This window comes from Methanohalophilus sp. (genome assembly GCF_030156785.1).
Taxonomy (GTDB): Archaea; Halobacteriota; Methanosarcinia; order Methanosarcinales; family Methanosarcinaceae; genus Methanohalophilus.
On the sequence record NZ_JASGLW010000011.1, the window covers coordinates 1 to 57671 of the forward strand.

General features: G+C 41.6%; 61 protein-coding genes (1 of these 61 running past the window's edge). 36 read left to right on the forward strand and 25 right to left on the reverse strand.

The window, feature by feature from the left end; translation table 11 throughout:
- The 3 genes from PWQ49_RS06900 to PWQ49_RS06910 all read right to left on the reverse strand — a co-directional run.
- Positions 1-2153, reverse strand: a 2153-nt coding sequence (locus PWQ49_RS06900; protein ID WP_300609309.1) for an HAD-IC family P-type ATPase, incomplete at its 3' end; no start/stop codon positions are given.
- 251 nt (positions 2154-2404) lie between these two features.
- Positions 2405-3568 (reverse strand): cation:proton antiporter, encoded by a 1164-nt coding sequence (locus PWQ49_RS06905; protein ID WP_300609311.1) that lies wholly within the window; start codon positions 3566-3568, stop codon positions 2405-2407.
- Between the two features lie 396 nt (positions 3569-3964).
- A complete protein-coding gene (locus PWQ49_RS06910) occupies positions 3965-6409 on the reverse strand; it encodes a plasma-membrane proton-efflux P-type ATPase (protein ID WP_300609425.1) in 2445 nt (814 codons plus the stop codon).
- A gap of 419 nt (positions 6410-6828) precedes the next feature.
- Here PWQ49_RS06910 and PWQ49_RS06915 point away from each other — a divergent pair, with 419 nt between their 5' ends.
- Positions 6829-7236: a PaaI family thioesterase gene (locus PWQ49_RS06915; protein WP_300609313.1), complete on the forward strand. Its 408-nt coding sequence runs from the start codon at positions 6829-6831 to the stop codon at positions 7234-7236.
- Positions 7237-7241: 5 nt separating this feature from the next.
- Here the strand turns inward: PWQ49_RS06915 and PWQ49_RS06920 are convergent, their stop codons facing one another.
- A complete protein-coding gene (locus tag PWQ49_RS06920) occupies positions 7242-7880 on the reverse strand; it encodes an HAD family phosphatase (protein ID WP_300609315.1) in 639 nt (212 codons plus the stop codon).
- A gap of 323 nt (positions 7881-8203) precedes the next feature.
- Between PWQ49_RS06920 and gpmI the strand changes: the two genes are divergently transcribed.
- On the forward strand, positions 8204-9763 hold the full coding sequence (gpmI, locus tag PWQ49_RS06925; RefSeq protein WP_300609317.1) for a 2,3-bisphosphoglycerate-independent phosphoglycerate mutase: 1560 nt from the start codon (positions 8204-8206) through the stop codon (positions 9761-9763).
- Here gpmI and fen read toward each other — a convergent pair.
- The 3 genes from fen to PWQ49_RS06940 form a co-directional block, all read right to left on the reverse strand.
- A complete protein-coding gene (gene fen, locus PWQ49_RS06930; RefSeq protein ID WP_300609319.1) occupies positions 9760-10779 on the reverse strand; it encodes a flap endonuclease-1 in 1020 nt (339 codons plus the stop codon). The two genes, gpmI and fen, sit on opposite strands and share 4 nt — an antisense overlap.
- 18 nt (positions 10780-10797) lie before the next feature.
- The gene (locus PWQ49_RS06935; RefSeq protein WP_300609321.1) at positions 10798-11115 is read right to left on the reverse strand and encodes a hypothetical protein; all 318 of its coding nucleotides are present in this window, start codon (positions 11113-11115) and stop codon (positions 10798-10800) included.
- 123 nt (positions 11116-11238) lie between these two features.
- On the reverse strand, positions 11239-11565 hold the full coding sequence (locus tag PWQ49_RS06940) for a hypothetical protein (protein ID WP_363321835.1): 327 nt from the start codon (positions 11563-11565) through the stop codon (positions 11239-11241).
- Between the two features lie 132 nt (positions 11566-11697).
- Here PWQ49_RS06940 and PWQ49_RS06945 point away from each other — a divergent pair, with 132 nt between their 5' ends.
- The gene (locus PWQ49_RS06945) at positions 11698-12597 is read left to right on the forward strand and encodes a presenilin family intramembrane aspartyl protease PSH (protein WP_363321836.1); all 900 of its coding nucleotides are present in this window, start codon (positions 11698-11700) and stop codon (positions 12595-12597) included.
- A gap of 25 nt (positions 12598-12622) precedes the next feature.
- Here PWQ49_RS06945 and PWQ49_RS06950 read toward each other — a convergent pair whose 3' ends face one another.
- The 10 genes from PWQ49_RS06950 to PWQ49_RS06995 form a co-directional block, all read right to left on the reverse strand.
- A complete protein-coding gene (locus tag PWQ49_RS06950; protein WP_300609323.1) occupies positions 12623-13078 on the reverse strand; it encodes a carboxymuconolactone decarboxylase family protein in 456 nt (151 codons plus the stop codon).
- 26 nt (positions 13079-13104) lie between these two features.
- Positions 13105-14040, reverse strand: coding sequence for a methanogenesis marker 7 protein (locus tag PWQ49_RS06955; protein WP_300609325.1), 936 nt, complete (start codon positions 14038-14040; stop codon positions 13105-13107).
- Between the two features lie 5 nt (positions 14041-14045).
- Complete coding sequence (locus PWQ49_RS06960) at positions 14046-14633, reverse strand: methanogenesis marker 17 protein (RefSeq protein WP_300609327.1); 588 nt, start codon at positions 14631-14633, stop codon at positions 14046-14048.
- A gap of 6 nt (positions 14634-14639) precedes the next feature.
- On the reverse strand, positions 14640-15878 hold the full coding sequence (locus tag PWQ49_RS06965; protein WP_300609329.1) for a methanogenesis marker 15 protein: 1239 nt from the start codon (positions 15876-15878) through the stop codon (positions 14640-14642).
- Complete coding sequence (locus PWQ49_RS06970; protein ID WP_300609331.1) at positions 15875-16330, reverse strand: methanogenesis marker 5 protein; 456 nt, start codon at positions 16328-16330, stop codon at positions 15875-15877. The genes PWQ49_RS06965 and PWQ49_RS06970 overlap by 4 nt, the downstream gene beginning before the upstream one ends.
- Before the next feature lie 9 nt (positions 16331-16339).
- A complete protein-coding gene (locus PWQ49_RS06975; protein ID WP_300609333.1) occupies positions 16340-16777 on the reverse strand; it encodes a methanogenesis marker 6 protein in 438 nt (145 codons plus the stop codon).
- The gene (locus tag PWQ49_RS06980; protein WP_300609431.1) at positions 16777-18312 is read right to left on the reverse strand and encodes a methanogenesis marker 3 protein; all 1536 of its coding nucleotides are present in this window, start codon (positions 18310-18312) and stop codon (positions 16777-16779) included. The genes PWQ49_RS06975 and PWQ49_RS06980 overlap by 1 nt, the downstream gene beginning before the upstream one ends.
- Before the next feature lie 56 nt (positions 18313-18368).
- Positions 18369-19982: a methyl coenzyme M reductase system, component A2 gene (atwA, locus tag PWQ49_RS06985; protein ID WP_300609335.1), complete on the reverse strand. Its 1614-nt coding sequence runs from the start codon at positions 19980-19982 to the stop codon at positions 18369-18371.
- A 203-nt stretch (positions 19983-20185) separates the two neighbouring features.
- Positions 20186-20977, reverse strand: coding sequence for an HAD family hydrolase (locus tag PWQ49_RS06990; protein ID WP_300609337.1), 792 nt, complete (start codon positions 20975-20977; stop codon positions 20186-20188).
- A 135-nt stretch (positions 20978-21112) separates the two neighbouring features.
- Entirely contained in the window at positions 21113-21883 is a 771-nt protein-coding gene (locus tag PWQ49_RS06995; protein WP_300609339.1) for a thermonuclease family protein, read from the reverse strand.
- Positions 21884-21962: 79 nt separating this feature from the next.
- On the opposite strand from PWQ49_RS06995, the gene PWQ49_RS07000 reads away from it, so the two are divergent.
- The 12 genes from PWQ49_RS07000 (at position 21963) to PWQ49_RS07055 (ending at position 30147) form a co-directional block, all read left to right on the forward strand.
- Positions 21963-22670, forward strand: coding sequence for a matrixin family metalloprotease (locus PWQ49_RS07000; protein ID WP_300609341.1), 708 nt, complete (start codon positions 21963-21965; stop codon positions 22668-22670).
- A 71-nt stretch (positions 22671-22741) separates the two neighbouring features.
- Entirely contained in the window at positions 22742-23020 is a 279-nt protein-coding gene (locus tag PWQ49_RS07005; RefSeq protein WP_300609433.1) for an MGMT family protein, read from the forward strand.
- A 139-nt stretch (positions 23021-23159) separates the two neighbouring features.
- Positions 23160-23543 (forward strand): translation initiation factor IF-5A, encoded by a 384-nt coding sequence (locus tag PWQ49_RS07010; protein WP_300609343.1) that lies wholly within the window; start codon positions 23160-23162, stop codon positions 23541-23543.
- Positions 23544-23546: 3 nt separating this feature from the next.
- Positions 23547-24422 (forward strand): agmatinase, encoded by an 876-nt coding sequence (speB, locus tag PWQ49_RS07015; RefSeq protein WP_300609345.1) that lies wholly within the window; start codon positions 23547-23549, stop codon positions 24420-24422.
- A 31-nt stretch (positions 24423-24453) separates the two neighbouring features.
- Entirely contained in the window at positions 24454-25101 is a 648-nt protein-coding gene (locus PWQ49_RS07020) for an HVO_0476 family zinc finger protein (protein ID WP_300609347.1), read from the forward strand.
- On the forward strand, positions 25071-25721 hold the full coding sequence (locus PWQ49_RS07025) for a protein-L-isoaspartate O-methyltransferase (RefSeq protein WP_300609349.1): 651 nt from the start codon (positions 25071-25073) through the stop codon (positions 25719-25721). The genes PWQ49_RS07020 and PWQ49_RS07025 overlap by 31 nt, the downstream gene beginning before the upstream one ends.
- Positions 25722-25973: 252 nt before the next feature.
- On the forward strand, positions 25974-26810 hold the full coding sequence (locus PWQ49_RS07030; protein WP_300609351.1) for a phosphate uptake regulator PhoU: 837 nt from the start codon (positions 25974-25976) through the stop codon (positions 26808-26810).
- A 76-nt stretch (positions 26811-26886) separates the two neighbouring features.
- Positions 26887-27522: an Era-like GTP-binding protein gene (locus PWQ49_RS07035; RefSeq protein WP_300609353.1), complete on the forward strand. Its 636-nt coding sequence runs from the start codon at positions 26887-26889 to the stop codon at positions 27520-27522.
- Positions 27523-27526: 4 nt separating this feature from the next.
- Positions 27527-27886: a DUF2073 domain-containing protein gene (locus tag PWQ49_RS07040; RefSeq protein ID WP_300609355.1), complete on the forward strand. Its 360-nt coding sequence runs from the start codon at positions 27527-27529 to the stop codon at positions 27884-27886.
- 13 nt (positions 27887-27899) lie between these two features.
- Positions 27900-28403: a hypothetical protein gene (locus PWQ49_RS07045; protein WP_300609357.1), complete on the forward strand. Its 504-nt coding sequence runs from the start codon at positions 27900-27902 to the stop codon at positions 28401-28403.
- Between the two features lie 15 nt (positions 28404-28418).
- The gene (gene hxlB, locus PWQ49_RS07050) at positions 28419-29030 is read left to right on the forward strand and encodes a 6-phospho-3-hexuloisomerase (protein ID WP_300609359.1); all 612 of its coding nucleotides are present in this window, start codon (positions 28419-28421) and stop codon (positions 29028-29030) included.
- A gap of 10 nt (positions 29031-29040) precedes the next feature.
- Entirely contained in the window at positions 29041-30147 is a 1107-nt protein-coding gene (locus PWQ49_RS07055; protein ID WP_300609361.1) for a pyridoxal phosphate-dependent aminotransferase, read from the forward strand.
- Here PWQ49_RS07055 and PWQ49_RS07060 read toward each other — a convergent pair.
- Positions 30125-31096: a GTPase gene (locus PWQ49_RS07060; RefSeq protein WP_300609364.1), complete on the reverse strand. Its 972-nt coding sequence runs from the start codon at positions 31094-31096 to the stop codon at positions 30125-30127. The genes PWQ49_RS07055 and PWQ49_RS07060 overlap by 23 nt on opposite strands.
- A 123-nt stretch (positions 31097-31219) precedes the next feature.
- Here PWQ49_RS07060 and PWQ49_RS07065 point away from each other — a divergent pair, with 123 nt between their 5' ends.
- Positions 31220-32095, forward strand: a complete 876-nt coding sequence (locus PWQ49_RS07065; RefSeq protein ID WP_300609366.1) for a CBS domain-containing protein — start codon at positions 31220-31222, stop codon at positions 32093-32095.
- Here the strand turns inward: PWQ49_RS07065 and hisE are convergent, their stop codons facing one another.
- Both hisE and PWQ49_RS07075 read right to left on the reverse strand, forming a co-directional pair.
- Complete coding sequence (gene hisE / locus PWQ49_RS07070) at positions 32096-32392, reverse strand: phosphoribosyl-ATP diphosphatase (RefSeq protein WP_300609368.1); 297 nt, start codon at positions 32390-32392, stop codon at positions 32096-32098. It lies immediately after the preceding gene.
- A gap of 322 nt (positions 32393-32714) precedes the next feature.
- A complete protein-coding gene (locus PWQ49_RS07075; RefSeq protein WP_300609370.1) occupies positions 32715-34001 on the reverse strand; it encodes a 3-isopropylmalate dehydratase large subunit in 1287 nt (428 codons plus the stop codon).
- Between the two features lie 40 nt (positions 34002-34041).
- Between PWQ49_RS07075 and PWQ49_RS07080 the strand changes: the two genes are divergently transcribed.
- Positions 34042-34377, forward strand: a complete 336-nt coding sequence (locus PWQ49_RS07080) for a DUF4143 domain-containing protein (RefSeq protein WP_300609372.1) — start codon at positions 34042-34044, stop codon at positions 34375-34377.
- A gap of 153 nt (positions 34378-34530) precedes the next feature.
- On the opposite strand, the gene PWQ49_RS07085 is transcribed toward PWQ49_RS07080, so the two are convergent.
- Positions 34531-35196, reverse strand: a complete 666-nt coding sequence (locus tag PWQ49_RS07085; RefSeq protein WP_300609374.1) for a YkgJ family cysteine cluster protein — start codon at positions 35194-35196, stop codon at positions 34531-34533.
- Positions 35189-36658 (reverse strand): DHH family phosphoesterase, encoded by a 1470-nt coding sequence (locus PWQ49_RS07090; protein WP_300609435.1) that lies wholly within the window; start codon positions 36656-36658, stop codon positions 35189-35191. The genes PWQ49_RS07085 and PWQ49_RS07090 overlap by 8 nt, the downstream gene beginning before the upstream one ends.
- Positions 36659-36783: 125 nt before the next feature.
- On the opposite strand from PWQ49_RS07090, the gene PWQ49_RS07095 reads away from it, so the two are divergent.
- The 7 genes from PWQ49_RS07095 to PWQ49_RS07125 are packed head-to-tail and all read left to right on the forward strand — an operon-like array spanning position 36784 to position 41664.
- Positions 36784-38268: an NAD(P)H-hydrate dehydratase gene (locus PWQ49_RS07095; protein WP_300609376.1), complete on the forward strand. Its 1485-nt coding sequence runs from the start codon at positions 36784-36786 to the stop codon at positions 38266-38268.
- The gene (locus PWQ49_RS07100; RefSeq protein WP_300609378.1) at positions 38261-38443 is read left to right on the forward strand and encodes a hypothetical protein; all 183 of its coding nucleotides are present in this window, start codon (positions 38261-38263) and stop codon (positions 38441-38443) included. The genes PWQ49_RS07095 and PWQ49_RS07100 overlap by 8 nt, the downstream gene beginning before the upstream one ends.
- Before the next feature lie 14 nt (positions 38444-38457).
- On the forward strand, positions 38458-38949 hold the full coding sequence (gene moaC / locus PWQ49_RS07105; protein WP_300609380.1) for a cyclic pyranopterin monophosphate synthase MoaC: 492 nt from the start codon (positions 38458-38460) through the stop codon (positions 38947-38949).
- A gap of 52 nt (positions 38950-39001) precedes the next feature.
- Positions 39002-39850, forward strand: coding sequence for a ribose-phosphate diphosphokinase (locus PWQ49_RS07110; RefSeq protein WP_300609382.1), 849 nt, complete (start codon positions 39002-39004; stop codon positions 39848-39850).
- Positions 39851-39865: 15 nt separating this feature from the next.
- On the forward strand, positions 39866-40234 hold the full coding sequence (locus PWQ49_RS07115) for a hypothetical protein (protein ID WP_300609384.1): 369 nt from the start codon (positions 39866-39868) through the stop codon (positions 40232-40234).
- Positions 40224-40889, forward strand: a complete 666-nt coding sequence (locus tag PWQ49_RS07120; RefSeq protein ID WP_300609385.1) for an endonuclease — start codon at positions 40224-40226, stop codon at positions 40887-40889. Before PWQ49_RS07115 ends, PWQ49_RS07120 begins: the two co-directional genes overlap by 11 nt.
- Positions 40870-41664, forward strand: coding sequence for a C15orf41 family protein (locus PWQ49_RS07125; protein WP_300609387.1), 795 nt, complete (start codon positions 40870-40872; stop codon positions 41662-41664). The genes PWQ49_RS07120 and PWQ49_RS07125 overlap by 20 nt, the downstream gene beginning before the upstream one ends.
- Here PWQ49_RS07125 and PWQ49_RS07130 read toward each other — a convergent pair.
- Entirely contained in the window at positions 41659-41877 is a 219-nt protein-coding gene (locus tag PWQ49_RS07130; protein WP_300609389.1) for a hypothetical protein, read from the reverse strand. The two genes, PWQ49_RS07125 and PWQ49_RS07130, sit on opposite strands and share 6 nt — an antisense overlap.
- Positions 41878-42196: 319 nt before the next feature.
- On the opposite strand from PWQ49_RS07130, the gene PWQ49_RS07135 reads away from it, so the two are divergent.
- The 10 genes from PWQ49_RS07135 to PWQ49_RS07175 all read left to right on the forward strand — a co-directional run bounded on the left by PWQ49_RS07135 (position 42197) and on the right by PWQ49_RS07175 (position 53667).
- Positions 42197-43717, forward strand: coding sequence for a class I SAM-dependent DNA methyltransferase (locus PWQ49_RS07135; RefSeq protein ID WP_300609391.1), 1521 nt, complete (start codon positions 42197-42199; stop codon positions 43715-43717).
- Positions 43704-45092: an ATP-binding protein gene (locus PWQ49_RS07140; RefSeq protein ID WP_300609392.1), complete on the forward strand. Its 1389-nt coding sequence runs from the start codon at positions 43704-43706 to the stop codon at positions 45090-45092. The genes PWQ49_RS07135 and PWQ49_RS07140 overlap by 14 nt, the downstream gene beginning before the upstream one ends.
- A 205-nt stretch (positions 45093-45297) precedes the next feature.
- The gene (locus tag PWQ49_RS07145) at positions 45298-46431 is read left to right on the forward strand and encodes a hypothetical protein (RefSeq protein ID WP_300609394.1); all 1134 of its coding nucleotides are present in this window, start codon (positions 45298-45300) and stop codon (positions 46429-46431) included.
- A complete protein-coding gene (locus PWQ49_RS07150; protein ID WP_300609396.1) occupies positions 46421-47698 on the forward strand; it encodes a restriction endonuclease subunit S in 1278 nt (425 codons plus the stop codon). Before PWQ49_RS07145 ends, PWQ49_RS07150 begins: the two co-directional genes overlap by 11 nt.
- A complete protein-coding gene (locus tag PWQ49_RS07155; RefSeq protein WP_300609398.1) occupies positions 47676-49373 on the forward strand; it encodes a hypothetical protein in 1698 nt (565 codons plus the stop codon). Before PWQ49_RS07150 ends, PWQ49_RS07155 begins: the two co-directional genes overlap by 23 nt.
- Positions 49374-49505: 132 nt before the next feature.
- Positions 49506-49712: a type II toxin-antitoxin system HicB family antitoxin gene (locus tag PWQ49_RS07160; RefSeq protein WP_300609400.1), complete on the forward strand. Its 207-nt coding sequence runs from the start codon at positions 49506-49508 to the stop codon at positions 49710-49712.
- A 116-nt stretch (positions 49713-49828) separates the two neighbouring features.
- Positions 49829-49924: a type II toxin-antitoxin system HicA family toxin gene (locus tag PWQ49_RS08365; RefSeq protein WP_363321837.1), complete on the forward strand. Its 96-nt coding sequence runs from the start codon at positions 49829-49831 to the stop codon at positions 49922-49924.
- A gap of 208 nt (positions 49925-50132) precedes the next feature.
- Complete coding sequence (locus PWQ49_RS08370) at positions 50133-50471, forward strand: hypothetical protein (protein ID WP_363321838.1); 339 nt, start codon at positions 50133-50135, stop codon at positions 50469-50471.
- A gap of 41 nt (positions 50472-50512) precedes the next feature.
- The gene (locus tag PWQ49_RS07170) at positions 50513-51205 is read left to right on the forward strand and encodes a type I restriction endonuclease (protein ID WP_300609402.1); all 693 of its coding nucleotides are present in this window, start codon (positions 50513-50515) and stop codon (positions 51203-51205) included.
- Entirely contained in the window at positions 51166-53667 is a 2502-nt protein-coding gene (locus tag PWQ49_RS07175) for a type I restriction endonuclease subunit R (RefSeq protein ID WP_300609404.1), read from the forward strand. The genes PWQ49_RS07170 and PWQ49_RS07175 overlap by 40 nt, the downstream gene beginning before the upstream one ends.
- A 50-nt stretch (positions 53668-53717) precedes the next feature.
- Here PWQ49_RS07175 and feoB read toward each other — a convergent pair whose 3' ends face one another.
- Entirely contained in the window at positions 53718-55691 is a 1974-nt protein-coding gene (gene feoB, locus PWQ49_RS07180; protein WP_300609406.1) for a ferrous iron transport protein B, read from the reverse strand.
- Positions 55684-56364 carry a metal-dependent transcriptional regulator gene (locus PWQ49_RS07185; RefSeq protein ID WP_300609409.1) on the reverse strand — a complete coding sequence of 227 codons (681 nt, stop codon included), beginning with the start codon at positions 56362-56364 and terminating at the stop codon, positions 55684-55686. The genes feoB and PWQ49_RS07185 overlap by 8 nt, the downstream gene beginning before the upstream one ends.
- A 175-nt stretch (positions 56365-56539) precedes the next feature.
- Here PWQ49_RS07185 and PWQ49_RS07190 point away from each other — a divergent pair, with 175 nt between their 5' ends.
- Entirely contained in the window at positions 56540-57481 is a 942-nt protein-coding gene (locus PWQ49_RS07190; RefSeq protein WP_300609411.1) for a deoxyhypusine synthase family protein, read from the forward strand.
- 21 nt (positions 57482-57502) lie between these two features.
- On the forward strand, positions 57503-57671 hold the 5' portion of the coding sequence (locus PWQ49_RS07195) for a decarboxylase (protein ID WP_300609413.1). The gene runs 875 nt beyond the window's last position; only the first 169 of its 1044 coding nucleotides appear in the window; it begins with the start codon at positions 57503-57505; its stop codon lies off the right edge, out of view.

The following is a 57671-nucleotide window of genomic DNA, read 5'->3' on the forward strand; positions in this document are numbered from 1 at the left end:
ACGGGTAGAAGTATCAACGGCATGTTCAGGAGTATGGCACCAGCTATTGCAATTATCTCCCCAAAATTGGATGAAAGGAGATATCGCGTAAACTTTAAGGTATTGTCATATTCTCGCCGCCCTTCCTCAACACCCGAAACCAGACTTGCAAAGTTGTCATCGACTAGTACCATGTCGCTGGCTTCCTTTGCAACATCAGTACCCTTGATTCCCATTGCTATACCAATACTTGCACTTTTTAAAGCCGGCGCATCGTTCACACCATCACCTGTCATCGCAATGGTATGTTCCCCTTTTCTCAGGATATCGATTACACGAAGTTTATGCGCAGGTGATACCCTCGCAAGGATTTTTGTTTCAACCAATGCATCTTTCAATTCGAGGTCAGACGCATTATCAACATCTTTTCCCTGCAGCGTACCATGGCTTTTCAGACCAATTTCCTCTGCAACAGCCTGTGCAGTGAGAGGTGAGTCACCTGTCATCATTATGACATCGATCCCGGCACTGCGGCAGAATTCCATCGCCTCTTTCACTTCCGGTCGTGCTGGATCTAGGATGCCGGCAAATCCAAGGAATATCAACTCCCTCTCCACCGAATCTGCGCTCATCTCAATATCCGGCGGCAGATCCCGATACGCTACAGCAAGTACCCGCAGTCCCCTTCCTGCAAGATCTTCGTATGCCTTGCGAAAATCTTCTTTCTTTGATTGAGTCAGGTCAGTTATACTTTCGTCAACCAGATACTTCGTTGACAGCTCAAGTATTATTTCCGGTGCGCCCTTGACATATGCGGTATTTATCTTCTCATTGTGATATATCACCGTCATTCTTTTGCGCACCGAGTTGAAGGAAAACTCTGTAACAACGGGAGATTGAGGAGAAGTTATATCCGTTTTAAATCTTTTTGCCTTGTGGGCGGCCACAACCAGTGCACCCTCAGTAGGCATACCGATTATGGTCCATTTATTTCCGGTATGTGACAGGGCCGTATGGTTACACAAAAGTCCGGCATCCAGGAACCTGATAAGATCTGGATGTTCATCCGGCTCTATAATTTCTTCCCCTATCTTAAACTCACCTTTTGGTTCATATCCGATACCTGTGACCTCATATGTGCCTCCGGGAAGGTATATCGTTTTGACAGTCATTTCGTCTTTGGTGAGTGTACCTGTCTTGTCAGTACAGATAACAGATGTTGAACCAAGCGTTTCGGATGCAGGAAGCTTTCGTATCAGACAGTTGCGATTAGCCATGTTCTTTATGCCAAGTGCGAGTGTCAATGTGACCACTGCCGGAAGGCCTTCAGGTATGACTGCAACGGCAAGGGCCACACCTATAAAGAACATCTCGATGAGATCCCGCTGTTGCAGGATTCCCATCAGTGTAATAAGGACTGCAACAACAAGGGAGATCTCACCAATATGCCTCCCGAGTACATCTAGCCTCTTTGCAAGCGGTGTTTCTTCCTCTTCCACCTCCTGTGCAAGCTCAGCAATTTTTCCGAATTCGGTGTTCATGCCGGTTTCAACAACCACGCCTTTGCCCCAGCCATTCGTAATTGTCGTACCCATATACCCCATGTTGCTGCGCTCTACCAGAATTGCTTCTTCCGGCACAACTCCGACGTTCTTTTCAACCGGTGTGGATTCACCGGTCAGCGGGGCCTCATCCATTGACAGACTGTTGGACTCAAAAATATACACATCCGCAGGCAGATTCTCACCGATTTCAAGTACTACGACATCACCCGGAACAATAAGTGTCGCATCGATCTCAGCTATCTCACCTGCGCGAATGACCTTTGATCTCTGCCCCAGCATGTGCTTTAGAGCTTCAATTGCTTTTTCTGCTTTCCATTCCTGGGTAAATCCCAACACCGCATTCAGCAATACGATCAGCATGATTGTGCCGGAATCAACAACCTCACCTATTGCAAAAGAGATAAATGATGCTACCAAAAGTATGATTATGAGGACATTTGCAAACTGCCTGAGAAAAACCTTCAGTTTTGTTTCTTCTCTCTTGCTTATGATTTCATTTCTGCCGTATTTCTCAAGCCTTTTCTGCGCCTCTACGGTACTTAAACCATCAACTGATGTGTCGAGTTTATCAAATACCTCATCAGCTGTGAATGAATGCCATTTAGCCAAGTTTGATGCCCCATGCACTCCTGTATTTGTAAATATTAAGTTGTGGGATATTTAATATTTAGGATATAACCATGCTAAACTTGCAATGCCAATAAATCTTAATTTTCGACATTCTTCCTGATCACAAACCTCAACACTGATGAAACAAGCACCCAAATATGCCAATCGCCTCCAGCACCCTGAAATCATCTGAGAGCTAAAAGCAAAGGAGACCCGCACAAATATTCATATAGGCTACTGGAGCCTAAATTTTATCCTAATTTAGCTATCTTCCACCTATCAATCAGATTGGAGAATAAAACTGGAACAATAAATTTAAAAGCTATGCTTGAGGCTATGATAACAGAATATAAATCACTGCCAATTAATCCATTCTCAAATAGAATTTTTATGATGATAATACTGGTACTGAATCTCACCGAAAGACCAATTCCCAATAAAATGGATTTTTTTATTCCCAGCTCGTCTCTTGCAACAATGTAACTACCCAGAAGTTTTGATCCATTGGATACTGCAACAACTAAAAGGACAAGTAAGGGATAACTGACAAGATAATCCATATCCAATGTAGCCCCTACCCACAAGAAAAATATTGGCGCAAAAAAACCATAACACATTGTTTTTACTTCACTATCTATTAATTTCAACCTCTTTTCTGGAAGAAAGTTTCCAATTCCGATTCCCGCAAGCAATGCAGCGAGAGGTGCTGCCTCAGCATATTCTCCTATTCCTAAAAACAAAAACACTACAAAAATTGTAAAAAGAAATGTAATTTCAACGTTTAAAAAGTCAAATTTGTTGCCTTGTTGTTTAAGCTTGGTAAATCCTATTGTAAGTATAAAGAGAATAAATAATGAAATTATAATCAGACTGATATCAAAATGGACCTGTACACTGGAACCAACTAAAAAAGTGACCAAAATTAAGGCTAATATTTCGATAGTGTCATCTAAAGTTCCTATTCCAATTATTGCCTGTCCTAAATCAGTATTTATTAATTTAAATTCGTCTAAGATGGGAATTAAAATAGCCTCTCCAACAGTTGCAAAGGACATGGCTACAAGAAAAGATATAAACCAGTTATTTCCAAAAATAAAATGAACAAGCAAACTTCCAGAAATAGCTTCCAAAAAAATAATGAAGAATGTAGCTTTAATAATAAATCTGCCTTTCTTTTTCATTTCCTTCAAATCAATTTCAAGTCCTATCATAAAAAGCAGAAAATACATCCCAAGTTTTGCAAAGAAAATAAAGATTTCCGAAGAAGTAATAGAAGTAACCGGGTTATATATAGCGAGCAATACACCCAAAAGTAAGGCAGCAAAAATCCAAGGCACTTTTATTTTTTCTATTTGCCTTCCGATTACAAAAGTGAGTAAAAATGCAATGCTTAGAAACAAGAATATGTTTATCATGATTGTATAGTATTTATTTTGGTGTTGTTTGGTTGCTATAATAGGCCACGGAAATCTCATTAAACTATAACTGAAATGAACATTTAGCACAAAATTTTTACCTGCCGGACCTCAGAACTCCACTATTTGAGCCATTTAGTTCCCACAAAATTGATTCATTTTGTCTGTTTTAGCTCGATATGGTTCACATCTCACATAATCCTTATGTCTTGGATTTTATTGCGCAGATTCACTTTCCTCCTCAATTCAAGGATGATTATTTATTGTGATGGCTCTTCTATCTTATTGCAGATTTTTGTTTCTGCATTTGAATGATAATCATATCTGATTCGATATTGGGCGAGATTATCCAAGTCTTGAATATAAGATCTAAGACAAATATTTCTACAGAATGGGTTATCTGTTTATCCCTGTATGATCAAGCAATTTGTAGAAAGGAAGTTTAATAAGATCTGTTATAAGAAAGGACGTCAATGAATAACCCCATACAAAAAGTGCTAACCCCCAACCCATTGCAGGAAGTAGGATCCCATAAACCGTGATTAATGTAGCAATAAGTTGCGTGACTATCACTGCTATTAATAGGGGCTTTGCTGGTTTCACTGACCAAAAGGGACCTTTTGTTCTTGCTACAAACAGTGCAAAATGACCAGCCACAGAAAGTTTTAGATATATAAATGACTGGAGAACTTCGTGGGTTAAATGAAAAATATGCAAGCCTATGTAAAGAATTCCAAATGAGCTGGCAACCCCGATAACTCCAAGAAAAGTAGCTATACTTAACAACGTCCTCATATCCCATTTTTCCGGCATATCAGAGTATTTGACATTGTCGTAAGCAATGGTCATGATTGGTATGTCATTCAGAATTGCTAACAAAACGATCATTAATGCAGTAACTGGATAGAATTGAAATAACATTACGGAAAGGGTTATGAAAAGCATCACGCGGATTGTTTCATTAATCCTGTAGATGGAATAATTGTTCATGCGCTGGAATATTTTACGGCTTTCCTTGATTGCATCGACAATGACGGAAAGTCCCTGGCTTGTTAGCACGATGTCAGCAGCTGATTTGGCTGCGTCCGTAGCACCGGCAACAGCAATGCCTGCATCGGCTTTTTTCAGAGCTGGTGCATCATTGACCCCGTCTCCAGTCATACCTACAATGTGTCCACTACGCTGTAATATATTAACAATATGATACTTATGCTCAGGGAAAACCTGGGCAAAACCACTTGCGTTTTCAACAATATCCTCTGCTTTTCTGTCGGGAATATCCAGAAAGGAAGCTACTGGCATGATCCTACTTGAGTTTAGGTTCACCTGCCTTGCGATTTCCCTGGCAATAGCTAGATGATCTCCGGTAACCATTTTAACATCCACACCCATGGATTGTGCGCTTTTGATGGTTTCTGCTGAATCTTCCCGGGGTGGGTCGTAAAGGGCAATAAGACCGGTAAAATGCCATACTCCATAAGCATCTGTTCTGGCAACACCTAATGCTCGATATCCTCTGGCAGCAAACTTGTCAACATATTCATCAATTGGCACGTCAGATACGTCTTTCCTGTCCACAAGTGACAGAATTACGTGAGGCGCACCCTTGGTTACCCTGAACTTATTACCACTGGAATCCTCTACTGTGGCTTCTGTCCTTTTTGAAACCGGGTCAAATGGTTTGAATGCAATTACCCTATACTTATCAGTTATGCTGGCAAAGTCCTGCATGTCACTGGTTTTTGTAATAATGGCATTGTCAATCGGATCCTTATCTTCTTCTCTTGATGCAAGTTTGGCAAACAGGAGCACATCTTTTTCGGAAAAATCACCAAAGGCTTCTATTCCGGAAAGAGTAAGTTCATTTTTAGTAATAGTGCCCGTCTTATCCGAACACAAAACATCCATGCCGGCTATTTCCTCAATGGAAGCAAGTTTACTGACAATAGCTCCTTTTTTAGCCAATGACATTGCGCCAGCTGCCATTGTGACTGTAAGTACTGCAGGCAGAGCTGCCGGTATCGCTGCCACAATCAGTACCAGTGCAAATTGTAAAAATTCCAGCATACTTTCATGTCGGAAAAGTGCTACAAGAAATATAAGAACTGAAAGTGCAAGGGCAAACACGATCAGATAATCGCCAATCTTGATTATAGCCTTCTGAAAATGACTTTGTTTTTCGGCCTTTTCCACTAACTTGGCCGTCTTGCCGAAATACGTGCTCATCCCGGTAGCAACTACCATTGCGTCCATTTCACCCTGACGTATAATGGATCCGGAATATGCAACATCAAGAACATGCTTATCTACAGGGAGGGATTCTCCGGTTAATGTAGATTCATCTACCAGCAGAAAATCTCCCTCAATTAGTTTGACATCCGCTGGAACAATGTCCCCTAAGCGTAGCCGCACAATATCACCAGGAACAAGTTCACGAGCAGGCAGCCAAATCCATTTGTCGTCACGAAGTGCTCGCGCTTTCAGAGCAAGTTTCTGTTTCAATAATTCAATAGCATTATCTGCTTTGTGTTCCTCTCTAAATCCGACTAGGGCATTTATGATCAGTAGCGAAGTGATGATCCAGAAGTCGGCCCAGCGATGAAGAACTGCTGACAAGACTGCGGCAATCTCGATCATCCAGGAAATCGGGCCCCAAAAATAAGATAAGAATTTTATAAATGGATGAGATTTCTTTTCAGTGATCTCGTTTGGCCCATAGTGCAGGAGTCGTTCTCTTGCTTCCGAAGTAGAAAGACCCTTTTCACTCGATGACAAAATTTCAAATAGTTCACTTGGAGGCAAATTTTTTGCCTCATCTGTGCCTATTACCGGCAAACCCATAAAAGAGAGATTTACGTCATTCAATAAGTTTGTTATGCCTACCATTTTCGGGAACTACATTCCGATCAAAGGGACTATGGCTCAAAGTACAATCGATCTGAGACGGAAAAGTTGTATATACTGTGTAATCTGACGTATGTCAAAAACGCGACAGAGTTTTTAAAGCAAGTTTTACTTCTGAAATAAACTACCATCACGATACCTATATACGCATCGCAGACAGGGAAGAAGAATACATGTTGTGGAAAAAAGTCCAGAAAAACGGTTATGTCTGGAAGCTCTAAAACAACATTTGATGTGAAATATCTGCCGATAAGGAATATAAAATATAGGAAAGAACTCTTAAAGGTAAAATTCCTAATATATATGATTTATTTTTGCAGAATTGATATTGGAGATTAATTATAACGGCGAGATCAATGGATAACCTTAAAAAATTCTTCAAACTTGATAAATTCGCAGAATTTAGTGGAATTGAATTGCTGGAAGTATCAGAAGGATATGCAAAGGCAAGCATGGAGATCACAGAAAAACACTTCAATGGAATCGGAACCGTCCATGGAGGAGCAATTTTTACACTTGCGGATTTCGCATTTGCAGCCGCTTCAAATTCCCATGGAACTGTCGCTGTCGCTATCAATGCAAATATATCATTTACAAAAGCAGGAATTGCGGGAACACTGTATGCCGAAGCAAAGGAAACAACGCGAACCCCTAAAATTGCCACATACACAATTACTGTAACCGATGATTCTGGTGATATTGTATCTATTTTTGACGGGATGGCGTACCGCAAAAGGCAAAAACTTGAAGATTTTGCTGATTGATTCAATCAGAGGGATTTCAGATACTCAACCAATTCATCATGGTCCTCAAATATAATATCCGCATCTGAGAGCAAGAAAGGTTCTATGTAAGTGGGGACTGCAACACAATACATCCCAGCTTGCTTTGCCGCTTCCACGCCCAATATTGCATTTTCAATGACAATACACTCTTTTTTATCTACACCTAGCATCTCCGCAGCTTTGAGGAAAGGATCAGGGTTTGGCTTTGCAAAATCCACATCGTCGCCTGTTATAACTATGTCGAAAACAGAAGGATATATGGAATTTATGATGGAATGTACAATGCTTCTGTCCGCACCGGAAACTACTGCAAGAAGAAACTTTTCTTTTAGAGACGGGAGAATTAACCTGAGGTTTTCAAATGGAGTAAAAGATGCTCGCTTTTCAAACTCTCTCCGGTATTTTGCCAGAATCCCATCAAGGTCAAGGGAAGATGGATCAATACCCGCCTTCTCAAGAAGCTTATAAACGATATCTATGGTCTTTGCTCCTTCCATCTCGTAAATAATTTCCGGATCTATTGACACGCCTACTTCAGCAAATACTTCTGAGAGAATTGACACATGTGAAGGCATGGAATCAATAAGAATTCCATCCATATCAAAAATTAGTGCTTTGTACATAGAAAATCACGATTTAATCATTTATCCATCAAATGTTTGTGCCAAAGGATTCCTTTTTTTGGACAAGTACTATTCTGGCACTTTTCATTGTTGCAACCTATTCTGGAGTTTTTATTTAAGCATAAAAATCTGAAAAATAACTGCTCACAAATTATGTGTCTGTTTTGTCCTAATAATTATGTCATCATACGTAAATTTATTGTGTTTATTCCGACCTGACAAACTCTCCTTTTTGAGCAACATTGAAAACAAAAATGCAACACACTATATATGATCTGAATGATACATAAAGGAGATTAATACTATCAGGACACCGTTAATATATGATCAATGCAATGTGTCCCATTATGGGAACTATCGGGAAACCCCTGTTGTTAATAATACTCGACGGATGGGGATATTCACCTGAAAAGGAAGGAAATGCTATAGCCTTTGCAAATACACCTAATCTTGATAGGCTGATAAAAGAATACCCGAATTCACTTCTTGATGCGGCAGGAGAGGCAGTTGGATTACCGGAAGGTCAGATGGGAAATTCGGAAGTTGGACACCTAAATATTGGCGCCGGCCGAATCGTGTATCAGGACCTTACCCGCATAAACCTTGCCATCCGTAACGGTGATTTTTTCAATAACAAAGAGTTTCTCAGGGCAATCCGGAATGTAAAAGAGAACAATTCCAGTATTCACCTGATGGGACTATTTTCCTATGGTGGCGTTCACAGCCACATGAACCATATGCGAGCACTTGTTGAACTGGCAACTCGACAGGGACTAAAGGAAGTCTTCATCCATGCATTCCTAGACGGTAGGGATGTTCCCCCCAGAACTGCCCTTGGAGATATGAAAAAACATGAGGATTTCTATGCTAATGGAATCGCCAGAATTGCCTCAGTTGCAGGAAGATATTATGCAATGGACAGGGACAAACGCTGGGACAGAACAAAACTTGCATACGATGCCTTAACAAAAGGAAAAGGGATTAAAGCAAATAGCAGCGTGGAAGCCGTGCAGAATGCCTATGACAGAGGAGAGAACGATGAGTTTGTCAAACCCACCGTTATAGTTGATGAAAACGGTGAACCTATTGCCACCATCAAAGACAATGATTCAGTAATCTTTTTCAACTTTCGCCCTGATCGAGCTCGCCAGCTAACCTATGCTTTTGTAAAGGATGATTTTGAAGGATTTGAAAGAGATGTAAGACCCCATGTTTACTATGTGTGTATGACCCAATATGATGAAAATCTGGATGTGCCAATTGCCTTTCCGCCGGAAGAAATCCGGAATACACTTGGAGAAGTATTGAGCAGGGAAGGAAAGAAACAGTTACGTATTGCTGAAACCGAAAAATATGCACATGTTACATTTTTTTTCAATGGTGGTGTGGAACACAAATTCGAAGGGGAAGATAGATGCCTTATACCATCACCAAAAGTTGCCACCTATGATTTAAAACCGGAAATGAGTGCTTATGAAGTAACTGAAGAACTTGTCCGGCACATCCAATCAGGGAAATATGATGTAATTGTCCTCAACTACGCAAATATGGACATGGTCGGCCATACCGGATTTTTCGATGCTGCCGTGAAAGCGGTTGAAGCTGTAGACGACTGTGTCGGCAGGGCCATAAGGGTACTACAATTAGAAGGTGGAGAGGCATTAATAATTGCAGACCATGGAAATGCGGAGAAAATGATAGATCTGGACAGCAAACAACCGCATACAGCCCACACAAGCAATCCTGTAAGATGTCTCTGTATTTCTAAAAGAGTCAGTAAAATTCGAGACGGAATTCTTGCAGATGTCGCACCTACGATTCTTGAAATGCTTGGATTGAAAAAGCCACCCGAGATGACCGGCAATTCTCTCATTGAGATTTAGAACCACTGATCAAGGGTTTTCTGACCACTTTTTTTAGAAGCAGTCTCCAACCTATCAATTGCTTTGAGGACACGTTCTTCAGAAAAATCGTGTTCACCACACAGAAAGGAAACAATCTTATCCCTATCGGGGAGTTTCCAGATCAGCTGGTAATCATCGATTACAGGAGGAGACATGAAAAATGCTTTTATCTCATCAAGACCTTCAATATATTGGCCTTTTGATTCCAGTATATTCTCAATGGTTCCGTATTTATGTACCAGTTTAAGTGCAGTTTTCGGACCCACATTTTCAAGACCTGAATTGAAATCCGTTCCAACACACATTGCAAGAGCAATCAGTTGTTCACGATCAATTTTAAGTTTCTTTAAGGACTTATCCAGATCGATAATCTCAGGTTTAACTTCGACATAAATGTTTTTACGTGGGATTTTCCGTTTTCCTGTAATTGTCAGATTGCGTACGACCCGCGGAGCGCCAAACAAAAGCGAATCATAATCCTGTGATGCACTAAAATCGGCATCTCCCTTAATTACCATATACGCTGCCTGGGCTTCACCTTCAGACGGCGCATTGACAATCGGAATACCCATATATTCCAGCAAACGTCTGGAATCATCCACCATTCCGGGTTCAAGTGATGAAGATGCCTGTGCATACTTATAGGCTTCTTCCATGAGTCCTGCAGCTTTCGCTTTATCTCGCTTAATTGCTGCTTCCTCACGTATTTTCCTCCTACATTCCAGTGTCTCTGATTTGAATGAAGGTGGTTTTCCATCAAAAACCATAATTGGACGAATACCTTCTTCAAGAAGGTTTGTAAATCGATAGAGAATACCGGAAAGATGGGATGTAACCCTTCCTTTTGAATCCTTTAAGGGAGTACCATCTCGCTGACGTATGATACTTAAAAACTGGTAAAGCGTGTTGTAGGCATCAATTGCAACTGTTTTGTTTGAAAGATCTGACAATTCCACCGGGGTTTTTTCCAGCAATTCCCCGATATCAGTACCCATAAGAAAAACCTGCAAAAATTATTCGTTTGAAAAAGCAATTGGTTCTGAAACATCTGGACGGATATCTATGACAGAATCATCGTTGGCATTAATTTTGCATATTTTTAGAATATTACCAACCCTATCGATCACTTTTGCTCTTGAGACCTCCACCTGATGAACATCATCATTATTTCTACTTTTATGAACAACAAGAACTTCCTTGCCTTTAAGCGATGTTTTTCCTAACTTGGAAACAAGACTTTTGACAATCTCTTCAAATTCTGAATAAATCAGAATTTCCGAATTCTTTCCTGATTTTTTAATAATACCTATAGGTTCAAGATCAATGCGCATAATACGCAACCTCAAAAGATGAACAGTTAGTATTAAACATCCATACGTGAGAACCTATTAATATCCCTTTCGGCATATGTCGATAATTGTTGTGATTAATAGTTACTAATTCGACAAAAAAGATCAGCGGTAATTGCGCCTGTTAAATGCTTCGAGGGCATCTTCAACAACAGCCGTGACCTCGTTCATTCTGTGATCAATGTTTTCCTCAACGCTCTGCAGGCTTATACGCATGGAACGGTCTCTTGAATCAATGCTCTCTTCGAGACGGCGAAGTCTCATATCTACAGACAGGATCATGGCTGCCAGCGCACCTACCATGACGATGGCAGAAAGAACTATAAGAGAGTTTGCAGGGCTATACTTGAATCGTCCAAGCCATTCATAGGTGAGTACAAAAGCCGAAAACACCATAACAACAGAAAATACTATATCCCTCATCTCCATCATAGGACCTCATCTGCTTGCAATAACTCCAATGTAAGTGATGTTACTATTTAAGACTTACATAATGTTAAATAGTGTACTGACAATGTGGTTTGCAAATATTTATACAAACTCCTAAAAAAAAGAGATGGTTAATTGGCTGAAAATAACCGGGATACAACTGCCTACATACCTATAATAGCAATGGGAATACTAATCCTCATCGTACAGGTTATGGCACTTATTCTTGCAAATCCGATGGACAAACTGGGAATGCAGGCAGTGGAAGACCCACAATCCACTGCCAATTCCATTTATTATATCGCTATAATTCTCTTATTCACACTTTTCATTCTGATAGCAATCAAGAAAAACATAATGTGGATAATCCAGCTTGTAATTCTGGCTGCAGTGGCATCCACACTTTATTACGGATTTTATCCATTACTCTATCTATTGGGAATAGGTGAAATTATCGCAATGATCCCTTCAGTTTTCCTTGCTTTAGGGCTTACTGTCTTACTTTACAAATATCCCGAATGGTATGTAATCGACATCATAGGAGTAGTTATAGGAGCAGCAGCCAGCTCTATTTTTGGGATCTCGTTTGGAATAATACCAGCCATCGTCCTGCTTGGACTGTTGGCAATATACGATGCTATTTCAGTTTACAAGACAAAACATATGATAGACCTTGCAGAAGGCATCATGGATCTGAAACTTCCAATCCTGTTCGTAATCCCTAAAAAGAAAGATTATTCATTTATTGAGGACAAAACCACAGAAGAAGGGGAACACAAAGCATATTTTATGGGATTGGGAGATGCAATTATGCCTACGGTACTTGTAGTTTCCGCAAATATATTCACTGAATACAACGGAATCATTTCACCTGCTGCTGCAGGAGCAATGTTTGGAACCCTTACAGGATACATTGCATTAATGGTTCTCGTAATGAGAGGAAAACCACAGGCAGGATTGCCGTTTCTGAATACCGGAGCAATTGCAGGATACTTCATAGGTGCCCTGATTGCAGGAATGCCTCTTTTAGGCTAAAATAAAGACAAAATACCGGGACATCTCAAACAGTTTCTTTTCTGTTATTGAGATTACATACATCACACTCTTCAGTAGAATCAGAATTGCCATTTATTTCAGAATCAAGAGCACGTGTCCCTACGGACAGAACCGAAGCGTTTGAAAGTGCACCACCAATCAAAATAGCATCAAATATCTGCTCCTTGCTCAACCCAAGCCTACGGGCCACACGGATATGCATTTTCAGGCAGTGATCGCACCTCAGGGCAGAAGCAACACCAATGCATATTAATTCTATTGTTTCCGGTTCAAGCCGTTCAAACTCCCGCATGATGGAATTATCATACATTACCTTTGGAATCAGGAGTTCTGGCATGTCTTTCATGAAATCAAGGATGTAGGGTACCTCACCGTAACGATTTTTCACCGTAGAAAGTATTTCAGAAACTGCTGTCTCTTCGTCCTTTTCAAGTATTTTTTTTATATCATCGAGATCCATATCCCAAATCCACCTTAAAATGCCGATTATATGACAAAACCAGTATCTGATTTACGCTTTATTTTTACAAGGATATAGTCTTTCATTTTGGATGGTGTGATGTTAGCTACATCCGAAAGCACGGTAGATTCATCCAGCTCTATATTTTCAACTGCTTCATGATACTTGTCAAAAGGAAGCTTAACTCTAATTCCATCAAGCTGCAAAGTCAACGGAGCCGGAGTTAATACATAATTGATATCCGGAATTTGCTCCTGTATTTCCTTCATAACCCTTGCCGGAAGCACTGACACAGGATCTCTGGAGAGGTTTTCCCTCATCTGATCCACGATTTCCCCAACAATCCGGTTCATGTTTTCAAGACTCTCAATTTCTTGACCCTTCCTCATGCGATGAGAAATCCTGCCAATATTACCTACATAAGCATCCGCGCCGGGAACGTCCTCAGTATTAAGATCTGGGCCACCTGTCACAATTATAGGGATGCGGACTCCTTCAAAGAGTTTGGTTTTCTTATTGATAATGCAATCGCTGAAAGTTCCGAAAGTGAAAACAGCTACATCATGTTCATTGATGAGCTTACGCTCATAATCAGATGAAAGCGCAACTCTTCGACCCATTCCTCGAGCCAGGCCGATCATATTAGTATTAGCTCCATCCCGACGGAAGTGTTCGGCAACATCGCATGCTGAATGTGGTAAATGGTGATAAGCAAGAGTGGGAGTTACTACTGCAATTTCTACTCCTGTAAGGGGAGCTTTTGTCAACTTGCCAAGAAGCTTTTTTGCAAGCTCTTCCACAAGATGAACATCTCTTTTTGGGATCAGCATGTTGAGAGTTACTTCAGTTGCAGCAGGAGTCTTCTGTACAATATATCCACCAAGATCCTCCAGAAGTTCAACAAGCAGACTGTGCTTGTGAATACCGCCCTCATAAATGTAAGGTTCGAGAACTGCTGCCATTCAAATCAATCTCCTTTTAGTTTTTCAAGAAGCATGTTAGCTTCCTCCACCCACTCCGGCTTCATCTGGTCTTCTGTAGCAACAAAAATAAAATCTGAACCTGTCAGGGAATGATATCTGACCCTAAACCCTTCTGGTGAAGCACGTATTGCCATATCCGCCAAGGTGGCTTTGAGCGATTTATGAGGATCATCCACAACTATATTTTTGACATTATTCACCTCATCCGAATCTCCGGTAGTTACTATGAGAGTGCGCCTTTCAGGCTGATCAACACTATTCCTACCATATTTGTCCCACAACAATTCAAGAAGTACAGGCAAAGGTTTCTCTTCAGTAAGTTCTATTAAAACAGTACCTTCTACTTTTCCCGTGGAAACTTCGGCAATATCAGAAACTTTGATGAGTGGTAAAACTCTCCTGAGTGTAGCCACCATAAGGAAAAGGGATTCTTCCGGCCTTACAACTACATGAATTCTGGATATTTTTCCTGCCATTGCAAGATCGGTGAGAACATCCTCCACTATCTTACGATAAGGCTTGATTTCGGATTCAAGGGTTGTTTCAACCACAAACTTCTCGATTGTTGCCACAGGAAATCACTCCTGATCTATGTAACCGGATACCAGAAGAGCGGCACCCACTGCTCCAATCAATTGAGAATGAGGAGGTACCAGCACTTTTACTTTCAAGAGAGATTCAAGCGCCTTTGGAACACCTGCAATCAGAGATGAACCTCCCACAAGGATAAGTGGTTCCTTTACTTCAATTTCCTGCAACTGTTGTTCAAATATTTGCTCAACAACACTATGACAAGCTGCAGCTGCCACGTCCTCAGGAGCCGCACCTTTTGCAAGAGAGTTTACAAGAGACTGGATACCAAATACAATACAGTAGCTGTTCATCTCCACATTTTTGTCGATTCCCTTAACTGCCAGATCACCAAGTTCTGTTATATCCACACCTAATCTTTTTGCAGTCATCTCAAGGAAACGACCTGATGCTCCTGCACAAATTCCACCCATGGTAAACATTCCGGGAATTCCGTCCTGTACGGAGATAGCTTTGTTATCCATTCCACCTATATCAATTACCGTTGCGCTTCCCTTTTGTTTACCTGCAAGGTAAACAGCCCCTTTCGAATTAACAGTGATTTCTTCCTGTGCAAGCTGTGCATTAAAATGATCACCAATGAGGAAACGACCATAACCTGTAGTCCCTATAGCCTGGATATCTTCCCTTTTAAGACCCGCCTGATCAAGAGCCTGCTGAAGTGCCTTCTCCGCACTTTCAATGACCTTTATTGTGGGAACCCAGCCTTCGCCGATAATTTCATTGTCACGCATAATGACAGCCTTGGTGGTGGTTGAACCCGAATCCAGCCCAGCTGTCAGACCTGTCTGCTTTTCACGGGCAAGCAAGTGTTTGCGGCGTGCAATTGTTGTTAGGGCTTCCATCCTTGTCAGGAGGGTTGCTGCAGCAGTGCGTTCAGTAAATGAATAGCTGATGACAGGAAGACCCGAATTCTCGAAAATATACCTGCGAACTTCATTACGTACAATCGCAGCTTCAGCGCACCTGAAACAGGTTGCAACAAACACACCATCCACATTGGCGATACCTTCAACAACAGCTTTTGCCCTTGCCATCATGAGCTTCAGATCAGGACTTGCAACTTCAAGTCCGAATTCCTTATCAATGTTATCGAGGGCCGAGATATCCATTTCAGGATAAACAAGTTTTGCATTAAGTGATTCTGCTGCAGATTCCAGTTCTTTCTGTACACCTGCAAATTCTGAGCCGCAGGAGACCAAAGCAATTTTTACTTTATCCTTCATGCTTCAACCTCCCCTTCTGGAAGAGATTTCAGGAATTCAGCTATTCTGTAGACAAAATCATGCCCTTCTTCTTCGGTCCTCGGATAAATTAACTCAAGAATCGGTATATCACGCTGTCTTATGAGGAATTTTGTCAGTTCATTGGTCCGGGCACATCCCATACAACCAAATGCTGCAATACTTTCCAGTACGATAATTGCTGCTTCTGCATTCTCAATCATCGGACCTATAAGAGACATCCTGCCCCTTACACCTGCCGGAACTTCGACTGCTGCATATTTAAGACCGCGCTTGGGGTCTTCGGGGGTAATGTTCATTGGCGGAGAATCAACGCCAACCGTAGAGATTTTTTCATGTATTTTCTCCATCATTGCCAATGGAGTATGTCCAAACCTTTCTACAAGATCAGAAAGGATTAGACTGTTTGTGGGATAAATGAAAACTTTTGCCAAAACTACACCTCATAATTCAGATTCGATAATCTCTTTCAAATTTGAAACCGGAAGTTTTCCGGAAACTTTCGGCTTTTCTATTACATTCCCCCTCTCATAGTCATCAAGTGCATGCCCTATAATGGGAAGCATCTGTACTTCCTCTCGCAAATAATGGAAACCTGGCCTCGGACCTCCACCCCTGCTTGCGCGACATCTTCGTTCGTCTCCCGGCGCGAAGCCTCTTTCTTTTACGAATATATGATTGCGATCAAGAGAACGCACTTCCTCAACCACTCTCTCCACAGCTTCCCGGGGACCTGTAACCATCGTACCAAAGCAGGTTTCTTTAATGGTAATATCAGTTTCAGACGCATATATTTGCATTGCAGCATCAGAAGGAAGTACACTATCAGAATCAATAACAACTATCTTAGTCACATTAACCTCATCATTTTCCGTCACCATCACTTCCTCCGTTCCATAATGTACATGGTATCCCCTTCTTCTAAATTTTCAAGCTTTTCAGGTTCGAGAACTTTTCCTATTATATTAGTACTGGAAAATTTTTCCCCCGTGGAACCAAAAAGATTATCATCAACTGTTTTAACACCAATTACACCTGCTCTTTTAGCTGCCTGGTTTGTCACACCAATTTCCATGGCATTAGCCTTGTTCTTAGAAGTGTTTTCCGGGAGTATTTCCTTGTATTTCTCAGCCTCCTTATCGGCCTTAAACAGGAATGTGTTGCCGTATTTCATGATTAAATTTAGCGAGCCGACCGGCTTGAAATTCATTGAAGTCGCATGCCTGAAGAAATCAAGTGTTTTTGGAGCAAGATTGTCATACAATTCCACTTCCACAACAGCATCTTTTGGAACACCTGTTGCTTTTACAGAACCATTTGCAAGTATCTCAATTGTTGTTTGCGGCTCAATTGAAACGATTATTGCATCATCTCCCTGGTATCCATCAGGAATCAGTTCAATACCTCTGGATTCAAGTATCTGTTTTGCTTTTTCAAAACCAATACCCAACAATTTTAGTGGTTCCGGAGATGTCCTCACAAAAAGATTATGGCCTTTCTGTGCCATATTCACAAGTTCAATTCCATCTGTCACATGACCTATAACCGAATGCATAATGCTGGCAGTTCGATCATCTCGCGATATGAAAAACTTGCCCGTACCATAACCCACAGTCCTTACCCAAACGCTACCTGTCTTCCTTGCCTCAAAGTTTTCATATGCACAGGCTTCACCAAGCAAACGGCTGTCTGCAATAAATGAACTTGATGCATAATCAATATTGAAAGTCCCATCTTCTTCAATCAATGAAAAAAAATGATCTACGCCTTCAGGTGCTTCTGCATCCATTTCCACGTGAATGTACGTGTATAACTGATCACCATCTTCAAGCTTGACACTTACATCATTAGTCAGGAGATGATCGCCTTCTTTCTCCCATTCAATAACAGGCTCGATGGAAACAATACTATCACCTTCAGATAAACCGGAAAGGACCTGCTTCCCCGCTACAACCCTTGCGAATGCACCGCCTTCCGGAGTCCCGTAAGTTGCAGTATGAGGAGTTAAAGAAAAAATTAAATGGTAATTGGAAGGATCAAATCCTCCTGCACCAAAAAAAACCTCGTCACGATTAGCATGGATTTCTTTCCTTGTGGGCACTAGATCTTCACTAAAAGGGCCAAAAGCCAGAGCACTCTTAGTACCCCATCTAAATGATATGCCTTCGTAATTCCTGTAATTAGTATGCCATTGTTTTGCCAAAGGAGACTTAGGGTCAATTAGTTCTATCCGAATGTCACCTTTTGTGGTAGTAAGAAGGTATTCCTTAACTTCTGAAGCCTTTACATTTTCCGTGTGTTTAACAATTCCCACGGAAGATCCTGGGGAATACGGAGCATTCGATGACTCGATGGCATCCAACACTGTAGATCCTGCCCGAATTATGCAGTTCTCGCTGTTAACCGTGATGTGGATTTCATCGCTCGTATAAACTCCTCCAAAGAAATATAAAGGATAACTGGCTGATAAAGTTACTCCCTTGCAGCCTCTCTAAGCTCTTCTTCGCTCAACTGAGAAAGAACAGTCTCCGGTTCGCCAATATCCACTATTTTTGATTCTCTCATTAATGCAACCCTATCACATATATCTTTGAGGAAATCCATGTCATGTGATACAATAACAAAAGTATCCCCCATTTCATCCCGCGCTTTCAGAATAGATTTTGCAACTTCAACACGAGTAATTGGATCCATTGTACCTGTAGGCTCGTCCATAATAATAATGTTCGGCTCTTTCATCAAGATCTGGGCAAGAGCCACCCTGTGGCGTTCACCTTCGCTGATCTCATCTGGCATTTTTGGTAAAATCGAACGTGCTTTGTTTTCTGTGAAACCTGTTGTAACAAGAGTCTGGATTGCTTTGTGTACCGCAAGTTCATAGGGCAAATCAATTCCAATGGACTCCGTAAGGTTATCAATAATAGTGCGATGAGTGTAAAGTCCATATTCCTGATGCAGGATGCCCATATATTTGACTGCACGACCCCTGTTCTCAGGACCAGGAACCGTCATATCCACCCATTCATCACCGACTCTCACACAGACGGTACCGCTTGTAGGTTGTATATTGCCCATCAGGATTTCGGAAGTTGTGGTTTTACCGGCGCCACTTGTACCTGCAAGACCAAATATTTCCCCTTCTCTAACATCGAAACTTATACCATTAACTGCATAGACAACGCCCCTTGACACAGATATATATTTCTTAACAAGATCCCGTACTTTTATAATCGGTTCGCCAAGAACAGCATCTCCGTTCGCTTCAAGAGAAGAAATATCTTTCATGAACTCCCCTGCAACCTCACAGGAATCGCCTTCACAAATAATTTCCCCGTCTTCAAGGATGATTGCCTTGTCAGCCAGATCTTTAATTACCTCGGACCAGTGAGAGGTTATAACCATGGTCATATTGTAGGTTCTGACTGCATTTTCAATCACATCATGCACGACTTTCGCAGTGCGTGGATCAAGTGTTCCTGTAGGTTCATCCGCCAAAAGCAGCATAGGGTTTCTGACAAGCTGACGAGCCAATACAACCCTCTGCTTTTCACCTCCGCTCAAATCACGTGCCACATGCATCATACGGTGACTAAGGCGCACTTCTTCCAGCAATTCAACCGCCTTTTCCATTGCATCCGGACCACTGTAACCAATTTCCGTGAGGGAATTCATAACATTGGTAATTACCCTGTCATCACCGTAGAGAGCAAATGTACGCTGAAGCATGATAGCTATTCTTTTCGTAATGGATCTCCGTTCGTGATCATGCAGGGGAAGTTTTACAAAATCAGCTTCAAATGGCTGTAGCGTGCCTTTGCCGCAGGAGGAGCATTCTTTGCCAACCATGCTTGGAGGCTCCATATAGCCACATTTTTCACAGCGTGCAAGGTGATACAGAATAGAGCCTGAAATATCATCATATTCTTCACTACCCCTTAGAGCATGCATCAGTACAGTTTTCCCTGAACCGCTTCTTCCCAGTATACCTACAATCTCGCCTTCATTTATGTTGAGATTAATATTCTTTAGGACTTTTACTCCTTCATAGGATATTGTAAGATCTTTGATCTCAATGAACAGTGGCATCAAAGTTTCCTCCAGCACGGAATGTAAAACGCACCCTTTTTTATACAATATATAATTTGCTTGACAGTATCAATTGCCTACACAAGATTTTGCAGTTGAAAGGCACATCTGCATTAAATGAAGCCATACATAAACATAACGCATCAAAGCATCACTGTTAACATTTGAAAGTTGGCCATTGATAACGATTATGCTATAAGAGGCTAAACTATGTCAATGACCTCTGCAATATCATCTATTACCCTGTCAGCTACATTAAATAAAACATCTGGTCTATTATCCCCCTGCTGCCTCGTGACGACCGCAACATCTGCCGCACGCAAAGCAAGGAGATCATTCAAACCATCTCCAACCATAACAACGCTTGAATATTGCTTCTGGAGTTCCTTGACTATATTTTTCTTGTCTTCAGGAGTTGCTATGTCATAAACCCCTTCAAGAGGGATTTCAAGATGTTTTGCAAGCCTTTTGAGATTCCACATACTGTCCCCGGAAGCAATATACGCGTCGACACCGTGTTCCTTGAGCCATGAAAGAACCTTACGGCTGCAGGGAAAAAGACGTCCTCCGGTACTCAATACATAACTAATATCCTCCAGATCCTTATCGACAATCAAACCTGCTTCAACATAAAAGATATTAGGACATCGTTTTCGAACCCTGCAAATAACTTCTTTGAGATCACTAATAGGGACATTGCTACTTTTTATTATGGCTCGTGTTTGCTCAATGGAAAAATCACCATTGCTACACACTATGTCAATTTCAATATTATTTCGGATGATGAAATCAGCTATTGTAATATCCTCTGACTTATTAAAAATCTCCTCACAATTCATATGCATCACAATAAGGGCACGACCGGGATACTCTGCAACCAGCATAGTGGTTTCGATATCCTCGAGTATTTTTCCGTCAGCCGTTGACTTGGCAACCCTATACATATGAAGCAAGGTTCCGGCACTGTCAAACACAACAGCCACTTTCTTACCCATGCCAAATAATCAGAGGAGGGGGATTAATAGTTTGTGTCTGGTGATATAAAGATTTTACATTCACAGAGTGTTTAAGTCATTGATTAATAGTTCTGAAAATAATGTTAACCACCTTATGCATGATTGAAACACCTTTTATTCCACTATTTCAATCTGCGAAGGCTCGTTTACAATAATCTCGGGACTCCCTGAATACTCCTGTATAAGCCCTGTTACCCGAACTTTCTTTCCATAATACATGGAATCAGGAGAATCCGGGAACTTATCCCAGTCATCCGACCAGATAACCACCGAAAAATACCCTTCATACGGGTCATGGAAATTGAGGAAGATAATTCCTTTGTCCTCAACCTTTGAAGTGCTTACCACAAATCCTTCGACGATTTTTGTTTCCCCCACATAGCGGCCTGCATCCAGATAATCAACAACCTCACCGATCAGGTTTGTTTTAATTCCCCATATTCCCAGCCTGTTTTGCTTTGCATACTCTTCCGCATTCTCAAACCGATGCTGGTATTTAACATCCGGTTCATAGGCCTTTGCTTCCGCAAATCCATCCCGGACAAGCTGTTCATTTACAAGAACTCCATCGACCCAGACATATCGCAAGAGTCTTCCATACTTGTCCCGGTTGCTTGTATCGCCTTCAAGCAGGACTTGCTTTCCCATTACAAGTTCTGAAAGAGCGTATGTTGCTTCACTATAATAAGGTTCATCGACCTCAGGAGTATCAATTCCTATGAGACGGACTTTCTCACCTGAAGAGATCACAAAAGTATCACCATCCACCACCCTAACAACAGTATCGGTACTGTTTGGGATTCCTGAATCAAAAGGACTGATACAGCCGGAAAAAGCGATCCCCAGCAGCAGGAAAAAATACAGCAAAAACCTTACGCAAACCATTCAATTATAAAAAATTGTCTACTTATATAAAACTGTTTTGAATCCATGCCCGTTAACATTTTACTAAAAGAACAGATATATGCAGAGCAGATACAAAATGCACATTTCAAAAACTGTGATCCTTATAGCAATCCTGATAGTATTTCTGCAACCTGCTGCAGCACAGGACATAGAGTACCTTTCAAAGCAGCCTTGGGATCATAACCCAATCACCGTGTTCATAGACGAGGCAAATGTTCCAGAACATTACAGCCCGACATACCGAGAGCAAGTAGAGATTGCTCTTGAATACTGGGAACAGGGCGGAAATGGAAAACTGTTCTACACACCTGTTTTTCAGATAGTGGATGACCGAAATGCAGACATTTACATCCGCTGGATAGAAAACCTCGAGGGAATGGAAGGAGCGTCTGAAGGTGTTGCAGGATATGCAGCCCCGACATTTGCAGGAGACAGATTCCTTCATGTGGATATCGTGCTTGAAGTCGGAAATTATCAGGGCTATTCGTGGGTCCAGTATGGTGATGCAAACATGCAGGAGCTGGCCAAACATGAACTGGGTCATGCACTTGGCCTTGGGCACAGCTCTAATAAGCGAGATATAATGTATCCCACTTATGAGCAGAGGGATAACCTCAATCCCATACTTCTCAACAGAACATGGCCGTATATTGCAGCAATCAGTATTGTGATTCTGGCTATAATTGTATACCATGCAGCAGGCTGGGCACTCATGAAAAGACGAAGGAAAGAAATTGAAGAGGAGGTCTTCAAACGAAATCCTTGAACATTTCTGAAATCTGCAAGGACATACTGCGTTATTTTGCAGGCGAATAGGTTGATTTTTCAGGATATGAACTGGATCTCTCAGAACTTTCTGATTTTGAAAGACGTGTTCTGCAATTCACACGCCTGATCCCCTATGGTAAAACCCTTACATATTCCGAACTTGCAGAAGCAATTGGAAACCATGGGGCTGCAAGGGCAGTGGGAACAGCACTAAGAAAAAATCCATATCCTCTGCTGATACCCTGCCACAGGGTTGTGAGAAAAGATGGCATCGGGAACTATGCCTTTGGGGGTACGGATCTTAAAAGAAAGCTGATTGAAATGGAAAAAGATGGCTGTAGATCGTGAAAAAGCTCAGGACTTTGAAATCCGCAATTCATAAACTACATATAATATAGATTCCGTTATTTCGTTAACTTGATATAGGGACAACTGTTATTCCCAACAATTAATTAACCGATTATTATTCCCAAAAGGAGTATGTTACATGAAACAGCAGGTTGAAGTGAAAGAACTCAAGGAAGGCAAATACGTAATTATCGATGACGAACCCTGTGTAATCAAGAGCATTTCAAAATCCAAACCCGGAAAGCATGGTTCTGCAAAAGCACGTATTGATGCAATTGGACTCTTTGACAATCAGAAGCGCTCCATTGTCAGTTCCGTATCTTCCAAAATCTATGTACCAATAGTCGAGAGAAAAACTGCACAGGTACTTTCTATCTCAGGAGATGTTGCTCAGTTAATGGACATGGGTGACTATTCCACATTTGAATTGAAAATTCCTGATGAATACAAGGACAGGGTCAAGGAAGGAGAGGATATTAGCTACATTACTTCCCTTGGCAAGATGAGAATTGATCTTAGATAACATATGTTTTACCAGCCTTTAATGATGGATGCTCTGGCGGACTACAGGGATGCCCAATATGTGATATTTGGTGTTCCCTTTGACCGCACTTCATCCTACAGGGCCGGAAGCAGGCATGCGCCCGATGCCATGAGAAAAGCATCGGAAAACTTTGAAAGCTATAACCACTTTTTTGGAATTGATCTGGCAGAACTTCCCATCCACGACGCCGGGAATCTTGAAATTTATGCAAACGTAGAAGATACTCTGCGCGATCTCTATTATGATGTGCGGGAAATTGTAAAGGATGAGAAGATCCCAATAATGATGGGTGGTGAGCACTCATTATCCCTTTCCTGCATAAAGGCATGTGCAAAGGATACAGAAGATATTGGAGTTGTGGTTCTTGATGCGCATCTTGATTTCCGAGATGAGTTTGAAGGTGAAAAATACAGCCATGCATGTGTTTCAAGGCATATCATTGAAGAAGTTACGGATAATTATGTGAGCATCGGCGTTCGCAGCGGACCACTGGAAGAATGGAAATTAGCTAAAGAAAAAGGTATCAGATATTATACCCCTGAAGATGTTTTAGAAACCGGTCCTGAAGATATTGTCAGGGAAACAATGGAATATATGGACACCGAAAAAATCTACCTTTCCATAGATATGGATGCACTTGATCCCGCATACGCGCCGGGGCTTGGAACACCGGAACCATTTGGCTTACAATCCATGCAGGTAAGAGATCTGATACGGGGTTTTGCCCCTTATGCAATTGGTTTTGATGTAGTGGAAATATCACCTCTTTTCGATAATGGACAGACTGCAATCCTCGGGGCAAAGCTATTGAGGGAATTCATCGCAGCACATGCATACAACAACAGAGGCAGCAAGTAAATATATGCCTTATAACCTATTTTTGATCATAATGAGTCAGGAAATTGAAGTTAAGTGCCCGGCATGCTCTCCGAATGAGCCGACATGGCACAAAATAATTAAGCAAGGACAGAATCCACTGGCAAAATGCAGCAATTGTGGTGATATTCATCCTTTTGAAGAGAAAAAACCAAAGATGAAATTGCTGCGTGCAATAATCAGCCGTGAAGATGAATCATTCACATTCCACGTTCCTTTTGAAGAAGATGACATGAGGTTTGTGGGCGAGGAAATAATGCTCGAGGATGAAAAAAGCGGTGAAGTATGCCCTGCTATCATAACATCCATCGAGGCTATGGGAAAGAGGGTTGAAGAAGCGATGGTATCTTCTATAGACACCTTGTGGGCAAGGGCTATAGATCAGGTAATAGTCAAAGTTGCAATACAGCGCGGGGGTCGTACTGTATCCCAGACACTAAGTGTTCCGGGAGATCAGGAATTTGAAATTGGACTTGACGTCAGGGTCGGCGGTGAAAACTTCCGGATAACGCACATAAAGATCCGAGATGGGCAGTTTCTGTATAGTAGGGGAAAAAAGGTTGAAGCAAAATATATCAAGAGAATTTTTGCAAGACCTGCCAACAAGAAATGGGGAGATGGAAGAACTGCATGGAGTATGAAGAGGAGCGCCAGAGACTGATTGATTCACTTCGCGAACAGGGTATTGGGGAAAAAGTACTTGAGGCAATGAACAGAGTACCAAGAGATCTCTTTATACCCAAAAAGCTCCAGAGTGCTGCTTATTGCGATTCGCCACTGCCGATTGGAAACAAGCAAACAATATCTGCACCTCATATGGTTGCTATCATGTGCGATCTTCTTGAAATCAAAAAGGGAGACATTATTCTTGAAATCGGCGCAGGTTCTGGATATAACGCTGCCGTCATGGCAGAATTGACTGGACCGGAAGGAAAAATATACTCAATCGAAAGAATTCCAGCATTGGGAAAATTTGCAAAGGAAAACCTTCTGAAAGCGGGATACGATAACGTTACGGTAATTGTTGCAGACGGAACTATGGGATATAAAGAACATGCACCATACGATCGTATTTGTGTAACATCTGCGGCACCATCTATTCCAGAACCCCTTGTTGAACAACTCCGGGAAGGCGGTATTATGGTGATACCTGTGGGGAAATATATGCAGCGTCTGTTGCTAATCAGAAAGCAACTCGATGGTTCCATCGAAGAAAGGGACTGTGGAGGAGTTATTTTTGTACCGCTTGTAGGAAAATATGGATTCCATATCCACGAATGATAAGTCGTTCTTTTCGATGAACATATATATCATTGCACATTCTATATATCGATATATAGAATAATTGGATGAGGGATATACATCGAAACAAGAAAGGTTCAGCAAACAGGCGGTTCCACGTACATAATTTCCCTGCCCAAACAATGGGCTGTTAATGCCGGCATACAGGCAGGTTCAAGGGTAGCTATAAATAACCAGCCGGACGGCAGTCTTAATATTACAGCACTTGAAAGATCTTCCCAACCAAAAAAAATGAAAATGGACATAAGCAACCAAAGAGGTGCAGCACTTGTCCGGAATCTTATTGCAGCTTATGTTGCAGGATATGACATAATTGAATTAAAATCAAGTCGCATTTTGGCTGAGCAAAAAAAGGTAATACGTGACGTATGCCACAAACTAATAGGCCCCGAAATTATTGAGGAAACTTCAAAAAGCGTACTTATTCAAGACCTGCTAAATCCTGAAGAAGTTTCCATTAAAAAAAGTATTCGAAGGATGTTCCTTATATCCAACTCTATGCTAAAAGACGCAATTTCATCCCTCAAAAATGCTGAAAAAGACCTTGCGCTCGATGTTATGTTAAGGGACGACGAAGTGGACAGGCTCTTTTTATTAATTTCAAAGCAATTCAGATCCCTCTTCAGGGGCACTCGCCTTGCAGACATGAGAGAAACATCAGTGGACGAATACCACGACTTCAGGGTAGTAGCTACATCCCTTGAGCGTATAGCAGACCACGCACAAAGAATCGCTTCTGTTGCCAAAAGGCTGGATGCTCCCGTTCCTGAGGATTTGATGACATCGCTTGAGGAAGCCAGCACTGAATCGAGGATAATTGTTGAAAACGGTATCGAAGCATTATATGGGGCTGACGTTAAATTAGCAAACAAGGTGCTTAACGAGATGGGACACTTTAAAACAAAAATCGATACTTTAAACGCCAGTTTTCTGAAACTGGACAACATGGAAATGGCAATTGGATTGGGAAGCGTGGTAGACAGTATTGAGCGTACTGCGGATTATGGAGCCAACATTGCAGAAACTGCCATTAACATGGCAATTGCTACAAAAGCTGGGGATAATTGAACATCAACAACGATTATTTATAGAATAATAATGTCTTCATCAATGGCTATCTCCACATCAAAATGGAGGATATAAATTGGGTGTAATAAGATCATTAAAAAGGAATTTTTCCGGATTTTTCCGTAAGCTTTTCAACAAGAAAAATGCACGGATAGGAATATATGGTCCGCCAAATGCCGGCAAGACCACTCTTGCAAACCGTATCCTCAGGGACTGGACCGGAGATGCAATGGGCTCCGTATCAAGTATCGCCCATGAAACCCGCCGAGCCCGAAGAAGAGAAGGTGTCACAATACAGGCTAACGGCAATTCCCTTACACTGGACATTATCGATACACCAGGCCTTGCAACTAAAATCGATTTCCATGAGTTTATGGAACAGGGGATGAATGAAGCAGATTCAAAGAGGCGTGCAAAGGAAGCAACTGAGGGCGTGATTGAAGCGGTCAAATGGCTGGAAAATCTGGACGGTGTAATCCTTGTTATGGACGCTACTGAGGACCCATTTACACAGGTAAATGTAACTGTCATAGGAAATATGGAAGCCCGCAGCCTTCCATTATTGATTGTGGCTAACAAGATTGATTTGCCGGAAGCAAACCCCTCCACAATAAGAGATGCGTTCCCACAGCACCCACTCGTGGCGATTTCTGCACTTGAAGGGAATAATATTGATACTCTCTATGAAGAGATAGCAAAGAGGTTCGGGTGATCATATGCAGGGCATTCAAATGGATCTTTTGTCAGAAGACAGGCTTTCCAGAATGACCACTGTTGAAAAAATCAGGTTTATTCTGGATGAAGTTAAAAGTGGAAAAATCCTTGTGCTTGAAAGGGGTCTCACCCCGCAGGAAGAAGCAAACCTCATAGAAATGACCATGACACTTATTGACCCTGATGACTTTGCAGGTATTGAAATGGAAACGTATCCGGCACACGAGGATACTTCACTGATGGGTAAGCTTTTCAAAAAGCAACCTAAAACACGCCTGACCGTAATCGGACCTGCAAACAAGATCAAAACCCTCCGTAAAGACAGGGACATGATCACTGCACTTGTATCTGCGACAAAGTAAATGACGGATACCTATGGAGGAAACTGAACCACTAGAAAAAACAGTTCCTGCCTCACAATCTCTATCATCTTTTGAAATGGGCAGGGATGACGTTAATGTAGTCTGTAGCTATGGAAAAATATCTATCTGGTTCGGTAGGCAAACGCCTGAAGTTGTGGTAGGAAAAGTCCTGATTGGTATTTCATCAGTAGATCGCACGGCAGTCCATGAAATGGATATTGTCTGTCCATTTGAAAAAATTACAGAATATGAAAGCTATGGATATACCCTAGTCTCATATGCAAAATGCAGTCAAGGGTACAGAGCAACGTTCCAGATTTCATTTAATAACAATAAGGCTTTATTCCACCTTGCTGAACACATCCTGCAAAAACTCAAAACCAGTGATATGAACATGGATGTATACTGGACCGGGGATGATTCGGACATCACAAAATTATCCGAACAGCTCAAGGATATCAATGGCTGGAATATTAAGGAAATAAATTACAAGGAAAACAGCGGCAAGGATAAGTAAACTTGAGGAAATTACATGATACAAAAAAAATCTTGTGATGCGTGTGAACATCTAAAATCATCCATGAAACTTATGGCCAATCACCTGCTTGATGTGGCAAACGGACTGGATGAGGAAAGTATCAAGCAGGCAATAAAGAACATTCTTGATGCCAAGGCCATTTTTGTGATGGGAGCAGGAAGGTCTGGGCTTGTTGGAAAAGCATTTGCAATGAGACTCATGCACCTTGGATTCACTTCATATGTTGTAGGGGAATCTACCACACCTGCAGTACACAAGGGAGATCTTGTGATTGCGATATCCGGATCAGGAGAAACACGCTCCATAGCTGACCTTGGGGCCATTGCAAAAGAAATTGGTGCAACACTTCTGACTGTTACATCCAACAAGGACTCCACCCTTGGTCGGATATCTGACACCGTAACAGAAATTGCAGGCCGCACAAAAAATGACAGTGGTGGATACCTCGAGAGGCATATGAAAGGAGATTACACTCTCCTGACACCTCTTGGCACTTCTTTTGAAATCACATCTCTCGTATTCCTTGATGCTTTGGTTGCAGAACTTATATACATCACCGGTGCATCCGAGGCAGATCTTAAATCCCGCCATGCAAAGCTTGAATGAGATGATGAATATGGTAAGCACCTTTGCAGAAAGAGTTCAAGAAATTGACATATCTGGAATCAGAAAAATGTTTGAGGGTGCTGGCCCAAATGCTATCAACCTCGGCATAGGCCAACCGGATTTTGATACCCCCGAACACATAAAAAAAGCTGCAATACAGGCAATTGAAGAGGGATTTACCGGTTACACCGCAGGACCCGGAATACCTGAATTAAGAGAAGCATTGAGCCACAAATTCTGGGAGGAAAATTCAATTGAAGTTTCTCCTGATAATATTATCGTAACATCCGGAGCTTCTGAGGCTCTTGAGCTTGCCCTTGGTGCATTTGTAAATACAGGAGACGAGGTTCTCATAGCCGACCCCGGGTTTGTTTCTTACAAAGCTTTAACTGAAATTATGGGCGGGTACATAACAGGCATTCCTCTTAATGAAAAGCTTTGCATGGACCCGGAAACCGTTAATGAAATGATTTCACCAAATACCAAAGCGCTCATAATTAATTCACCTGCAAATCCTACCGGTGCAGTCCAATCAAAAAGCGATATGAAAGCATTTGCAGAAATTGCAGATGATAACAACATAATGCTTATCTCAGACGAAGTGTATGAGCACTTCATCTACGAAGGAGAGCATGTAAGCCCTGCTATATATTCTGACAATGTTATCACAGTCAATGCAGTATCCAAAACCTATTCGATGACTGGCTGGAGACTGGGATATGTGGCTGCTTCACCTGAAATCACACAACAGATGTTGAAAATTCACCAATATGTCCAGGCATGTGCAACCTCCATATCACAAAAAGCAGCCCTTGCCGCCATCGAGGGCCCAATGGATCCTATAATGGAAATGAAAGAAGAATTCAGGAAAAGAAGAGACCTGCTACTTTGGGGCCTGGGCAAACTTGGAATGAAATGCACAAAGCCTGATGGTGCATTCTATGCATTTCCGGAAGCTGAATCAGGTACAGCAGAAAAACTTATTTCAGAAGGAGTTATTGTTGTTCCCGGTGAAGCCTTTGGAGAAAATGGTAGTGGCCATATACGGATTTCGTATGCAACTTCAAAGGAGAACATCAAAAAAGCGCTGGCCATCATGCAAGAGGTTCTTTTATAACCTTTTCGTTTAACATTTTGATAAGCATGTCAACTGCATTATCAACCCCTTCACCTGTCATGGTAGACATCTGAACATCTGCTTCGGACTTAATGTTGTTCAGATCTTTTTTATTGGCACCTACCAGCATTGGAAGAGGAAAATTTTCTTTTATTTCATACATCAACCTCAACTGATCCTTCATTTCATAGCCACAGTATTCACTTGGGTCAAGGATAAAGAACACAATGGCATCGAGGTGCTTCAGGGCTGCTATCGCCTGCATCTCCGCTTCATTCCTGTCTGCCATTGGCCTGTCAAGTAATCCTGGAGTATCAAGTACCTGATACCTCACGCCGTCACGTATGAAATGCCCTATTGATACACCTTTGGTTGTAAAGGGGTATGATGCAATTTCAGGTCGTGCCCCGGTAATCGAGGATACAAAGCTTGACTTCCCAACATTCGGGTAACCTGCGACTACTATAGTTGGCTCATCCCTCACATCCGGGAGTTTGCGTAGCTTATTGCGGACATCATTAAGATAAAGGAGATCATCTTCAATTGATCCCATGATAGAAGCCATCCTGCCAAAAGCCTGTTTACGAATCTGCTGTGGGGATTCGCTTTTCCGGATTTTCTGCACATGCTGGCGGGATATTTCATGGATTTTGGAAGATGCCCATCCGATTCTTGAAAGGGACTGCCTGAGATCATCAACACCTGCTATAACGTCAACCACATCATAATAGAAAGGTGACAGGTGTTCAAAACTCGGAAAACGGCGGACTATATTCCCCAAGTTATCAGAAAGTATGTTTGCTGCTGTCAGCATCATGGATTCGTTTGCTTTTAGAAGTGACTCCCTGCCACTTACCTGCTTACCTGCCATTGCACGGCTAGCTCTCCTGAAAGCTTTATCCAGTAATTCATCGGATGTAGGGACAGTATTTATTTTTTCAAAAATCATTGTATTGTAACCTTCCGCACATGTAAAACGTGATAATGTTATATATTGTTATATAATAGTATTGCCAGAGCTAATTACTTATACCATTACCACTGACATTTCCAATAAGAATAGGGTGATCGAATGGAACTTACACCTATCCAAAAAGAAATACTCATTGCTGTTATCAATTTACAGAGACAAAAAGACGGTGCAGTTAAAGGTGAAGAGATAGCAGAGCTTATTGATCGGAACCCTGGAACCGTCCGGAACCAGATGCAATCCCTGAAAATGCTTGGATTGGTGGAAGGAGTTCCCGGACCAAAAGGAGGTTATCGGGCCACGGGAGATGCATATGAAGCTCTCAATATGACTGCAATGGATCATGAAGCTGTTGTACCCTTATACCTCAATGGAGAGATTGTAGAAGGCACAACTGCCTCTGAAATCAGTTTTACAACCGTGCGGCATCCAAAAATGTGCAGTGGTAAAATACGGGTAATCGGCAACATACGTGATTTCCAGACCGGGGATCAGATACAGGTGGGCCCAACCCCTGTTAATCGTTTGATTGTCAGGGGAGACATTGTAGGAAGAGATGATTCCGAGAATGCCCTTTTGTTCTCAATAACTGAAATGGTATCCCTACCTAAAAAAACCGTAAAACAGTATATTACCCACAAACCTATCACCGTAAACCTCAACTCATCAATACAGGAAGCTGCAAAAGTACTCGTTCATAACAATATCCATGGTGCAACTGTGGAAGATGGGGGAAAAATCGTAGGAATAGTCACATTTACAGATATTGGAGAGGCACTTGCAAACGGTAAAATTGACCTTAAGGTAAAGGATATAATGTCTGAAGATCTGATCACGATTGATGGCGAGGCTTCACTTATCGATGCCGTCAAGATGTTCAATGAGCATGAAATCGGCAGGCTGGTGGTCACAATCGATGGAGTCCCAAAAGGAATTCTTTCACGGACAGATGTACTCCATGAACTTATAGTATACTGATTAGTGACGTCTGCGTTTAAATTCCTCAGCAATTTCCTCAAGGGAAATGTCGTTTGCTGAAAGCATTACAAGCAGATGGAAGAGTAAATCACTTGATTCGGCAATGATCCTATCCTTGTCACCATTTTTCACGGCAAGAACAGTTTCAAAGGCTTCTTCACCTACTTTTTCCAGTATTTTGTCCATACCTTTTCGGTGCTGGAACAAGGAGCAAACATAAGAACCTTCAACTGTATTTGATTTTCGATCTTCAATTGTGTCATAAACGTCTTCCAGCACAGATAACTTGCTTTCCATAAAAAATTCTCCTTAGACTTAAGATGGCTAACGGGCATCATAAATATTATTGTTTTCCTTTTTGTGCACCATTATATAAAATCAAAACCAAATTTGCTCTATGAGTGGTTTCGCTGCACTTTGAAGTAACCGCCACGGAAGTGGCAGGTATACGCTGTTGTTGCCGTTGATGCATCTGGACAAACTTTCTGGATTGTTAATAACATATAAAAAATAACTTGTTGACGTTGACAGAAAACCAATATGACGGTAGACCCTTAGCTTTCTAGCCAACGTCTGATCGTGAGATATTCAATGATAAATATATCTTTTTTGGTTGCTTTTAAATTTTTCTTGGATCCGTAATCTCACCATAAAGCGCAGCAGCTGCCGCCGTTGCAGGAGATCCAAGATATACAAATGACTCGGGGCTTCCTTCCCTTCCACGGAAATTACGATTGGAAGTTGCGAGACCCACTTCGCCGTCACCCAGCAGTCCGAAGGAACCACCCATACATGGACCACAGCATGGAGATTCTACAATAGCACCTGCTTCTACCAGCTGTTCCACATAACCCGCTTTCAGAGCTTTCATATATTCAGCTCTTGAAGCAGGAATCACAAGCAGCCTCACACCAGAAGCTACCGGTTCGTTACCCATGAGCTGTGCAAGTATCTCTATATCCTCAAAGCGACCGTTGGTACATGAACCTACAAACACCTGATCAACTTTTGTGCCTTCCACTTCAGAAATTGGCTTTACGTTGTCAACGTTGTGCGGACATGCAACCTGTGGTTCAAGACCTGACACATCGTACTGACGAATGTCATGATAGGAGGCACCTTCATCTGGTGTCCATTGTGGATCGAGTTTGAATCCGGGAATCCTTTCCTGAAGATATTTCTCCGTAACTTCATCCTGTTCAATGATACCAGCTTTTCCGCCCATTTCAATGGCCATGTTCGACATTGTCATCCTTTCGGAGATGCTAAGGGAGGATACTGTGGGTCCTGCATATTCGGCTGCCATGTATCTGGCACCCTCCGCCCCCACATCACCAATGAGATAGAGGATCAGATCTTTGGAATAAACCCTCTTCTGTAGCTTTCCGCTCACTTCAAAACGAATAGTTTGTGGAACCTTAAACCAGAGTTTTCCTGAGGCCAATACTGCAGCCATATCTGTTGAGCCGACCCCTGTTGAGAATGCACCAAGTGAACCATAGGCACATGTGTGTGAGTCAGAACCTACCACAAGGTCACCGGGTTTTACGTGACCCTTTTCAGGAATTACCTGATGGCAAACCCCTTCATAAATATCATAGTTCTTGATGCCCTGCTCAGAAGCAAACTTCCTGAGTTTGATGTGGTTTGCTGCTGCATTCAGTGAATCTGCAGGAACCTGGTGATCAAAGATAATAACAATTTTTGAAGGGTCCCAGACTTTTGACTCTTCTTTATCCTTCATAATTTCATAAAAGCCATCCACGGCCAGAGGCCCTGTGATATCATGGGTCATGGCAAGATCGATGTTCGCAAGGACAAAATCACCCGCCTTAACATCGTTGCCGGAAGCCTTTGAAAAAATTTTTTCTGCAATGGTCATTGGATTATCGGACATGGCAATCATGGCAGTTTAATGCACCTTTCATAAATAAACCAATCGCTGGATGAAGAATGCTGTATCCTTCAAGCTCTCCTCTGATACCGGCAGACTATATGAGAACATGGTTTTTATCCGGCTCCTGCAGTTGGGTCAGGAGATCTACTACTGGCAGAACCAAAAAGGTCATGAGGTCGATTTCGTCACAAAGAAAGGGCTTGAACCAACCCAACTGATACAGGTTTGCTACGATCTGTCCGACCCCGATACAAAAAAACGCGAAATTAACGGTCTGCTCGCCGGCATGAAGAACTTCAGGATGAAAGAAGGTCTCATAATCACGTCTAATGAGTTCGGCGAGGATGAAATTGAGGGAAAGAAGGTGAGGTATGTGCCGTTGTGATATTGGATACTGGAGGACGGGGATTAAATGATCATCGGCCAGCTATTCCCGGATTTGGTGAAAATGTCGGCTAATTCAGTTTTCACGAGTAAAGCAATGACCGGGTGCAAAATATTGACTATCTTCAAGCAAAATATACATACAATTGAAATTTTATAACCTGCTAAGGTCAAACTCAGACGTCCCTTTCGTATCATATACGATTATCCGAGAAGCCTTACAAATGTCGGATGACAACCTTTCTTCAAGGACAACACCGGATTCAAGGAATTTCTCATATATTTTTATTGTATCCATTAATTCCACGACTTTCCTGTGGACAACATGAACAGCGAGATTCCTTGCAGCTTCCAGAGAAATGAATTTTCCAAGACCTTCGCACTCGCACACTTCCAGCTTACCATTATTCAAGAAAAAAGGATAAGTCCGGCAAAGATACGGACGATGATCATAGATCTGGCATTCTGAATTATTGTTAAGGAAAATACAATCCATATCAGGAGTTCTTTTCAACATCCAGCCAAATGTATGAAGTATACCGTTTTTGTCAACTAACTGCCATTGTTCTTTATCAGAAAGATCTATCATTGGGATTACAAAACCATCTTTTAATGATTGTTTTTCAAGGAGAGTCATGTCTTCAGAATTTAAGAGGACTGAATTATCCCCAAAACTTCCCCTACAACATTTTCCACAACGTATACATTCAAAACCAATTGACATTATCTGGCTGGCAATTGAATCGATATCGAGATTTTCAATGACCTCCAGCTCTTCATAAACGGAAGAAAATAGGGCAGAAGTGTTGGATTTACTCATCCAGTTCCTCTACACCAACCGCATTCAGGAATTTCTTGACTACCGCCTCATTCACAAGGCGTAGGAGAGTCTGGCGATCCTTTATCCCGCTGAAGACACCAAGCGGGATCTGGGCAGCTGCAGCAGTGCTGTGACCCCCTGCTGAATTTTCACCAAATGCTTTCTTCAGAACTTCACCCAGATTTATCCGAATGTCATTGCTCCTGCCGGATATGTAAATCCACTCATCCGAAACACCGAAAACAATGGTTGTAAAAATACCTTCCAGATTCAGCAAATATTCCGCTGCCTGTGGCAGGGTATCCCTGTCCCTGATGGTCCCCACATTTGAAAGGAGATAGCTTCCAAAAACCTGCCGGTTCTTGATTGCTTCCCCGAGAACATCAAGAGTTTCAATAGACATTGACGGTCTTTCAAGTTGCTCCAAAATCTCATGATCTGCCAGAGGATACAGATAAGAAGCTGCCGAAAGATCGGCTGATTCGGTATTCCTCTTAAAATCCATTGTATCTGTCCGGATACCATAAAGAAGAGCTGTAGAAAGTACACTATCTATTTCAATATTAAGCTCCTGGAGGTATTTTGTCATGATAGTGGACGTGGCTCCTACATTCGGGCGAATATCAACAAAATCCGCATCCACTTCAACATCACCAACCGGGTGATGATCAAATATTAGTCCGACATGTTGCCCTTCTTCCAACATGTTATTCGCACCGGGTACAGCACAATCCACAAGGGCAAGCTCATCAAATTCCTCAATGGAATGATTTTCCATCCTATGAAGTTCAATGCCTAACAGATTTACAAATGCCTTGTTTTCTTGATGGCCGATTTCACCATGATACAAAATTGTGGCTTGTACTTCATGATGCTCCGCAATTTTTTGAAGGGCAAGTGCACTGGCCATTGCATCCGGATCAGGGTTATCATGAACAATAATTCCAAGCTTTTTATGTGCACGTTTTTTGAGCCAGCCTGACAGTTTGCTTCCAAGCATCATTGATTCAGCCCTCCCAAGGGATATTGCAATCGATTTGGAAACAATCTTGGAGGGCACGAATACAAAGTTTGCACCCAGCTTCTCCATTTCCTGTTTATTGATAATGTCTGATGATCTGGCTATACAATAAGTGTCCGGCCCGAACAGATCCCTAGCATTTTTGATTGCCTTTTTATTGGCATCATTATCAGAACTTACTACCAGGACTCCACTCAATTTTTTACCAACGAATTGTTTGAGTGTCTTAAGGTCTGCAATATCACCTTCTGTAGCTTCATACGCTTCTTCGCGAAGGGTCTCAACCTTTTGAGGGTCCTTATCAACGATAATGAGATCTTTTCCCATTTCTCGCAGTTCTTTAGCAATTGCAAAGCCTATACTTCCGCTTCCAAGAATAAGATAAACGGGTTTAAAACGTGTCTTTTCAGGAGCTTCTGAATCATTTGATCCGGCGGGTATAAACCATACCTCCCTGCTACAATAGAAATACTATCTGATATTAAGATATTTTGGAGAAACTATTTGAAGGAGAGAATGTCAAACAATAAATAATAATAGCAACAGAAGATGAATACGGGGTTATCATGGATTCTATCACATCTGCCAGGATGAGGGCAATCGACGCCAATTGTTCCTACCTTGGTTTAAAGGGCATACAGTTAATGGAAAATGCAGGTGCAGCAATTGCCCGGGAGGTTACCTACAATGTCAGCAACGGGAATGTGCTAATTGTAGGAGGCAGAGGAAACAATGGTGGAGATGGATTTGTAGCGGCAAGGCACCTGTCGGCACTTAAGGATTTGAAAGTGAAGATTATCCTCACTGGAAAGCCCGACACCATCCGCACCGAGGATGCAAAAGCAAATTTCAAGTTGCTTGAACACTGCGATATTGAAGATATTCGTGTCTTTGACAATTCTCCCATGACACATGATTGGTTCAAAAGTGCAGATGTCATTATTGACGCACTCCTTGGCACAGGAGTAAGAGGAAGAATCAGAGAGCCTGAATCCACATTAATTGAACTAATTAATTCCAGCAATGCGAAAGTAATTGCAGTTGATACTCCATCCGGGATTGATCCTGACACCGGAGCCGTTTCCGGTAAGGCAGTCAAAGCAGACATAACTCTGACGTTCCATCGAATGAAAACCGGACTTGAGTCCTCAGGAGCAAAAGAATTTACCGGGAAAATCAAAGTAATTCCCATAGGCGTCTGTAGGGATGCAGAAGTTCATGTCGGCAGAGGAGATCTTGAACAGATTACCAGAAGAAATCCTGACAGCCACAAGGGTGATTCCGGAAGAATCCTCATCATTGGCGGTGGCGCATATTCAGGTGCACCGGCTCTTGCAGCAACAGCTTCCCTGCGAACGGGTGCAGATATCGTAACCATTGCAGCACCAAAGAGTGTCGCAAAAACAATTGCATCGTTTTCCCCTAACTTAATCGTGAAAGAATTAACCTCTGACAGGTTATGTATGGAAGACATTCCTATACTTGAAGAGCTTATTAAAGAACATGACGTTACAGTAATGGGGATGGGTCTGGGGAGAGATAAAAAGACACTTGAAGCCGTGAAACAAATAATTCCATTATGTAACAAACTTGTGCTGGATGCGGATGCGTTGTATAAACTGGAGTTTCCAACGCCTACTGACTGCGATATAATAATTACACCCCATGCCGGAGAGTTTCGAAAACTTGCAGGCAGTATTCCTGAAGCCCCCGATGATAAAATTAACTTTGTGACAAAGTTTTCCCTCCAGAAAAATGTAACTACCCTACTAAAAGGCAGCACGGATATTATTTCAGATGGAAAACAATACAGGTTAAACAAAACTGGTAACCCCGGAATGACAGTAGGAGGAACCGGAGACGTACTTGCGGGAATTGTCGGGGCATTGTTTGCACGTTGCGATGCGATTGATGCGGCAGGAAATGGAGCATTTATCAGCGGTGTTGCCGGAGACCTTGTGTTTGTGGAAAAGGGATACGGTCTTCTTGCAACGGACATAATTGAAAAAATCCCAGAAGCAATAATGAGGGGAGGTACAAAACATGACTGAAAAAAACCGGAAAATATCTGTGGATATCGAAAGGCACAGACTCAGGATAATCATCAATCACGGAGAAGATGAGGAAATAATAAAGCTTAATATAACGGAAGCACACAACCTGCTAAAAGCGCTTGAAGAGACATTGAAAGATTACGAGCAAAGGCAGAACATTCGAATAGACTAAAGAAATAAGGTGGTTTGTTGAAAGATTTTACCCATATTAAAAACGGCCGTGCCCAGATGGTGGATATTGCAGGGAAGAAAAGATCTTATCGCAGGGCTACTGCCTCCGGTAAAATCTATTTGTCAGAGGACAGTTTGACCCGGATTCAGAAAGGAGAAGTAGAAAAAGGTAATGTGCTGGCAACTGCCCGTGTTGCCGGAATCATGGCTATTAAAAAAACACCGGAATTAATCCCTTTGTGTCATCCACTTCCAATTGACGGGATTGAGATGGATTTTGAGGTAGATAAAGATGGAATTTCCGTACAGGCAACCGTGAAATCCATTGGTAAAACCGGTGTGGAAATGGAAGCAATTACGGGAGTCAGCTGTGCACTTCTCACAATATGGGACATGGTAAAAGCAATTGAAAAAGATGATACTGGAAACTATCCTACAACTTCCATCGGTGATATCAAGGTACTTGAAAAAGTAAAAGAAGAACTTGAGGATCCCAAGTCCTTATAAATCACAAATGCATTGCTAACTAATCATATCATTATTTAAGAGGGGGAATATTATGAAAATAATACCCGGACCTGCATCACAATTACTCGCTTCAAGGGTTGCCCAGCAACTTGGAATCCAGCCTACAATCTGTGAATATAGGCAATTTCCAGATGGTGAATTCTATACACGCATCCTTGACGATGGAATAGATGACGTAACCATAATCCAGAGTACACCACAGGATTCTGACCTGATAGCACTTCTTCAGCTCATTGATGCATGCGAGGAGGCACCACAAATCAATGTTGTTATTCCATATATGGGATATGCACGACAGGATAAGGTATTCAAACCCGGAGAACCAGTCAGCGCCCGCGCCATCGCCCGGACTATAAATGCAGACAGGGTTTTTACTGTGAACGTCCACGAACAAACAGTTCTTGAACATTTTAACGCAGATTCTTTCGACTTGGATGCATCACACCTTTTGGGAGATTACATCCGTTCATTGAATCTAAAAGACCCGCTTATTATTGCACCTGATGCAGGAGCACTGGACCTTGCTGAAACTGCAGCGACTGATGTGGGAGTCCCTTATGATTACTTTGAGAAAACCAGGCACAGTGGAGAAAGTGTCACCATAAAGGACAAGGAAATCGATGTTGTGGGGAAGGAAGTAATTATTATTGACGATATGATTGCAACTGGTGGGACAATGGCAGAGTCAATCCGTATGCTGAAAGAGCAGGGCGCTACTGAGGTCTATGTTGCATGTGTTCATCCGGTACTTACAAGGAATGCCGTTGTAAGACTTTATAATGCAGGTGTTACAGACATAATATCCACCGATACCCTTGAGAAGGTACAGAGCAAAATTACTGTTGCACCACTGATTGCCGATGCAATAAAAAAGCTCTGAGAGGAGTGAAACCAGATGACTCTTCCACAAAAATGTCCCCTTGGCAACACTGACGGATGCAGAGGCAGGGATTGCCATCTGTACCACATCGACTGGAGAACCGGCGAGGAAAACTGTTCTATCGGATATCGCTATACTCACAAGACAAAAGGGTCTTCCCACACCATTGAAGATACATATGCAAGGGATGTAAAACTTCGCAAAATGGAAGCTGCAAGAAAAAGAACAGAAGTTGTGGAAGAAACAGCCAAAGACACTTCAAACTCTAACATAGATGAAGAACCCCCGGTTTCCAAAGAAGGGGAAAAAACATCAAAACTTGATTCCCTGATGGACGAACTCCCCGAAAACTACGAAGAGGAGTTCTGGGCGAATGAAAGTTGAAAAACCTGAGAAATATAATCACAGATCTCTTGTAGTCGGGATCTATAACAAACTTTTTGATGAATTCGGGAAACAGAATTGGTGGCCTGCCGAAACTCCCTTTGAAGTAGTTGTTGGTGCTCTGCTTACGCAGCAAACCAAATGGCAGAATGTGGAAGAGGCCATCAAAAATCTTAAGCAAAGGGGTCTGATGGATGCGGAAAGTATTGCATCTTCAGATATTGAATTGCTGGAAGAAACTATTTATTGCACCGGTTTTTACCGCCAGAAAGCCAAACGTTTAAAGCAAATATCTACTTTTTTTTCGGAAAATAAGATGGAAGAAGTGTTTTCTCTCCCTCTGGACGAACTCCGCAACACTCTCCTTTCACTCAACGGCGTGGGACCGGAAACCGCAGACAGCATTATACTTTATGCCGCCAACAGACAAAAGTTTGTTATAGATGTTTATACCAAGAGAATTATGAAATGTCTTGGCATTGAAGGAAATTATTCGCAACTACAGGAGTTGTTTGAAAAGAATCTTCCGGATGATGTCGACGTCTACAAGGAATACCACGCTTTGATTGTGGAATACGCAAAGAAATATTGCGTTAAGAAAAAATGCGATATATGTCCCCTTACCGGAGAATTCAATGGACCGGATTACCTATGATCAGATCAGCAAGTCAGTCCATACGATTGATGATATTGAAAGTATCTCACTTGAGTTTGGACAACCAAGAGGCGTTATCGGCACTATTCTGAACCAGAAAATTGTGGAACACGTGAAAAAGAATTTTCACAATATGCAAAAGAATGCAGAGAAGAATCTGACACTCTGGATGAACGGCATGAGCATTATTGAAATAGCTGAGATATACAAATTTCCACCTACTCTTGTAATATCCAACCTTCTGAGGCAAATGGGATACTCTAAAAAGTATACCATCAATCATCTTGAGGAACTTCCGGACAGGAGACTTGCGTCTGAGATTTCTGAAGCACTTGATTCAGACGCCTTTTTCTCACCATGGGCACACCACATGCAGGCTCACAGGGGTCAGATGGGGGAGGAAATAATTGCAGAGTGGCTTGACGAGAAAGATATTACTTACTATACTGAAGAAGATTTAAGAGACAAAAATTTGTCCAAAACACCTGATTTTTTGCTGGAGGTACCGCTGGAAGTTGAAGGAAAAAAAGTCAGATGGATTGAGAGTAAAGCAGTATTTGGAAGTCAGCAAGAACACGAGCATTATATCAAAAGGCAATTTAGTGAATATGAGAGGTTATACGGAAGCGGGCTGATTGTTTACTGGTATGGCTATCTTGATGACATATCCCTGGAAAAACATGTGATAAAAGATTACAAACTTGAAGAGGAAATAGAAAATAATACTTCAAGAAAGATCATTGAACTGCTGAACTTTGTGCCGGGTCTTTCATGAGTTGTTTTTATAAAGTGTCTTTTTTGTGTGTACATGAGAGAGTTCAGATCCATTGTACACCACAATTTTTTCAGCCAAATATGCGTGAGTTCCCAGAGATTCAAGCAACGAGTCAACTTCAGCACTTTCAGGATCCTGTTCCGTGTTCATCTCTAAAATATCCTTCATAACAGACATTGCGTTTTTTTGAGTAGGACTAGTTATCCGAGTCATTGGAATAAAATTAATTGGCAAGTATTAAAAATCTGTCGATTTTTTATTTTCGCCTGCGATACCATGAGATCAGAGATGAACATGATTGATTGTTTTAAAGAAAGGAGGCTGACAAATTATTGCTTATCCATCCAGATATACATTGTGATAAATTCTCAAAAGAAAGTGTTTTTGTCATGTGAATTTAAAGGTTGAAAGAAACCTAAAAGGAAAATTAACTGCAGCATATGCAGGATTTCTAACTTGAACATAATAATAAAATTTATATGGATTCTCGGACTTACCCCTACTAAATCTACAATCAAGTGAGCTGTGCAAAATGGTCAATGGTGCGAATCTCGGTTTTGAAGAAAAACTTTGGCAGGCGGCGGATAAATTAAGGAACAACATGGACGCTGCTGAGTACAAGCATGTAGTCCTGGGTTTGATTTTCCTGAAATACATTTCAGATGCATTTGAGGAGAGGTATGTGGAGCTTGAAAATGATGAGTGGGCAGACCCCGAGGATCTGGATTACTATTTGGAAAAAAATATATTCTGGGTTCCACCTGAAGCCCGCTGGGAATACCTCCAGAAAAACGCAAAACATCCAACTATCGGGAAGCTCGTTGACGATGCCATGACTGCCATTGAGAGAGATAACTCTTCCCTCAAAGGTGTTCTTCCGAAAAACTATGCACGGGAGGCATTGGATAAACAGAGGCTTGGTGAGCTTATTGATCTTATCGGAACAATCGGCCTTGGGGACCGGGAAAATCGCAGCAAGGACATCCTTGGGAGAGTGTACGAATATTTCCTTGGGATGTTTGCGGATGCGGAAGGCAAGCGTGGAGGCCAGTTCTACACTCCCCGGAGCATCGTGAGGGTGCTTGTAGAGATGATCGAGCCGTATCATGGCAGAGTGTACGACCCGTGTTGCGGCTCCGGCGGGATGTTCGTGCAGAGTGAGAAGTTCATCGAGGCACATGGCGGACGGATTGACGATATTGCAGTGTATGGTCAGGAGTCCAACCAGACAACATGGCGGTTGTGCAAGATGAACCTCGCAATCAGGGGAATTGATGCAAATATCAAATGGGGAGACTCATTTCACAATGACCAGCATAAGGACCTGAAGGCGGATTTCATCCTTTCAAATCCTCCATTTAATGATTCCGACTGGAAAGGTGATCAGCTTACCGATGACAAAAGATGGAAATTTGGGATCCCACCAAGAGGCAATGCGAATTTTGCATGGGTGCAACATTACATCCATCATTTGTCCCCCACGGGTATTGCAGGATTTGTGCTTGCCAACGGATCTATGTCCTCGAATACTTCTGGCGAGGGGCAAATCAGGAAAAACATTATCGAAGCCGACCTTGTGGATTGTATGATTGCCCTTCCGGGGCAGTTGTTCTACAATACCGGTATCCCGGCATGCCTGTGGTTTGTCGCCCGGGACAAGAAGAACAACAAATTTAGAGATCGGCGGGGCGAGATCCTGTTCATCGACGCCAGAAATATGGGTGTCCTTCGGGACCGCACCCACCGGGAACTTACGGAGGAGGAAATTCAGAAGATCGCCGATACATACCACGCATGGCGCGGTGAAGGCGGCGAGTATGAAGACGTCCCCGGTTTCTGCAAGTCCGCAACCCTCGATGAGGTCAAGAAACATGATTACATCCTGACACCCGGGCGTTACGTAGGTTTTGCCGAGGAAGAAGAAGATGACGAGCCCTTTGAGGAGAAGATGGAACGGCTGACCTCGGAACTGGCGGAGCAATTTAAGGAGTCACGGGAGCTGGAGGAGAAAATCAGGAAGAATTTGGCGGAGATTGGGTTTGATTTCAGTTGAAGAATGTGATTTTATAATCAGGGAAAAGAAGCTGGATTATGCGCTTCCTCTGAAAGAAAATGAAACTGTTGAACTGAAACTGTCTACTTCCGAGCTCAAGGAAGCAATCATATCTATTGTTGCTATTCTGAATAAACACCAGAGTGGGGAACTGTATTTTGGTGTGAAGGATGATGGCACGGTTTTGGGGCAACAGCTTGGCAGGGGTACCTTAAGGGATATTTCAAGAGCGATTTCGGAGAATATAGAGCCATCTGTCCATCCATCGATCTATCAGGTGGAGATTTCGGGTAAAAAGTGTGTTCTTGTGGAATTTTCGGGAAATAAAGTTCCTTATTTTGCTTATGGACGGGCTTATATCCGTGTGGCTGATGAGGACAGGCGGTTGAGTGTCCATGAACTTGAGAATATGATCCTGAGTAAGAATCGGGATAAGCTGCGCTGGGATACTGAGGTATGCAGGGATGCGACACTGGATGATATCAGTGAAAGGAAGCTACTTTCGTTCTTGAAAGATGCCGAAAGGCAGTTCGATGGCGATTTACGTAGTTCTCTTGACAAATTGAAGTTGCTTTCCAATGACAAGCCTACGAATGCGGCTATTATTCTTTTCGGGAAGGCGCCTGAAGACTTTTTCCCGAATGCGAGGTTGAGGTGTGCCATGTTTGCAAGGGATGATACCTCTTTAATCCTTGATATGCAGGATTATTACGGTGATCTCTTTTACCTGATAGCCCGGGCTGAGAAGTATGTGCTTTCAAATATCCATGTGGGTATGAGACTTGATGGCCTGAAGCGGGTTGATGTGCCGGAAATCGACAGGGATGCCTTGAGAGAGGGAATTATCAATGCATTCTGCCACAGGGATTATTTTGAGTATGATTCGGTGAATGTGGCGGTTTTTAAAGATCGGGTGGAGATCAGGAATAAGGGTCGCCTCTATGGCGGGCTTTCGGTTGAAAAAATCAGGTCAGGAATGTTTTCTGAGCGCAGGAACGAGTTAATCGCCGACATTTTCCACGAGGCCGGTCTGATTGAGAAATGGGGCACTGGAATCCAAAAAATCCTGAATGCTGAACCGGAAACGTGTTTTGAGGAAGTAGGTACGCAGTTTATTGTAACTTTTAGAAGAAATGTGTCAGAAGAGATCAACATCACTGGAGATGAGCCTGATGATGGTTTGCAGGAAAATCAGAGGATAATTCTACAGCTTATGAAAAGTAACCCCCGTATTTCTAAAAGGAAAATTGCCGAAATTATCAGGATTAACAGCAGTGCAATTGACAAGAATATTGCTACACTAAAAAAGAAAGGATTTCTCAGACGAGTAGGTTCACCAAAGAGCGGGCATTGGGAAGTGCTCTCCGATAAATGAACAGGGTGGGTAGAAAGGTGGGTAGAAAGGTGGGTAGAAACATGAAAATAAGGATCAATAAAGGCATCGTACCAGAGAAGAAAACAGGGTAAACATTAGATAAAACAGGGAAGTAACAGAAAGACATACTATTAAAATTGGTGCTCAGATGAATGGTCAAAAAGGTAGTCAGAGTCATTAGTAAAAGCGCAGGAAGGGTGCATAAATGACCGCAAAAGAAGGTGTTAAGGAAGCTGAAATCGGGCTGATTCCTGAAGATTGGGGACTTAAAATAGAGAATGTAAAAGATACTATCGAGATTGAGATTTATGCTGATGAGATCGTACTCCCTAAGGATTTCAATAATAAAACGAAAAACTTTATTTGCATAGGATGTTTATTTGTTCCCCTTTCAGAAAAAAAGAAGTTGGTGCATAATTTAAGCAATTCCAGGTGTTTGTATGAGAAAAATGAAGAATGGACTTGGGATTATAAAAAATGCTTGTTTTCAAGAGATGGAGATTCTCAATGTAAAAAACAATGGCATGACCAAAATACGTGTGAGATTCATCATGCTGACTTAAGAAGTTCTCGCTCAAATAAGTCACAGAAAGATATCTCTAAAAAATGGTTAGATCTTCTTATTAGGCATAATAAGCGAGATAAAAGAGAAATCTATTTTAATATACTATATATTGAGTTAGACAAATTACAAATTGAAAATTTTGGTCAAGAAAAAGTCCATGAGAATATATATAATAGATTTTTTAGAACAACTATTGATTATGGAATGAAATATTTTTTTAGTGGCAATAAAAAAATAGTTGTTAAAAAAGTTATCCACGACAAAGGAAGTATGGAATTTCATAAATATTTTCCTTATTTAAATCTAATTAAACTGGATTTTCAATTAGGAGAAAACATGGCTATAGAAAATACTGATGTCATTTTTGTCGATTCAGATCATAGAAATTATTTAGAAGATGATTACGAATTAGTAAATGAAAGTCAGTTAATACAATTTATAGATTTAATAATTGGTTCAACAACTCAAAATATCTTTTACCTTTCTAATGATTCATTAAAAAAAGAAGTTGCTATGATTATACGACCTTTGGTCAAGAGATTGTTAGAAAATCCATATAATAAGCATAGCTCTTACAATTACTTTAAAAAACAAAAAATAACTTTTTTCCCAAAAAATAAAATCGAAGATGCAAAAAGAATATCATCTGATTTGTACTCTAATCTTTTTGAAGAGTTTGGAAAGGATAATTTTTACACTAAAAAAACATTAGACATGCCTGCATATGACCCCAACCAAACTGAGTTGTCCTCATGGTGTTCGAATGAAAACTAAAAATGAATTCAAAGAAAGTGAAACCAGCAAGATTCCAGAAGGTTTTCATCTGATCACCCTTGGAAAATTAGTTACCTTCCAAAGAGGCTATGATTTACCCAAGAAAAAGCGAAAAAAAGGCAATTATCCCGTTGTAGCTTCTAATGGAATTGTTGATTATCATAATGAATTTAGAGTAGAAGGAGCAGGTGTAACAATTGGTAGGAGTGGAAATTTAGGAGAGCCATTATACATAAAACAAGATTATTGGCCATTAAATACTACATTGTATGTTAAAAAATTTCACAATTCAGATCCGCTTTTTGTTTATTATTTTTTAAACACATTAGATCTAAAAAAATACAATTCTGGAAGTGCTGTTCCAAGTCTGAACAGAAACTATATTCATCCTATCAAAATAATCGTTCCTGAAAATATTGAAGAGCAAAAAAAGATATCTTCATTTTTGAGATTATTTGACGACAAAATCGAACTCAACCGCCGGATGAACACCACCCTCGAACAAATCGCACAAGCAATTTTCAAACACTGGTTTATCGACTTCGAGTTCCCGGATGAGAACGGGCAGCCCTACCGATCCAGCGGCGGCGAGATGGTGGATTCGGAGCTGGGGGAGATTCCGGCGGGGTGGATGTATAAATCTGCAGAAAGTATTGCTAATGTAGGGATAGGAAAAACTCCTCCTAGGAAACAGGCAGAGTTGTTTTCGAAAGATTGTAATGACGTTAGATGGGTTTCTATACGCGACATGGGTGAATCTGGAACATACATGCTCGATACAAGCGAGTATCTTACAGAATCTGCTGTGAATAAGTTTAACGTGCGCGTTGTACCTAATAATACGGTTTTATTAAGTTTTAAACTAACAATTGGACGTGTGGTTCTCACAGATGGTGAAATGACTACTAACGAAGCAATTGCTCATTTCAAACTTACCCATGAGCCATATGTTTCAAGTGAGTATCTCTACCTTTATCTACGAAATTTTGATTATGAGAGACTTGGAAGTACATCCTCTATCGCCCAAGCTGTTAATTCAAAAACAATAAAATCTATGCCAATCCTTGTTCCGCAGCGAGAAGTACTTAATGAATTTACTGCTAAGATATCTACTATTTTTGAAATGATAAAGTCCAATCAAAAGGAATCTAGGAATCTTGCTCAAATGCGTGATGCATTGTTGCCCAAGCTGATTTCAGGAAAATTGCGAGTGAATACTATCGGCAAAAATGGAGGTCAAATATATGAGAATGAAGAGTTTAGTTAATTACTTAGAACAGCAGCAAAAGCCCCTAATTTCTTCAGAAGATTCACTCAAAGCTTGGTACAGTCAAGATGATTCTTTAAATTTTCTCCTTAACTCAACGGATGACGATGTTCCGGTCTACATATGTGGGAAAAATTATTTTCTTTATTCACTCATTGTTCCATCGGACAAATTGAAAAAGGGTTATGTAGAAGATTTGCTTGGATGGAATTTCAATGCAGACAGTGGTTACGGTTATGGATACTCTTTTTCAAAAAACGAGCCAGTTCCTTTTCTTAGCGATCCAATGGAAAATACTGGTTCAAAAGTATTAGATGGCAGCTTACCTTTATTTTTCTTACGTTATTTCTATGGTTATAAGGATCATGAAAGTTATGTTGAAATTAACCAGAAAATCAGCCATGTGCTTGATATCCATTGGGTTGAGGAAAAACATGCTTGGTGCAAACTGAATAAGTTAGGAGAGATCATACCGATTGTAAATTGGATAGAACAAGATGATCTTACTTTGTGCACCCTTCGCAAAGAAGAGCTTGACTTTTACTTATTTTTAGCCAATGCCTGCTTAATTAGAGTGTTTGATGTCTCCCGATCATTAGATTGGACGTCTGGTAGTGAACTTGAAAAATCATTCATGGATGAAGAAAACGAGATATATGCGCATCATACGCTAATAGGAGATCCCAATAACCCTACGGCAAGTATTCTTCGTGGTTTTCAAATCATCCGCTGTAAGAAGCCCCGTGAAAAAATGATATTAAGACTGAAAGGCAAAGAACCTCGCAAATACGTCAGATTCATTATATGGGACTGGAAGCATAAGAAAGAACAAGAATGGACGTCTGATCCAGAACAGATCGGAAACTATTTTGTAGAGTCTAATTATCCTTTCGGAACATCACCAGCCTTTTTCAAGCCAGATGTCCTATCAAAATATCGCCAAAACCCTTCACGTTATAAAATACATGATCGATGGATTGAGTGCAAAGGTGCTTGGTCCTTGCGATATGATATCAATGAAGAAGGACAGATTCATGTTTACATCTGCGATTTAAGCTACCTTCCATATGAGGAACAGCTATATTGGAGATCTTTTAATGAGCCCCCTAAAGCTGGCATCTCTTCACGTTCTTTCAAGACTGATTTTGAAGGACAGTGCGATCCTTCTTACGATCCCTTACACTCTCTAAAAGATACTCTTACTCAGTTTCCACAGAACGATGAAAAAGGGAATCCATGCTCCATATGGAAAATACCACAAGTTTCAGAAACCTGTGATTTAACATTCTTAGGATATGTCGTAACCGACTCACGTAAAGAATGGGAAGATCAAATCCTAGTACTTGCTAAAATTATTGTTGAAGGGTTAAATAAATCATATATTAATGAACTTGCTGAAGCAAAACGCTGTCGTGATAAGAACCTTGGTTCCATTAAGCAACTTGGGCGAATACTAGAATGTGTTTCTCTTTCTCCAGAAGATATTAAGATAACAATTGATCCTCTTAATGAACTTTGGCGTCTTCGTTCTGCTATTGTTGCACATGCTGGTGGTGATCCACCAAAGGAAAAACTTAGTATACATTTTAAGAAGTTGCTCACTGATTGTGACTCTGCAATGCAGAAGCTAGCTGAATTGGTTAAAACAGGAACCTTGTTGCAAAAGGGTGACTGAGATTAAGACAATTATCATTAATTATATAAGTGAAAAATAATAGTCCTATTTTGGAAAATTACCAAAAACTACCAATTTCTACCAGATTGGTAGTAATCACATTTAATATAACAGAAACACTGATGGATAACTATGCAATACACAGTGGTTCTTGAGGTTGCAGAAGAGGGCGGATACACTGCACGCTGTCTGGAACTTCCGGCGGCCATAAGTGAAGGCGACACAAAAGAAGAAGCCCTTGAGAACATTCGGGAAGCCATAGAACTGGTGCTTGAAGTCACACAGGAACAGGCCAGGGTACTTGGCGAAATTGCAAAGGTTGATGTTGCAAGTGTCTGAACTGCCAGTAATCTCCGGTCAGAAAGCCATCACAGCCCTGGTGAAACTGGGCTTTGTAGTTGTCAGGCAGAAAAGGCAGTCACGTTTTTTTACAACGCGGGAGTGATACAGTAACCGTGCCCTTGCATGATCCCCTTAAAAAAGGGACTCTAAAAAGCATCCTCAGACAGGCAAATGTTGAGCCTGAGGAATTATTGGGATTTCTGAAATAATGAGATGGGATTTTTAAGTAGACTAAGATGTCAAAAAGCGGTTGAATTGCACATCAAAGTTCTTGTTGTATGCAATAGCCATAACTACCAAAAACTACCAATTTCTACCGGATTGGTAGATATTGCCACACTATCTCTGTGAACTCCGGGCCCTGCGCGTATTGCAGGCGCAGCAGACATCCACCTTCTGCGGTGATGGATGCCCTCTGTGGTTACATTTGTTCACATTCTTGTTTTTCACATAGATCTGGAGAGTCAAAGAAAATCCCCGATAAATAAAAGACTTTTAATAGATGTAAAAATACTATTTCCTACAACTGCACATGTAAAGGTAATCAACATGAGTGAAAAGAAAACACATGGTGTACCCGCATTATTATCATTTTTTATGCCGGGCTTAGGGCAAATCATAAAGGGGGAAATTTTCAAGGCCATAGGCATATGGATAGGACTGGCTACTGGTTACTTGCTAAGCTTCGTACTTATAGGATTTATACTCGTCCCCATTATCTGGCTATGGCAGATATATGATGCCTACAACAACTGAATTGAGGAAAACTGCCCCTTTAGCACTTTAAAGGAATACCTATGACTTCTATAATCCCCGAATCCGAAGTAGAGGAAGCCGCCCTCGACATACTCATATCCGATCTGGGTTATGGATACCGCTACGGTCCCGATATAGCCCCGGACATGCCGGATGCTGAAAGGGAAGGCTACGGGGATGTTGTGCTTATTGGCCGCCTCCGGGAAGCCATAGATGCTCTAAACCCTAACATTCCCGAAAGTGCCAGGGATGAAGCCCTCAAAAAAGTTCTCAGGGAGGAAAGTCAGGACCTTGTGCATAGCAACCGTGCATTCCATAGAATGCTGGTAAACGGCGTTGATATCGAATATCAGGGAGTGGACGGGGAAACGGTTTATGACAAAATCTGGCTTTTTGATTTTGATGAACCTGAGAACAACGACTTCCTTGCGGTAAACCAGTTTACGGTCATTGAAGACAGGAACGAACGCAGACCCGATGTTATCCTTTTTGTAAATGGGCTCCCCCTTGTAGTTATCGAACTCAAAAGACCCGATAATGCCAATGAATTCGAGGACAATGAGACAATAGACAACGCCTTCAACCAGCTTCAGACCTACAAAAAAGAAATACCCTCCCTTTTCAGATACAATGCCTTCCTTGTGATCAGTGATGGGCAGGATGCCCGCGCCGGCAGCCTGACTGCCAGCAGCGAATGGTTTGTCCCGTGGAAAACCATCGAGGGGGAAAAATAGCCGAATTCACGATTCCTCCCATTGAAGTTCTTCTCAAGGGTATGTGCAACAAAAAAGTCCTTCTCGATATTATACGCAACTTCATCGTTTTTGAGGACAATCATGGTTCCATAACCAAAAAGCTTGCAAGATACCACCAATACCACGCTGTCAACAAAGCCGTAGAAAAAACAAAGCTTGCATCCCATCCCGACGGAGACCGAAGATGTGGTGTCATCTGGCACACACAAGGCTCTGGAAAAAGCCTCTCCATGGTTTTTTATTCGGGAAAACTTGTACTTGAACTCGACAATCCTACCATAGTGGTAATTACTGACCGAAACGATCTTGATGGTCAGCTCTTTGAGAACTTTGCAAGATGTAAGGATCTTCTCCGCCAGCAGCCAGTTCAGGCAGAATCAAGGGCAAATTTAAGGGAACTTCTCTCCGTCGCATCCGGCGGAATTGTTTTCACAACCATACAAAAATTCCTCCCCGGGGAAGACGAAGACAGGTATCCGATCCTTTCTGAAAGAAGAAACATTGTTGTCATAGCCGACGAGGCTCACAGGAGCCAGTACGGGTTTGATGCGAAGATCACACAGAAGAAAGACACTGCTCAGATAAACTATGGTTTTGCACAGCACATGAGGGATGCCCTCCCAAACGCCTCTTTCATTGGTTTTACAGGGACCCCGGTCGAACTGGATGACAGAAATACTCCAGCGGTTTTTGGAGATTATATTGATATCTACGACATTGAACAGGCAGTCCGTGATAAAGTAACTGTCCCCATCTACTATGAGAGCCGCCTCTCAAAGCTGGAAATTGCAGATGAAGTCCGTGAAACTCTTGATGCGGAATTTTACGGGATAACCGAAGGTCGTGCAGAATACGAAACCGAATCGCTGAAATCAAAATGGTCAAGACTTGAGGCAGTGGTTGGAAGCGAAGATAACCTGAAAAAACTTGCAGTGGACATAGTAAACCATTTTGAGAAGAGACTGGAAGACGGAATGGAAGGAAAAGCCATGATAGTCTGCATGAGCAGACGAGTATGTGCAGACCTGTACAATGAAATAATCAAACTGAGACCTCAGTGGCATGATAAAGATGATCTGAAAGGTCAAATAAAAGTAATTATTACCGGCAGTGCAGCAGATGATAAATCTCTGCAACCTCACATAAGGAGCAAACAACGCAGGCTCAAAATAAGAGATCGAATGCAAGACCCCAGTGATCCCCTAAAACTCGTCATCGTCTGTGACATGTGGCTTACAGGTTTTGATGCACCATGCCTGCACACAATGTACTTCATAAAATGGCTCACAGGACATAACCTAATGCAGGCAATTGCACGTGTGAACAGGGTATTTGGAGATAAACCCGGAGGTCTTATTGTAGATTATGTAGGACTACTGTACGACCTAAAACGTGCCATGGCAACCTATACTGATAGTGGAGGACGTGGCAGTCCAACAAACTACAAAGAAGAAGCCGTAAAAATCATGATGGAAAAGTACGAAATCGTACGTGACATGTTCTATGGCTTTGATTACTTGCGCATTTTTTCAGTCCCACCCAGGGAAAAACTTCAAGTTGTAAGGGAGGGTGCGGATTTCATTCTTTCAAAAGGAAGTACAGAAGAGGAAAGGACTCGTGAGAAAAAACGATTTATTCAGCATGTAACCGAACTATCAAAAGCCTTTGCACTATCCGCCCCACACTATGAAGCTGATAAAATAAGAGATGAAGTCGGATATTTCCAGTCTGTACGGGCAATTCTTGTAAAAATAGAAAGGAAATCCGGAAAATCAAAACAGGAAATCAACTCCGCAATAAAACACCTTGTATCAAAATCAATTGTAACAGATGAGATTATAGACATCTTTGACGCTGCTGGACTCAAAAAACCTAATATATCGATTCTTTCAGAAGACTTCCTTACCGAAGTCCGGGACCTCCCCCAGAAAAATCTGGCCTATGAAGTACTAAAGAAACTCCTTAATGACGAGATCAGAACAAGATCAAAAAAGAATCTCATCCAGAGCAGATCTTTTGCTGAAATGCTTGAAAAATCAATTAATAAATACAAAAGCAGGAGTATCGACACAGTACAGATAATCGAAGAATTAATCGAGCTTGCCAGAAAGATGAAGGAAGCGGATAGGAGGGGAGAGGATCTGGGTCTCAATGAAAAAGAAATTGCATTCTATGATGCCCTTGCTGCTAATGAAAGTGCAATTGATGTTCTTGGTGACAGGACATTGAAACTGATGGCTACAGAACTTGTAGATCTCATAAGACAAAATGCGACAATCGACTGGACCCTCAGGAAAAATATTCAGGCAAAAATGAGAGCCAGTGTAAAAAGATTATTGAATAAATATGGCTATCCTCCTGACATGCGAAAGCTCGCAACCCAAAACATTATAAAACAGGCAGAAATGATCTGCAAAGATGTTGCTGTTGGCTCTGCATGAAATGAAAGATTGGAGTAACACAATAGCGAACTTTTAGCAATATAAGATACTCAAATTATTCCACCCCAATATTTCGCAACATAGTTGATTATTGCACCTACTGTAAATGCAAGGACAATTGTAAACGTTGATATTGCTACTGTATCCCTGCTTCCAAGCTCATGTTTAAGTATTGCAATTGTTGCAACACATGGCATATAGATAGTTGTTATGACCGCAAACACATACATCTGCAAAGGTGTCATGATAAGCAGGAAATTTGCAGTTCCCGCAAGTACTGCAAGGATTTCAAGAGCCATTTCTTTTCGCAATATTCCAAAAACAAGAGCTGTAGCTGCAAACGCAGGAAGCCCCAGAAGTCCTACTGATACCGGGGATACAAAATCATCAAACGTATCCAGAACACCCGTAACTTCAAGTGCGCCCAGTATAGCACTTCCTACAATCAAAAGGGGGAATGCAACATAGATGAATTCGCTAATTCGTATCCATGTTTTTTTCAGGGTCGCTACAGCGTCGGGTTTTCTCAATGGACTGATTTCCATAATTAAACCGGAGTGTTCTCCCGGAAGAGCCCTCCCCAGCATCCAGCCAACTGAAAGTATGATGACTGTCTCAAGAACGTAAATGGACACCGCCGCCCAGAATCCTACAAAAGTTCCTACAAGGCCCAGAATAATAACTGTACGGGCAGAGCAGGGAATTAAGGAAATAAGTAATGAAGCAATCCTGCGCTCCCTCATTGTATTAAGAGATCGTGTGGCCATTATTGCCGGAACACTGCAACCAAATCCCAATACAAGAGGTATCACAGAACGTCCGTGCAATCCAAGATAATGGGTTAAATGGTCCACGATATAAGATGCACGGCTAAGATAACCCGAATCCTCAAAAAGAGAGAGGATTATATAGAAAATTCCAATGTAGGGTATTGCAATTGCAAAACCTGCTTCGATACCTATAAGGGAATAAATCACAACGTTGCGAATAACAGGATTGGAATCTGCCATCATCAATCGTACAGGTTCAATCAAATATGTTTCAAAAAGATATACAATGCCTTCTTCAAGGAAACCCCCTCCACGGAACACAACAAAGAAAGTCAAAAGCAAAGCCATAACAAGACCAAATATTCCAACATATTCAGATGTCAATATCGAATCGATACGACATTTAAGCTTACTTTCCACTTCATGCTGGGAAGCAACAATCCGGGCAATCTGCCCTGCCTCACCATAAAGATCCCTTGCAATTGTATCTGAAACAGGTATACCATGCACCTGCTCAATTTTTTTTGCGATAGTGGATGCTTCATTGAAAAGGTATTCAGCTACCTTTTTTTCACACATTAGTTCTATAAATTCCACATCACCTTCAAGCGCACGCAGTATTGTAACTTCATCTACATCCGGGAATTTAGCACCAAGATCTTCAACTGCATATCGTATGTGATTGTCATAGTGAACATGAATTCTGCCGACACTGGATAGAGAAGGATCCACAGCCTTTTTCATAACCTCATCCAGTCCTATCCCTTTGGTGGCAATTGTGGGAATGACAGGAACACCAAGCAGTTCAGAGAGTTTTTTGGAATCGATTTCAATTCCCATTTCACGGGCAGCATCAACCTGGTTAAGTGCAACCACTGTGGGTATCCCGAGTTCAAGTACCTGAAGAGTTAAAAACAGGTTGCGCTCCAGACGGGTTGCATCAACCACATTAACAATAACATCCGGTTTCTCCTTTAACAGATAGCGCTTGGATACTTTCTCGTCTTCAGTTGCCGCACCAAGCGAATAAATACCTGGTAAATCCACGACATTTACTACCCTGTTGCCTATCTGAACACTACCCTGTGTAATTTCCACAGTTGTACCAGGGTAGTTGGAAACAATCACTCCTATTCCGGTAATCCTTGAGAAAAAAGCACTTTTCCCTACACTGGGGTTCCCTACAAAAGCAATATTTTTGGAACGGATGTCTATGGGCTGATTTGAAGAAGATGGGCAACAATGTTTAATCAACTTCACCTCCAGCATTATGCAGACACTTTCGCATTACGAATATTTTGTTTGCTATGACCTTACCCAGCGCAATTTCAGTTCCCTTCACAAGAATGGAAATACAACCCTGCTTTTGCCTTCGTTTAATTTCCACATCTTCACCTGTAATAATACCCAGAGATGTTAGCCTGTCGCGGTCCGATTTAGGGAGATGAATAAGTGCAACTATTGCCTTTTCTCCTTCATGAAGATCACTGAGGCGGATATAGTCACCTTCTGTGCTGCGGCATGTGTTTGAAACATCGGAAATATGCTTGCGGACAATTCCCTTCTCTTCCATATATGCCACCATACTCTCAAGTACAATATCCGAAGCAGAATGCTCAAGTACACAGGCTTCCCTGTCTGCAGCTACATCATCAATGTGCAGAACCTGAGACAGAAAATCACGGAGAATATTGTGCTTGTGCTGCAATTCCCTGGCTTTTTTAATACCTTTATCCGTTAATTCAACGCCCCTGTAAGGGATGTATTTGACAAAACCCTCATCTGACAACCTCTTGATCATTTCAGTAACCGTTGCCGGGGCTATGTCCATCTCATCCGCAATATCCTTGTTTTTTACTGGATAGTAATTCTTGCAGATAAGACTGAGAATTGTTTCAAGATATTCTTCTGTTTTTCCGGATGCCATGCAGCAATCACACCAAAATCCAACTTTTTGGGTATACTAATTTTGCTTGCATATATAACTTTTGTTTTCCCGAAAAGCTAAAACTCACAAACACTTTTTTAAACAAAAACTGCTTCTACGACTATACATAGATAATATCGATAAAAGTAGGATTCATGCACAATCGTGATTACTAATGGTAAGGGTAAAAGATCTTCGATGGAAAAAAGATATGCGTGTCTCGGAATTGGTTGATTCCTATGAGCATGTAGGATTCCAGAGTGTTGAATTGCAGCGGGCATCAGATGTTATAATTAAAATGAAAAAGGATTCTGCTAAAATCTTCCTCACATTTACATCCAACATGGTTACATCCGGACTTCGGGGATTTTTTGCACAGCTTATTGAACTGGGAATTGCCGATGTTATTGTTACAACAGTAGGCGGGCTTGAAGAAGACATTATGAAAGCCACAGGAGAAGTTTTCAGGATAGGGGATTTCCAGACGGACGATGTGGAACTTCATGAGCAGGGGATCAACCGTGTGGGAAACCTCCTGATCCAGAATGAAAGCTACATGAATTTCGAGGATTTGATTACCGATATCCTCGGAAAACTGTACGAAAAACAGAAACGATGGACTGTTTCCGGAATGCTCAGGGAAATCGGCTTATTGCTGGAGGATTCCCAGTCCATTCTGTATCAGGCTGCAAAAAACGATGTCCCGATATTCTGCCCAGCAATTACAGACGGAGCTTTTGGATTTCACCTTTACCTTTTCCAGCAGGATCATCCTGATTTCATGGTAGATGTGGTTAAGGACTTCGGAAATATTCTGTATGCAACAAGCTATGACGATAGAAAAGGAGTAATTGCACTTGGTGGCTCCATTTCCAAACATCATGCCATTCTTTCCACGTTGCTCAACGGCGGTGCAGAATATGCTGTTTACATGACTACGGCACATCGCACTTCCGGTAGTATGTCCGGTGCGAATACCAGTGAAGCAAAATCCTGGGGTAAAGTAAAGGATGAAAGTGATGTGGCAACTGTCATCGGAGATGTTAGCATTACTTTCCCTCTTGCTATGATCAGGGCACTGGACGAACTCGATAGCGAAGGGCTGTTGAAAAACTAAAAAACATATCCGGAGATCTAAATGACCGTTCCTGAACCCAAATTCATCATTTCCAAAAAAGCTGTTCTTGAGCAATACCACAAGGTAAGCGAAATTGCTGATATTGTATCCTATAGTTCCAAAACCAACCAGAAAGTCAGCCACATTCTTGAGGATAATACTGAAAGCTTTTTCAGTGTCCACATGGAAA

Coding starts and splice junctions, on each gene's coding strand:
- PWQ49_RS07030 (WP_300609351.1), top strand. CDS start 25,974: ATGAAAATGGACATAAGCAACCAAAGAGGTGCAGCACTTGTCCGGAAT.
- PWQ49_RS07145 (WP_300609394.1), top strand. CDS start 45,298: ATGACCGCAAAAGAAGGTGTTAAGGAAGCTGAAATCGGGCTGATTCCT.
- fen (WP_300609319.1), bottom strand. CDS start 10,779: ATGGGTACTGATATCGGGGAATTGCTGGAAAAAACCCCGGTGGAATTG.
- PWQ49_RS06975 (WP_300609333.1), bottom strand. CDS start 16,777: ATGGTGACGGAAAATGATGAGGTTAATGTGACTAAGATAGTTGTTATT.
- PWQ49_RS07110 (WP_300609382.1), top strand. CDS start 39,002: ATGAAAATAATACCCGGACCTGCATCACAATTACTCGCTTCAAGGGTT.
- PWQ49_RS07085 (WP_300609374.1), bottom strand. CDS start 35,196: ATGAGTAAATCCAACACTTCTGCCCTATTTTCTTCCGTTTATGAAGAG.
- PWQ49_RS07160 (WP_300609400.1), top strand. CDS start 49,506: ATGCAATACACAGTGGTTCTTGAGGTTGCAGAAGAGGGCGGATACACT.
- PWQ49_RS07045 (WP_300609357.1), top strand. CDS start 27,900: ATGGAGGAAACTGAACCACTAGAAAAAACAGTTCCTGCCTCACAATCT.
- PWQ49_RS07135 (WP_300609391.1), top strand. CDS start 42,197: ATGGTCAATGGTGCGAATCTCGGTTTTGAAGAAAAACTTTGGCAGGCG.
- PWQ49_RS06995 (WP_300609339.1), bottom strand. CDS start 21,883: ATGGTTTGCGTAAGGTTTTTGCTGTATTTTTTCCTGCTGCTGGGGATC.
- PWQ49_RS07190 (WP_300609411.1), top strand. CDS start 56,540: ATGGTAAGGGTAAAAGATCTTCGATGGAAAAAAGATATGCGTGTCTCG.
- PWQ49_RS06905 (WP_300609311.1), bottom strand. CDS start 3,568: ATGATAAACATATTCTTGTTTCTAAGCATTGCATTTTTACTCACTTTT.
- speB (WP_300609345.1), top strand. CDS start 23,547: ATGTTTTACCAGCCTTTAATGATGGATGCTCTGGCGGACTACAGGGAT.
- PWQ49_RS07000 (WP_300609341.1), top strand. CDS start 21,963: ATGCAGAGCAGATACAAAATGCACATTTCAAAAACTGTGATCCTTATA.
- PWQ49_RS07080 (WP_300609372.1), top strand. CDS start 34,042: ATGAAGAATGCTGTATCCTTCAAGCTCTCCTCTGATACCGGCAGACTA.
- PWQ49_RS06965 (WP_300609329.1), bottom strand. CDS start 15,878: ATGAAGGATAAAGTAAAAATTGCTTTGGTCTCCTGCGGCTCAGAATTT.
- atwA (WP_300609335.1), bottom strand. CDS start 19,982: ATGCCACTGTTCATTGAGATCAAAGATCTTACAATATCCTATGAAGGA.
- PWQ49_RS07170 (WP_300609402.1), top strand. CDS start 50,513: ATGACTTCTATAATCCCCGAATCCGAAGTAGAGGAAGCCGCCCTCGAC.
- PWQ49_RS06955 (WP_300609325.1), bottom strand. CDS start 14,040: ATGGCAGCAGTTCTCGAACCTTACATTTATGAGGGCGGTATTCACAAG.
- PWQ49_RS06940 (WP_363321835.1), bottom strand. CDS start 11,565: ATGATGGAGATGAGGGATATAGTATTTTCTGTTGTTATGGTGTTTTCG.
- hxlB (WP_300609359.1), top strand. CDS start 28,419: ATGATACAAAAAAAATCTTGTGATGCGTGTGAACATCTAAAATCATCC.
- PWQ49_RS07040 (WP_300609355.1), top strand. CDS start 27,527: ATGCAGGGCATTCAAATGGATCTTTTGTCAGAAGACAGGCTTTCCAGA.
- PWQ49_RS07055 (WP_300609361.1), top strand. CDS start 29,041: ATGGTAAGCACCTTTGCAGAAAGAGTTCAAGAAATTGACATATCTGGA.
- PWQ49_RS06990 (WP_300609337.1), bottom strand. CDS start 20,977: ATGGGTAAGAAAGTGGCTGTTGTGTTTGACAGTGCCGGAACCTTGCTT.
- PWQ49_RS07130 (WP_300609389.1), bottom strand. CDS start 41,877: ATGACTCGGATAACTAGTCCTACTCAAAAAAACGCAATGTCTGTTATG.
- PWQ49_RS07150 (WP_300609396.1), top strand. CDS start 46,421: ATGAAAACTAAAAATGAATTCAAAGAAAGTGAAACCAGCAAGATTCCA.
- PWQ49_RS07025 (WP_300609349.1), top strand. CDS start 25,071: ATGGAGTATGAAGAGGAGCGCCAGAGACTGATTGATTCACTTCGCGAA.
- gpmI (WP_300609317.1), top strand. CDS start 8,204: ATGATCAATGCAATGTGTCCCATTATGGGAACTATCGGGAAACCCCTG.
- PWQ49_RS07060 (WP_300609364.1), bottom strand. CDS start 31,096: ATGATTTTTGAAAAAATAAATACTGTCCCTACATCCGATGAATTACTG.
- PWQ49_RS06915 (WP_300609313.1), top strand. CDS start 6,829: ATGGATAACCTTAAAAAATTCTTCAAACTTGATAAATTCGCAGAATTT.
- PWQ49_RS07175 (WP_300609404.1), top strand. CDS start 51,166: ATGGTTTGTCCCGTGGAAAACCATCGAGGGGGAAAAATAGCCGAATTC.
- PWQ49_RS06950 (WP_300609323.1), bottom strand. CDS start 13,078: ATGGATCTCGATGATATAAAAAAAATACTTGAAAAGGACGAAGAGACA.
- PWQ49_RS07010 (WP_300609343.1), top strand. CDS start 23,160: ATGAAACAGCAGGTTGAAGTGAAAGAACTCAAGGAAGGCAAATACGTA.
- PWQ49_RS06910 (WP_300609425.1), bottom strand. CDS start 6,409: ATGGGTTTGCCGGTAATAGGCACAGATGAGGCAAAAAATTTGCCTCCA.
- PWQ49_RS07115 (WP_300609384.1), top strand. CDS start 39,866: ATGACTCTTCCACAAAAATGTCCCCTTGGCAACACTGACGGATGCAGA.
- PWQ49_RS07095 (WP_300609376.1), top strand. CDS start 36,784: ATGGATTCTATCACATCTGCCAGGATGAGGGCAATCGACGCCAATTGT.
- PWQ49_RS07065 (WP_300609366.1), top strand. CDS start 31,220: ATGGAACTTACACCTATCCAAAAAGAAATACTCATTGCTGTTATCAAT.
- hisE (WP_300609368.1), bottom strand. CDS start 32,392: ATGGAAAGCAAGTTATCTGTGCTGGAAGACGTTTATGACACAATTGAA.
- PWQ49_RS07100 (WP_300609378.1), top strand. CDS start 38,261: ATGACTGAAAAAAACCGGAAAATATCTGTGGATATCGAAAGGCACAGA.
- PWQ49_RS06920 (WP_300609315.1), bottom strand. CDS start 7,880: ATGTACAAAGCACTAATTTTTGATATGGATGGAATTCTTATTGATTCC.
- PWQ49_RS07155 (WP_300609398.1), top strand. CDS start 47,676: ATGAGAATGAAGAGTTTAGTTAATTACTTAGAACAGCAGCAAAAGCCC.
- PWQ49_RS07120 (WP_300609385.1), top strand. CDS start 40,224: ATGAAAGTTGAAAAACCTGAGAAATATAATCACAGATCTCTTGTAGTC.
- PWQ49_RS07020 (WP_300609347.1), top strand. CDS start 24,454: ATGAGTCAGGAAATTGAAGTTAAGTGCCCGGCATGCTCTCCGAATGAG.
- PWQ49_RS07125 (WP_300609387.1), top strand. CDS start 40,870: ATGGACCGGATTACCTATGATCAGATCAGCAAGTCAGTCCATACGATT.
- PWQ49_RS07185 (WP_300609409.1), bottom strand. CDS start 56,364: ATGGCATCCGGAAAAACAGAAGAATATCTTGAAACAATTCTCAGTCTT.
- PWQ49_RS06935 (WP_300609321.1), bottom strand. CDS start 11,115: ATGCGCATTGATCTTGAACCTATAGGTATTATTAAAAAATCAGGAAAG.
- PWQ49_RS07075 (WP_300609370.1), bottom strand. CDS start 34,001: ATGATTGCCATGTCCGATAATCCAATGACCATTGCAGAAAAAATTTTT.